Annotated in this window: 46 protein-coding genes and 2 tRNA genes (1 of these 48 running past the window's edge); 25 read left to right on the forward strand and 23 right to left on the reverse strand. The window is 65.9% G+C overall.

What is annotated here, in order from left to right; all coding sequences use genetic code 11:
• On the forward strand, positions 1 to 443 hold a 443-nt coding region (locus CCR84_RS02910), incomplete at its 5' end, for a capsid cement protein (RefSeq protein ID WP_207186192.1).
• A gap of 44 nt (positions 444 to 487) precedes the next feature.
• Complete coding sequence (locus CCR84_RS02915; protein WP_201209447.1) at positions 488 to 730, forward strand: helix-turn-helix domain-containing protein; 243 nt, start codon at positions 488 to 490, stop codon at positions 728 to 730.
• Positions 731 to 753: 23 nt separating this feature from the next.
• Here the strand turns inward: CCR84_RS02915 and CCR84_RS02920 are convergent.
• A tRNA-Cys gene (locus CCR84_RS02920) sits at positions 754 to 823 on the reverse strand.
• A gap of 1,028 nt (positions 824 to 1,851) precedes the next feature.
• Here CCR84_RS02920 and CCR84_RS02925 point away from each other — a divergent pair.
• The 3 genes from CCR84_RS02925 (at position 1,852) to CCR84_RS02930 (ending at position 8,085) form a co-directional block, all read left to right on the forward strand.
• The gene (locus CCR84_RS02925; protein WP_201209448.1) at positions 1,852 to 4,740 is read left to right on the forward strand and encodes an adenosylcobalamin-dependent ribonucleoside-diphosphate reductase; all 2,889 of its coding nucleotides are present in this window, start codon (positions 1,852 to 1,854) and stop codon (positions 4,738 to 4,740) included.
• A gap of 176 nt (positions 4,741 to 4,916) precedes the next feature.
• Positions 4,917 to 5,045 carry a hypothetical protein gene (locus CCR84_RS16675; protein ID WP_274610770.1) on the forward strand — a complete coding sequence of 43 codons (129 nt, stop codon included), beginning with the start codon at positions 4,917 to 4,919 and terminating at the stop codon, positions 5,043 to 5,045.
• Positions 5,046 to 5,133: 88 nt separating this feature from the next.
• Positions 5,134 to 8,085 (forward strand): class I SAM-dependent DNA methyltransferase, encoded by a 2,952-nt coding sequence (locus CCR84_RS02930; protein WP_201209449.1) that lies wholly within the window; start codon positions 5,134 to 5,136, stop codon positions 8,083 to 8,085.
• 447 nt (positions 8,086 to 8,532) lie between these two features.
• Here the strand turns inward: CCR84_RS02930 and CCR84_RS02935 are convergent, their stop codons facing one another.
• From CCR84_RS02935 to CCR84_RS02945, 3 genes are all read right to left on the reverse strand, one after another.
• Complete coding sequence (locus CCR84_RS02935; protein WP_207186195.1) at positions 8,533 to 9,756, reverse strand: type II toxin-antitoxin system HipA family toxin; 1,224 nt, start codon at positions 9,754 to 9,756, stop codon at positions 8,533 to 8,535.
• A 2-nt stretch (positions 9,757 to 9,758) separates the two neighbouring features.
• On the reverse strand, positions 9,759 to 10,067 hold the full coding sequence (locus CCR84_RS02940) for a helix-turn-helix domain-containing protein (RefSeq protein WP_201209451.1): 309 nt from the start codon (positions 10,065 to 10,067) through the stop codon (positions 9,759 to 9,761).
• A 122-nt stretch (positions 10,068 to 10,189) separates the two neighbouring features.
• The gene (locus CCR84_RS02945) at positions 10,190 to 10,519 is read right to left on the reverse strand and encodes a DUF2628 domain-containing protein (RefSeq protein ID WP_201209452.1); all 330 of its coding nucleotides are present in this window, start codon (positions 10,517 to 10,519) and stop codon (positions 10,190 to 10,192) included.
• Positions 10,520 to 10,730: 211 nt separating this feature from the next.
• On the opposite strand from CCR84_RS02945, the gene CCR84_RS02950 reads away from it, so the two are divergent.
• Positions 10,731 to 11,132 (forward strand): FKBP-type peptidyl-prolyl cis-trans isomerase, encoded by a 402-nt coding sequence (locus tag CCR84_RS02950; protein ID WP_201209453.1) that lies wholly within the window; start codon positions 10,731 to 10,733, stop codon positions 11,130 to 11,132.
• A gap of 68 nt (positions 11,133 to 11,200) precedes the next feature.
• Entirely contained in the window at positions 11,201 to 11,692 is a 492-nt protein-coding gene (locus CCR84_RS02955) for a flavodoxin family protein (RefSeq protein ID WP_201209454.1), read from the forward strand.
• Positions 11,693 to 12,182: 490 nt separating this feature from the next.
• Here the strand turns inward: CCR84_RS02955 and CCR84_RS02960 are convergent, their stop codons facing one another.
• Complete coding sequence (locus tag CCR84_RS02960; RefSeq protein ID WP_201209455.1) at positions 12,183 to 12,416, reverse strand: hypothetical protein; 234 nt, start codon at positions 12,414 to 12,416, stop codon at positions 12,183 to 12,185.
• Here CCR84_RS02960 and CCR84_RS02965 point away from each other — a divergent pair.
• A complete protein-coding gene (locus CCR84_RS02965; RefSeq protein WP_201209456.1) occupies positions 12,415 to 13,728 on the forward strand; it encodes an MBL fold metallo-hydrolase in 1,314 nt (437 codons plus the stop codon). The two genes, CCR84_RS02960 and CCR84_RS02965, sit on opposite strands and share 2 nt — an antisense overlap.
• Here the strand turns inward: CCR84_RS02965 and CCR84_RS02970 are convergent.
• On the reverse strand, positions 13,692 to 14,036 hold the full coding sequence (locus tag CCR84_RS02970) for a hypothetical protein (protein WP_201209457.1): 345 nt from the start codon (positions 14,034 to 14,036) through the stop codon (positions 13,692 to 13,694). The two genes, CCR84_RS02965 and CCR84_RS02970, sit on opposite strands and share 37 nt — an antisense overlap.
• 92 nt (positions 14,037 to 14,128) lie before the next feature.
• On the opposite strand from CCR84_RS02970, the gene CCR84_RS02975 reads away from it, so the two are divergent.
• From CCR84_RS02975 to CCR84_RS02985, 3 genes are all read left to right on the forward strand, one after another.
• Entirely contained in the window at positions 14,129 to 15,271 is a 1,143-nt protein-coding gene (locus CCR84_RS02975; protein ID WP_201209458.1) for a PEP-CTERM sorting domain-containing protein, read from the forward strand.
• A 571-nt stretch (positions 15,272 to 15,842) separates the two neighbouring features.
• On the forward strand, positions 15,843 to 16,157 hold the full coding sequence (locus tag CCR84_RS02980) for a c-type cytochrome (protein WP_201209459.1): 315 nt from the start codon (positions 15,843 to 15,845) through the stop codon (positions 16,155 to 16,157).
• A 21-nt stretch (positions 16,158 to 16,178) separates the two neighbouring features.
• Positions 16,179 to 17,531, forward strand: a complete 1,353-nt coding sequence (locus tag CCR84_RS02985; RefSeq protein WP_201209460.1) for an FAD-dependent oxidoreductase — start codon at positions 16,179 to 16,181, stop codon at positions 17,529 to 17,531.
• Between the two features lie 58 nt (positions 17,532 to 17,589).
• On the opposite strand, the gene CCR84_RS02990 is transcribed toward CCR84_RS02985, so the two are convergent.
• On the reverse strand, positions 17,590 to 18,252 hold the full coding sequence (locus tag CCR84_RS02990; RefSeq protein WP_201209461.1) for a glycine zipper family protein: 663 nt from the start codon (positions 18,250 to 18,252) through the stop codon (positions 17,590 to 17,592).
• A gap of 20 nt (positions 18,253 to 18,272) precedes the next feature.
• Complete coding sequence (locus CCR84_RS02995) at positions 18,273 to 18,632, reverse strand: hypothetical protein (protein WP_201209462.1); 360 nt, start codon at positions 18,630 to 18,632, stop codon at positions 18,273 to 18,275.
• Positions 18,633 to 18,801: 169 nt separating this feature from the next.
• Between CCR84_RS02995 and CCR84_RS03000 the strand changes: the two genes are divergently transcribed.
• The 4 genes from CCR84_RS03000 to CCR84_RS03015 all read left to right on the forward strand — a co-directional run bounded on the left by CCR84_RS03000 (position 18,802) and on the right by CCR84_RS03015 (position 23,548).
• The gene (locus CCR84_RS03000) at positions 18,802 to 19,377 is read left to right on the forward strand and encodes a DUF4337 domain-containing protein (RefSeq protein ID WP_201209463.1); all 576 of its coding nucleotides are present in this window, start codon (positions 18,802 to 18,804) and stop codon (positions 19,375 to 19,377) included.
• 100 nt (positions 19,378 to 19,477) lie between these two features.
• The gene (locus CCR84_RS03005) at positions 19,478 to 21,007 is read left to right on the forward strand and encodes a bifunctional metallophosphatase/5'-nucleotidase (RefSeq protein ID WP_201209464.1); all 1,530 of its coding nucleotides are present in this window, start codon (positions 19,478 to 19,480) and stop codon (positions 21,005 to 21,007) included.
• Between the two features lie 97 nt (positions 21,008 to 21,104).
• A complete protein-coding gene (locus CCR84_RS03010) occupies positions 21,105 to 22,193 on the forward strand; it encodes an alkene reductase (RefSeq protein ID WP_201209465.1) in 1,089 nt (362 codons plus the stop codon).
• A 488-nt stretch (positions 22,194 to 22,681) separates the two neighbouring features.
• The gene (locus CCR84_RS03015) at positions 22,682 to 23,548 is read left to right on the forward strand and encodes a DMT family transporter (protein ID WP_242508508.1); all 867 of its coding nucleotides are present in this window, start codon (positions 22,682 to 22,684) and stop codon (positions 23,546 to 23,548) included.
• Positions 23,549 to 23,575: 27 nt separating this feature from the next.
• Here the strand turns inward: CCR84_RS03015 and CCR84_RS03020 are convergent, their stop codons facing one another.
• Together CCR84_RS03020 and CCR84_RS03025 are read right to left on the reverse strand one after the other, a co-directional pair.
• Positions 23,576 to 25,489: an alpha amylase C-terminal domain-containing protein gene (locus CCR84_RS03020; RefSeq protein WP_201209466.1), complete on the reverse strand. Its 1,914-nt coding sequence runs from the start codon at positions 25,487 to 25,489 to the stop codon at positions 23,576 to 23,578.
• Between the two features lie 58 nt (positions 25,490 to 25,547).
• Positions 25,548 to 26,747 carry an extracellular catalytic domain type 2 short-chain-length polyhydroxyalkanoate depolymerase gene (locus CCR84_RS03025; RefSeq protein WP_242508505.1) on the reverse strand — a complete coding sequence of 400 codons (1,200 nt, stop codon included), beginning with the start codon at positions 26,745 to 26,747 and terminating at the stop codon, positions 25,548 to 25,550.
• A 245-nt stretch (positions 26,748 to 26,992) separates the two neighbouring features.
• Here CCR84_RS03025 and ahpC point away from each other — a divergent pair, with 245 nt between their 5' ends.
• The 3 genes from ahpC (at position 26,993) to CCR84_RS03040 (ending at position 30,504) form a co-directional block, all read left to right on the forward strand.
• Positions 26,993 to 27,559, forward strand: coding sequence for an alkyl hydroperoxide reductase subunit C (gene ahpC, locus CCR84_RS03030; RefSeq protein ID WP_201209467.1), 567 nt, complete (start codon positions 26,993 to 26,995; stop codon positions 27,557 to 27,559).
• Positions 27,560 to 27,702: 143 nt separating this feature from the next.
• Positions 27,703 to 29,265, forward strand: a complete 1,563-nt coding sequence (gene ahpF, locus CCR84_RS03035; protein ID WP_201209468.1) for an alkyl hydroperoxide reductase subunit F — start codon at positions 27,703 to 27,705, stop codon at positions 29,263 to 29,265.
• 798 nt (positions 29,266 to 30,063) lie between these two features.
• Positions 30,064 to 30,504, forward strand: coding sequence for a PACE efflux transporter (locus tag CCR84_RS03040; RefSeq protein WP_201209469.1), 441 nt, complete (start codon positions 30,064 to 30,066; stop codon positions 30,502 to 30,504).
• Between the two features lies 1 nt (position 30,505).
• On the opposite strand, the gene CCR84_RS03045 is transcribed toward CCR84_RS03040, so the two are convergent.
• The 4 genes from CCR84_RS03045 to CCR84_RS03060 form a co-directional block, all read right to left on the reverse strand.
• Positions 30,506 to 33,637, reverse strand: a complete 3,132-nt coding sequence (locus CCR84_RS03045; RefSeq protein ID WP_201209470.1) for an efflux RND transporter permease subunit — start codon at positions 33,635 to 33,637, stop codon at positions 30,506 to 30,508.
• Between the two features lie 21 nt (positions 33,638 to 33,658).
• Positions 33,659 to 35,272, reverse strand: a complete 1,614-nt coding sequence (locus CCR84_RS03050; RefSeq protein WP_242508506.1) for an efflux RND transporter periplasmic adaptor subunit — start codon at positions 35,270 to 35,272, stop codon at positions 33,659 to 33,661.
• An 11-nt stretch (positions 35,273 to 35,283) separates the two neighbouring features.
• Positions 35,284 to 36,555, reverse strand: a complete 1,272-nt coding sequence (locus CCR84_RS03055; RefSeq protein ID WP_201209472.1) for a TolC family protein — start codon at positions 36,553 to 36,555, stop codon at positions 35,284 to 35,286.
• Positions 36,556 to 37,016: 461 nt separating this feature from the next.
• Positions 37,017 to 37,364 carry a copper-binding protein gene (locus CCR84_RS03060; RefSeq protein WP_201209473.1) on the reverse strand — a complete coding sequence of 116 codons (348 nt, stop codon included), beginning with the start codon at positions 37,362 to 37,364 and terminating at the stop codon, positions 37,017 to 37,019.
• 206 nt (positions 37,365 to 37,570) lie between these two features.
• Between CCR84_RS03060 and CCR84_RS03065 the strand changes: the two genes are divergently transcribed.
• Together CCR84_RS03065 and CCR84_RS03070 are read left to right on the forward strand one after the other, a co-directional pair.
• On the forward strand, positions 37,571 to 38,248 hold the full coding sequence (locus CCR84_RS03065) for a heavy metal response regulator transcription factor (RefSeq protein ID WP_201209474.1): 678 nt from the start codon (positions 37,571 to 37,573) through the stop codon (positions 38,246 to 38,248).
• Complete coding sequence (locus CCR84_RS03070; protein WP_201209475.1) at positions 38,245 to 39,648, forward strand: heavy metal sensor histidine kinase; 1,404 nt, start codon at positions 38,245 to 38,247, stop codon at positions 39,646 to 39,648. The genes CCR84_RS03065 and CCR84_RS03070 overlap by 4 nt, the downstream gene beginning before the upstream one ends.
• Here the strand turns inward: CCR84_RS03070 and CCR84_RS03075 are convergent.
• Complete coding sequence (locus CCR84_RS03075) at positions 39,617 to 42,379, reverse strand: cation-translocating P-type ATPase (protein ID WP_201209476.1); 2,763 nt, start codon at positions 42,377 to 42,379, stop codon at positions 39,617 to 39,619. The genes CCR84_RS03070 and CCR84_RS03075 overlap by 32 nt on opposite strands.
• 249 nt (positions 42,380 to 42,628) lie before the next feature.
• Between CCR84_RS03075 and CCR84_RS03080 the strand changes: the two genes are divergently transcribed.
• Together CCR84_RS03080 and CCR84_RS03085 are read left to right on the forward strand one after the other, a co-directional pair.
• Positions 42,629 to 43,510, forward strand: a complete 882-nt coding sequence (locus tag CCR84_RS03080) for an alpha/beta fold hydrolase (protein ID WP_201209477.1) — start codon at positions 42,629 to 42,631, stop codon at positions 43,508 to 43,510.
• A 1-nt stretch (position 43,511) separates the two neighbouring features.
• On the forward strand, positions 43,512 to 44,780 hold the full coding sequence (locus CCR84_RS03085) for a DUF445 domain-containing protein (protein ID WP_338052553.1): 1,269 nt from the start codon (positions 43,512 to 43,514) through the stop codon (positions 44,778 to 44,780).
• 54 nt (positions 44,781 to 44,834) lie between these two features.
• Here the strand turns inward: CCR84_RS03085 and CCR84_RS03090 are convergent, their stop codons facing one another.
• Positions 44,835 to 45,461: a hypothetical protein gene (locus CCR84_RS03090; protein ID WP_201209478.1), complete on the reverse strand. Its 627-nt coding sequence runs from the start codon at positions 45,459 to 45,461 to the stop codon at positions 44,835 to 44,837.
• Positions 45,462 to 46,151: 690 nt separating this feature from the next.
• On the opposite strand from CCR84_RS03090, the gene CCR84_RS03095 reads away from it, so the two are divergent.
• Positions 46,152 to 46,649, forward strand: coding sequence for a thermonuclease family protein (locus CCR84_RS03095; protein ID WP_207186193.1), 498 nt, complete (start codon positions 46,152 to 46,154; stop codon positions 46,647 to 46,649).
• 53 nt (positions 46,650 to 46,702) lie between these two features.
• Here the strand turns inward: CCR84_RS03095 and CCR84_RS03100 are convergent, their stop codons facing one another.
• The 3 genes from CCR84_RS03100 to CCR84_RS03110 form a co-directional block, all read right to left on the reverse strand.
• The gene (locus CCR84_RS03100) at positions 46,703 to 47,119 is read right to left on the reverse strand and encodes a DUF488 domain-containing protein (protein WP_201209480.1); all 417 of its coding nucleotides are present in this window, start codon (positions 47,117 to 47,119) and stop codon (positions 46,703 to 46,705) included.
• A gap of 77 nt (positions 47,120 to 47,196) precedes the next feature.
• Positions 47,197 to 49,497 (reverse strand): nitric-oxide reductase large subunit, encoded by a 2,301-nt coding sequence (locus tag CCR84_RS03105; protein ID WP_201209481.1) that lies wholly within the window; start codon positions 49,495 to 49,497, stop codon positions 47,197 to 47,199.
• Between the two features lie 494 nt (positions 49,498 to 49,991).
• Positions 49,992 to 50,079 (reverse strand) — tRNA-Ser (locus tag CCR84_RS03110).
• 36 nt (positions 50,080 to 50,115) lie between these two features.
• On the opposite strand from CCR84_RS03110, the gene mltF reads away from it, so the two are divergent.
• Positions 50,116 to 51,519 carry a membrane-bound lytic murein transglycosylase MltF gene (gene mltF / locus CCR84_RS03115; protein ID WP_201209482.1) on the forward strand — a complete coding sequence of 468 codons (1,404 nt, stop codon included), beginning with the start codon at positions 50,116 to 50,118 and terminating at the stop codon, positions 51,517 to 51,519.
• 2 nt (positions 51,520 to 51,521) lie between these two features.
• On the opposite strand, the gene serS is transcribed toward mltF, so the two are convergent.
• The gene (gene serS, locus CCR84_RS03120; protein ID WP_201209483.1) at positions 51,522 to 52,817 is read right to left on the reverse strand and encodes a serine--tRNA ligase; all 1,296 of its coding nucleotides are present in this window, start codon (positions 52,815 to 52,817) and stop codon (positions 51,522 to 51,524) included.
• Positions 52,818 to 53,077: 260 nt separating this feature from the next.
• On the opposite strand from serS, the gene malQ reads away from it, so the two are divergent.
• A complete protein-coding gene (malQ, locus tag CCR84_RS03125) occupies positions 53,078 to 55,279 on the forward strand; it encodes a 4-alpha-glucanotransferase (RefSeq protein WP_201209484.1) in 2,202 nt (733 codons plus the stop codon).
• 154 nt (positions 55,280 to 55,433) lie between these two features.
• On the opposite strand, the gene CCR84_RS03130 is transcribed toward malQ, so the two are convergent.
• The 3 genes from CCR84_RS03130 to CCR84_RS03140 all read right to left on the reverse strand — a co-directional run.
• Positions 55,434 to 56,753: a replication-associated recombination protein A gene (locus CCR84_RS03130; protein ID WP_338052554.1), complete on the reverse strand. Its 1,320-nt coding sequence runs from the start codon at positions 56,751 to 56,753 to the stop codon at positions 55,434 to 55,436.
• Between the two features lie 7 nt (positions 56,754 to 56,760).
• Entirely contained in the window at positions 56,761 to 57,402 is a 642-nt protein-coding gene (lolA, locus tag CCR84_RS03135) for an outer membrane lipoprotein periplasmic chaperone LolA (RefSeq protein ID WP_201209485.1), read from the reverse strand.
• 169 nt (positions 57,403 to 57,571) lie between these two features.
• A protein-coding gene (locus CCR84_RS03140; RefSeq protein ID WP_242508509.1) for a DNA translocase FtsK crosses the window boundary here: on the reverse strand, positions 57,572 to 57,671 show its 3' portion. Its footprint extends 2,264 nt past the window's final position; only the last 100 of its 2,364 coding nucleotides appear in the window; its start codon lies off the right edge, out of view — the gene reads right to left on this strand; it ends in the stop codon at positions 57,572 to 57,574.

Genomic DNA, 57,671 nt, shown 5'->3' on the forward strand with positions numbered 1-57,671 from the left:
ATCGCCATCCTTTCGCAAAGTCGGCGATCAGTATGCAAGAAGTGGCCCGGAAGATTCAATCTGGGGGCAGGATTTGCGACTGGCATCACGCACGGTTCATGCTGAACGAGTTGTGTGTAACGCTATGGGTCAAGCTGGGTTCCGTGGATGGAAAAGTAACGACGGCTACTGCCGCCACTGACTTGATTATCGGTGCAACGATGGATGTCTCGCCGGCCATCGGCGAGCGTGTCGACGTCGTCGTCGTCGGGATCGCCTACGTTGAAGCCGGCGCCGCGATCGTGCGCGGCAATCTCGTTACTGCTGATAGTTCGGGCCGGGCTGTGACGGCCGCGCCAGCCGCAGGCGTGAACAATCGAGTTGCGGGCATTGCTGTTGAGTCGGCTACAGCTTCCGGGGACGTTATCCCGGTTCTTCTCAAACAAGGCCAGGTGAAGGGATAACTCCACATCCAATGGAACGACAAGGCGAGGGGAACGCGAACACCATGAACGGCGAAAGTGTAACGATCAGCAAGGACGAATATATCGACCTGCTACGCTGTAAATCAGCCTCGATGGATGCCGCAACGGTTCCGCCCCGGAAGCCTCATAGCTGGCTGAACCAAGCAGAAAAAGAAGAAATCCGTAGGCTCGCGGGCTTGGGCATTCGCCCCGGTGAAATCGGGCAACAACTGGGGCGCTCACGTTCAACCGTTCACCGCTGGGTCAAGAAGCTGACGAGCGCCTGAACTTGGCGACTTGAAGGGCGGACGGTCGGCGGCAGGACTCGAACCTGCATCCACCAGCTTGCGCCTGGCCTTTACCCATCGGCGAACACCGACCGTCAACCAGCATACTATCACCCAAGCGGACAGCGGGCGCGGCCTGCCAGCCTCACGGCGGCGCCAGGTCGGCGCTTGGTGCCGCAAGCCGGAGCGAGGCGGCAGGCGAACGGCGCGCGCTCGTTTCAGACAATTGGCCAATGTTTCAGACGGTCGGCGGCAGGACTCGAACCTGCATCATTCGGCGCAATGCGCCCAGCCATTACCTATCGGCGGACAACCGACCGTCAACCGGCATACTATCACCCAAGCGGACAGCGGGCGCGGCCTGCCAGCCTCACGACGGCGCCAGGTCGGCGCCTGGTGCAGGAACAAGGCCGCAGCGGCGCCGGGTCAGCGGCGGCGATCCTGAGCGGGTGCGACTCACACCGCACCCGAGCGGCAGCCGGCGCAGCTTGGCGCCCTCCCGGCGGCGCTTGGTCGGCGCCCTGGTGCAGTCCGCAGGCGCGCGGCGCCAGCGGCGCCATGAGAGCGGCGCCGGGCCAGCGGCTACGATCCTGAGCGGGCGCGACTCACACCGCACCCGAGCGGCAGCCGGCGCAGCTTGGCGCCCTCCCGGCGGCGCCTGGTCAGCGCCTGGTGCAGTCCGCAGGAGCGCGGCGCCAGGAGAGCGGCGCCGGGCCAGCAGTGTCGATCCTGAGCGCGGGCCAGTCGCCGGGCCAAGGGGACAGCGGGCGCGGTTTGCCAGCGCTACGGCGGCGCCGTGGCTGGTGTCAAGTTTGGTTTCCCTGAACTGTCAGAACTTGCTGGCCGCTTACAGCCTAAGCCCTGATTTCGCGGACTTTTCCGGCCTTGCCGAATGCCAGCCGAAAGACTATATATAGTCAATACGTTGATTAGGACCACTACCTGTAGTAGTCTTGCCACTAATCAGCACGGCATCGCGACAAGCGCCCCTGCATTCCATTCAGCTATACAATGATCCCCAAGGGATCACTGCGGCCCATCTTGGTCGGCGCCTGCATGACAAAGACAAGCCCGCGAATACCGGCGCGAACGCGCCTTCATCACACCCAGAGAGGAAATCCATGAGCCAGAACGCGCAGCAGCTCTCCTTGACCGACATCCCCGACGCCCCGGCCATCGCCCCCCTGCCCGAGCAGGAAATCTCGGCAGAAGTTCTGCTCGAGAAGTACGCCAAGGGCAACGAAACCTCGGTGCACGACGTTCGCCGTCGCGTCGCCAGGGCGCTCGCCGCGGTCGAGGACGACAAGCAGCGCGCGCACTGGGAAAACCGCTTCCTCTGGGCGCAGGAAAACGGCTTCATCCCCGCCGGCCGCATCAACTCGGCTGCCGGCACCGATCTGGCGGCGACGCTGATCAACTGCTTCGTGCAGCCGGTCGGTGATTCGATCGTCGAACTCGTCGACGGCAAGCCCGGCATCTACAGCGCACTCGCCGAAGCCGCCGAGACGATGCGCCGCGGTGGCGGCGTCGGCTACGACTTCTCGTCGATCCGCCCGCAGGGCGCGCAGGTCAAGGGCACGCAGTCGCGCGCTTCCGGCCCGGTGTCTTACATGCGCGTGTTCGACCGCTCGTGCGAGACGGTCGAATCCGCCGGCGCCCGCCGCGGCGCGCAGATGGGCGTGCTGCGCTGCGACCACCCGGACATCGAGTTGTTCATCCACGCCAAGGACAAGGGCGACCTCTCCAACTTCAACATCTCGATCGGTGTCACCGACCCGTTCATGGAAGCGGTCGAAGCCGACCGCGAGGTCGAACTGATCCACCGGGCCGAACCGAACATCGACATCAAGCGCGCCGGCGCCTACCAGCGCGACGACGGCATGTGGGTCTACCGCAAGGTGCGCGCGCGCGACCTGTGGGACCAGGTGATGCGCTCGACCTACGACCATGCCGAGCCGGGGATCCTCTTCCTCGACCGCATGAACAAGGACAACAACCTCTATTACTGTGAACTGATCGAGGCGACCAACCCCTGCGCCGAGCAGCCGCTGCCGCCCTACGGCTGCTGCTGCCTGGGTTCGATCAACCTGACCCTGTTCGTCAAGGATGCCTTCAGCGACCGCGCCGAGTTCGACTTCGCCGGCTTCGCCGAAGTGATCAAGGTCGCGACGCGCATGCTCGACAACGTGCTCGACGTCACCGCCTGGCCGCTCGAACGGCAGAGCGAGGAAGCGTCCAACAAGCGCCGCGTCGGCCTCGGTTTCACCGGCCTCGGTGACGCGCTGTGCATGCTGCGCCTGCGCTACGACCGTCCGGAAGCCTTCGCGATGGCCTCGCGCATCTCCGAGTTCATGCGCGATACCGCCTACCGGCAGTCGGTCGAACTGGCCAAGGAACGCGGCCCCTTCCCGCTGTTCAACGCCGAGCTCTACCTCTCCGGCGGCAACTTCGCCTCGCGCCTGCCGGCCGAGATCAAGGCCGAGATCCGCAAGCACGGCCTGCGCAACTCGCACCTCCTGTCGATCGCGCCGACCGGAACGATCTCGCTGGCCTTCGCCGGCAACGCCTCGAACGGCATCGAACCGCCCTTCTCGTGGACCTACAACCGCAAGAAGCGCATGCCCGACGGCACGCTCAAGGAATACGCGGTCGAGGACTACGCGTGGCGCCTCTACAGGCACCTCGGCGGCGACGTCGACAAGCTGCCCGACTCCTTCGTCACCGCGCTCGAGATCTCGGCCCAGGCTCACAAGGACATGGTCGCCGCGGTCGCCCCGTTCATCGACACGGCAATCTCGAAGACCGTCAACGTCCCGGCCGACTACCCGTACGAGGACTTCCAGGACCTCTACATGAGCGCCTGGAAATCGGGCCTCAAGGGGCTCGCCACCTACCGCCCGAACGCGATCCTCGGCTCGGTGCTCTCGGTGGAGCCGACCAAGCAGCCCGAGGAGAAGAAGCAGCCGCAGGACTTCGAGATCGGCGACGCCAACCGCCGCCTGACCATCAAGCACCTGCCGGCCCCGGTGCTGTCCAGCCTGCGCTGGCCGAACCGCCCCAACCTAGCCGAAGGCAACATGGCGTGGACCTACATGATCGACCAGCCGCACGGCAAGTTCGCGCTGTTCGTCGGCCACGTCGAACAGGAGGAAGGCCACGCCTGGCCGTTCGAGGTCTGGGTCAATGGACCGGCAGCACCGCGCGGCCTCGGCGCCGTCGCCAAGACCCTGTCGATGGACATGCGCGCCAACGACAGCGGCTGGCTGAAGCTGAAGCTCGAATCGCTGGCCAGGACCACCAACGAGGAAGGCTTCGACATGTCCTTCCCGCCGCACGGCGAACAGAAGCGCATGCCGTCGATCGTCGCCGCGCTGGCGCAGCTGATCCAGTACCGCGTCGAACAGCTCGGCACCTTCAAGAGCGAAGGTCCGACGCCGGTGCTCGACGCGCTGTTCAGCCTGAAGGAACCCAAGACCGGCACCGACGGCACGCTGTCCTGGACCGTCGACGTATTCAACCCGGCAACCAACGAAGACTTCGTGCTCGGCCTGAAGGAAATCACCCTGCCCGACGGGGTCACCCGCCCCTACTCGGTGTGGCTGTCCGGCAACTACCCGCGTGCGCTCGACGGCCTCACCAAGCTCTTGTCGCTCGACATGCGCGTCATGGACCCGGCGTGGATCGGCATGAAGCTGCGTAAGCTGCTCGACTACCCGGAACCGCTCGGCGACTTCATGGCCTTCGTCCCCGGAACGCGCAAGCAGCAGACCTGGCCGTCGACCGTTGCCTACCTCGCGCAGCTGATCATCCACCGCTACGCGATGCTCGGCATCCTCGACGAAAACGGCCTGCCGATCACGCAGATGGGCATCCTCGAACCGCCGAAGGAAAGCACCGCCGCCAAGCCGACCGCCGGCAAGCTGTGCAGCGAGTGCGGCAACCTGACGGTGATCAGGAAGGACGGCTGCGACTTCTGCACGGCCTGCGGCGCGGTGGGGGCGTGCGGCTAAGAAAGCCCTCCTATAAGCATTAGCCTGTACAGCAAGCCCCGGTGATCTGAAAAATCACCGGGGCTTGCTGCATTTGGCCAGACGGGTGGTGTCGTCGACAGCGTGAAATTCGCGCGAATCAGCTGCTTTGAGATTGGAGTTGCCAGAGCGGACGAAGCGCCAGCGAGATGCGAACGATGAGCAAGTCAGCAGCGCTGCGCGAAGCCCAGTTGGCGCTGCTGTATGGCCGGATCAAGGATGAGAACGGCAAATCCGACCTGCGGCCCCCTACTTTCTGGGCGCCTTACGTGCTGATGGGGAATTGACTGTGAGTGGCGCGATACAATCAGCATCCTCGACAAGCGCATACGTACTCGCGGCGATTTAGATGACAAAGCACTCCCCGATCGAACCATGACACCCCAGCAATTCATCGAAAAATGGCGCCAGGGCGGCGTCGCCGACGGACTCTCCGAGCGCGCCGGCGCGCAGGCGTTCTTCCTCGACCTGTGCGAGTTGCTCGACCAGCCGAAGCCTGCGGACCCCGACAACTACTGTTTCGAACGCGGCGCGCAGCGGACCGGCGCGGGGCGCGGCTGGGCGGATGTCTGGAAGCGTTTCTGTTTCGCCTGGGAGAACAAGGCGCCGGGGGCCGACCTCGCGCGAGCTTTGCAGCAGTTGATGACCTACGCGCTGGCGCTCGACAATCCGCCGCTCCTGGTGGTCTCCGACCGGCGGCTGATCGTCATCCACACACACTTCACCGGCGCACCGTCGGAGACGCACACAATCCGGCTCGAAGACATCGGCACGCCGGAAAATCTCGACAAGCTGCGCTGGCTGTTCGAGGAACCCGAGCGCTTCCGCCCGCTGCGCGACAACCGCCAGATCACCGAGGACGCGGCGCGGGCGTTCGCCGAACTCGCGCAGTCGCTGCGCACGCGCTTTCCGTCTGCCGAAGACAGTCAGCGCATAGCGCATTTCCTGACGCAATGCCTGTTCTGCCTCTTCGCCGAGGACGCCGAACTGCTGCCGCGCGGGCTGTTCGAGCGCCTGCTCGACAAGAGCCGCGGCGGCGACAAGCTCGATTCTCGGCTACGCGAACTGTTCGCAGCGATGCGGGACGGTGGCGACTTCGCGCTCGAAGACATCGCGCACTTCAACGGCGGGCTCTTCGCCCACATCGACCCGCTGCCGCTGTCCACCGACGAAGCCGACATCCTGCTGCGCGTTTCGCGGCTCAACTGGAACGCGATCGACCCGGCGATCTTCGGCACGCTGTTCGAGCGCGGACTCGACCCGCAGAAGCGCGGCCAGCTCGGGGCGCATTACACCGACCCGGATACGATCATGCGCCTAGTCGAACCGGTGATCGTGCGCCCGCTCGCCGCCGCATGGGAGGCCGCGCGCGCCGACATCGCCGCCAATCTGGAGAAGAGCCGACGCGCCGGCGACAAGGCGCAGCAGGCAGCGCAGGCACGTTTCCAGTCGTGGCTGGAGCGGCTAAAGAACTACCGCGTCCTCGACGCCGCATGCGGGTCGGGCAACTTCCTCTACCTCGCGCTGAAAGCGCTGAAGGACATCGAGCACAAGGCAAACCTCGACGCCGAAGCGCTCGGACTGCAACGCCCGCTCGGCATCGAAACGAGTCCGACCAACGTGCTCGGCATCGAGATCAACGAATACGCCGCCGAACTCGCGCGCGTCACCGTCTGGATCGGCGAACTGCAATGGATGCGCAGCCACGGCTACCCGATCCGCCGCAATCCGATCCTCGAAACGCTTGAGCGCATTGAAAACCGCGACGCGCTGATGAACGCCGACGGCAGCGAAGCCGACTGGCCGGACTGTGACGCGATCGTCGGCAATCCGCCGTTCATCGGCGACAAGATGATGCGCGGCGAACTCGGCGCCGATTACGTCGAGCGCCTGCGCCGGCGCTACGACGGCCGCGTCCCCGGTGGCGCCGACTTCGTCACCTACTGGTTCGAGAAGGCGCGCGCGCAGATCGCGGCCGGCAAATGCGCGGGTGCCGGGCTGGTCGCGACCAACAGCATCCGCGGCGGCGCCAATCGCAAGGTGCTCGACCGGATCGTCGACAGCGCGCGCATCTTCGAGGCCTGGAGCGACGAACCCTGGGTCAACGAAGGCGCTGCAGTGCGCGTCTCGCTCGTCTGCTTCGGGAGACCCGAGGCGGCGATGGGCCGGCTCGACGGCAAGCCGGTCGACGCGATCCACGCCGATTTGACTGCCGGTGAGGGGCTGAATCTCGCGACGGCGCGCGCGTTACCGGAGAACGCCAATACCGCGTATCTCGGCATCCAGAAGACCGGCCCCTTCGACATTCCCGGTGAACTCGCACGGCACTGGCTGAAACTGCCCAACCCGCACGGTCGCCCCAACAGCGAAGTCGTCAAGCCGTGGTTCAACGGTCTCGATGTCACCCGGCGCAACCGCGACTACTGGATCGTCGATTTCGGCACCGACACGAAGGAAGCCGACGCGGCCTTGTTCGAGACGCCGTTTGCCTACCTCTCCGAGCACGTCCTGCCCGAACGCGCAAAAAATCACGACCGCGAGAGCAGCGCGATGTGGTGGCTATTCCACCGCCCACGGCCGAACATGCGTCAGGCGATTTCAGGCCTTCCGCGTTTCATCGCCACGCCCGAAGTCTCGAAACACCGCGTCTTCGTCTGGCTGCCGTCTAAAATCGTCGCAGACAAGAACCTCGTCGTCGTCGCCCGTGCCGACGACGTGACTTTCGGCATCCTGCACTCGCGCTTCCACGAACTGTGGGCACTGCGTCTCGGAACCAGCCTCGAAGACCGCCCGCGCTACACGTCGAGCACGACTTTCGAGACCTTCCCCTTCCCCGAACAGCTGACGCCGCGTGGCACGGCGTGCTGGGGGCCGGGGGCACCGATTTGTGACAACCATGAGGCGCCACCGGCCCCCAGTTCGCCGTGCGCCGCGACCGAAACAAGCGCCGCAGCTTACAGCGCTCCGACCGCCAAACACGCGCAAGCCATCGCCAGCGCCGCCAGACGCCTCGACGAACTGCGCGAAAACTGGCTGAACCCACCCGAATGGGTCGACTGGGTAATCACTCCGGAAGAGGAAAAAGCCGGCTTCCCGCAACGCCCGGTCGCCAAACCAGGCCACGAAGCCGACCTGAAGAAGCGCACGCTGACCAACCTCTACAACGCCCGCCCGACCTGGCTCGCGCACGCGCACCGCGCCCTCGACGCAGCAGTCGCCGCCGCCTACGGCTGGACCGACTACAGCCCCGAAATGCCCGACGAAGAAATCCTGCGCCGCCTGCTCGCACTGAACCTCGCGCGGTCGGCAGCGCCGATGGCGGACTGAACCGACGATGGGCAGCGAGGACAGCCATGGCTTCGGCGTCAGCGGCATTGAGCGCGCTGACAGCATCGATGTGGCGCGATACTGCGTTATCGCGCCACATCGAATGTCTATCGCGACAGATAAAGTAGCGCGATCATGCCGAATCGCGACAAACGAGGCGCATCTGTCCGTGCAGCGCCGTATATCGGGGGAGAACCGGAAGACACAGGCCTGGTTTCTGTGCTTCGAATGTGGGGTTCAAGGACAAGGCCAACGTGGTCGGCGTGATCAACATCCTGGCGCTGGGACACCGCGTGGCTGCCTGTGAAGAGCCGGTGCAGTCAGGCCGCGCGGTGAAACAAGAACCCAGCCCCGACGCGAGGTGAGGTGCCGCCCGGAAGGGCGCGAAGCGAGCCGGCAGGACACAGCCGGATGCCGTGGGAATCCCCCTTTAGACGGGGGAGGATGTCAACAGCCCACCATCCGCCGCCGATTGAGCTCGATGGCGACCATCACCCGCTTTACCGTCGCCAACCGGATCGGGTGCGCTTTGGCGCGCGTCCGGAATGTTCCCGCCACCTCGCTGATCCGGTCGATCGCCTGCGCCGCGAAGGACGGGTCGACGCCGCCCTCGCGCGCGAGGCGCAGCAAGTGGCTGCGTGCCGGATTGCGGCCTTCTCCACAAACGTCGGTGAAATGCTCGCCGCCCGGACCTTCGCAGAAAGTGAGGTCATAGCAGGGGGCGAGTTGCCAGTGCCGCTCACGGTTCAGCCGGAACGAAAAATTCTTGCAGTGGTCGTCGCGGTTGTTGAACACGACGTTGAACACGGCACGCTCGAATGCCTTGCGCACTTCCCGTTCATCGTGGGTGAACAAGCGGACGGCGCGCAGGAAGGTCGTGTAGTCCATCGACGGCAGCCGGAAATCGAGATGCAGCGCGCCGGCCAGTGTATGCAGCGGGACGCGCAGCCCGGATTCGACATCGAAGCGCTCGACGCCGAAGCCGGCGAGCCGCCGGTCCAGGTCGAAGTAGCGCGTCGGCGGCATGTCGAGTTGGCAGGCGCGTGCCAGTTCGGCGTAAAGATTTTCCAGCGCACAGACCTCCTTGTGCTCGCCCGATGCCTGGAATTTGATCAGCCAGGGCGTTCCGGGTGAATCCGGGTGGGTACTGACGCTGCCGCTGCCAAGCTCATGATTGACAAGAACTTTGGGCCTTGCCCCTTGTGGTGAGCCGCCCAGGAGCGCGAGCTGGCGCAAGGACTCGCTCTCCTTTCCGGCAAGCAACACTTGGGATTCTTTGGCCAACGCCAGAAGCTCCAGGTCCGCGCCAGCCAGACTCGCCCAGTCCGCCGGCTCGAAACTCAGCGCCCCCAGAGCGCGATCGCCAATGAATGCCAACCGGTCGAGGGGCGACAGCGTCGACAACGCTCGCCCCCGCTGCCGGAACAAGCGATCCATCAGCAGCATTCCCCACCCGTCAGGAAGTGCATCGGCAATCAGCCCAGGAAGGCGGTGCTGGTAGTCTGGAAAGCCGGAATAGGCTGCGCTGCGCAACTTCAGATGGCGAGGAGATAGCTCGAGCTTTTGCCGAATCGCTTCGTTGGAATACTCGAACAGAAGCTCGCTGCCGTTGTCGGCCAGGGTACCGAGCTGCCAACGCTCACCCCAGCCGCAATAAATCACCTTCAGCATCTTCACGGCGAACGTCTCCTCGGTGCGCGTTGCCGTTTTGCCTGCTCGGCTTGCTGCATTTCGGCGATCGAGCGAAGCTTGATCTGGAACAAGCCTGCGAGTTCATCGGCGAGCCCCAGGGCCAGAACGACTCGGACGACACTCTCCAGCGAAGCCTGTCCCTTGCCCTCGATGTTCTTCACCGTACCGACCGACACCCCGGCGCGCAAAGCCAATTCCTGCTGCGACAATGCCTGGACGAGGCGCTGCTGACGCAGACGTTCGCCGATTGCCTGGCAGACTTCACGGGGAGTGGCAAAGGCAAAGTCCAAGATGTTGGCTCTAAAGTGGTCATTTAACGAATAAGAGATAAAATCTTATCCCTTGAATTTCGAGCTGACAAGCACAATCAGGACATCGCGGGCAGCTTAGCGTCGGGCAAAGCGCACTCCGTCTACCGCGATGAGGGCTCTTCCCCGCTCAGCCGGTAGCCCACAGCGCGTAGTTGCTTCTCGATCCACGCGTTGCCACGCAGGCCGATCAAGAGCGAGAGGGAGAAGATCCAGCTGGCGTAGTAGATCGAGTTCCTGAGGTTGTCGTCCCCGAACAGGAAGTGCCCGACCAGCGACAGCGCGAGGCCGGCGAGCACGACCAGGGAGGCCTCGCGCCAGAGCCGGCGATGGACCAGCCATATAATGGACAACCAGAAGCCCGGCCAGCAGTAGCCGGTCTTGACGGCGAGCACCCCGTTTTCGGGATGTCGGTAGATGTTGTCGGCAGGCATGCAACTCCTCTCAGATGAGGTCAGGTCCCGAATTGTTGCATCAAGGCTCGAAAAGCTGGGAATTCAATTCTGACGGGGAGGTCCCCGAGTTTGCTTCGGGCCTTCCGGCCCGCACACGGCGGCAGGCGCGAATGTACCTGTTCCACGGCAGCGGGTGGCGGAACCGGTCCTGTTGGTTAGAATGCGCAATCCAAAACCACGGAGTATGAGCATGCGCATTGTTCCCCTGACTCTCCTTGCCTCCCTGCTGCTGGCGACGGTGTCCGTCCATGCGGCTGCGCCGATCGAAACGCTGCCTTCCGGCGTCAAGATCGAGCACATCAAGCTCGGCGACGGTGCGACGCCCACCGCGACGAGTCAGGTCACCGTCCATTACCGCGGCACACTCATGAACGGCAACGAATTCGACAGCTCGTTCAAGCGCGGACAGCCGGCAAGCTTCGGCCTCAATCAGGTGATCCCGTGCTGGACACAGGGGGTGCAGAAGATGAAGGTCGGCGGCACCGCGAAGCTGAGCTGCCCGCCCGAAACCGCCTACGGTTCGCGCAATCTCGGCATCATTCCGCCGAACAGCACGCTGAATTTCGAAATACAGCTGCTCGGCAGCAAGTGAAGCGGCGTCGCCCGGGGCCGATCTGAAGCACTGGACGGCTCCCGGAGAGCGACTACCGGAGCGTGGACATGAAAAAACTGCTCATCGTCTACCACTCGCTGACCGGCGGCACTCGCCAGATGGCGGAAGCAGCGCTTGCCGGCGCTGCGACCGAGGCGACGGTGGCAAGCACGCTGCTGCATGCGAGCGAGGCGGGCGCGGACGACGTGCTGTCGGCCGACGGCTACCTCTTCGCCACTCCCGAAAACCTCGGCAGCATGAGCGGCATGCTCAAGGATTTCTTCGACCGCACTTACTACCCTGCCCTCGAACGGATCAACGGTCGCCCCTATGCAGTCATGGTCTGCGCCGGCAGCGACGGCACGGGCGCCGTCCGCCAGATCGAGCGCATCGCCACCGGATGGCGTCTGAAGCCCGTCGCGGCGCCCTTGATCGTCATCACCCGGGCGCAGACACCCGTGGACATCCTGCGCGAGAAATCGCTCGCCGCCGATGAACTGCGCCGCTGCGCCGAACTCGGCGAAGCTTTCGCGGCCGGGCTCGCACTGTCGATCTTCTGATCCATCGGCATCGCTGCAGCGAGGCGGCGAGGGGGCACCTCCGCCAGCCAGCGTAGACCTCGGTTGCGGTCCTCGGGCGCCGAGTCCGGCGTTCTCGACCACCACGTCCAGATGAAGCCCGTCGGCCGCTGGCCGGTTCCGGTTCCGGTTCCGGTTCGACAGATCGTCGATCGGTCAGTCGATGGTCGATCCGGTGAGCGTCAGCGGACCGACCGTGCCCGCAGAAGACCTGACGCATGCCCGCATCCTGTGAAGCAAGGGCGACGCTGCCGTGAATGGTGTCGAGTTTTCTTACAAACTGCGCTCAAGGTACCAGACACCCGATTGCGCGCAATGGACAAGCCCATGAATCTTAAGGCAGGCCACTGCAAACAATGCCTATGGGATATTCGGAACACTATTTGCTTGACTCGTCTCGCAGGTGGCGCGCGAGCCAAGCGAACATCCATCCCTCCCGGTCGCGTCCGGGAGTGAGAGGCAGCCTTGTTCATCAAGTACTGTGCAGTCTCGATCCCAAGGAGAAGATGATGAGTGCGGAGATCAGCAGGCGGGATGCATTGAAACTTTCAGGAGCGGCGCTGGGAAGCCTGGCCTTGCCTGCCTGGGTCGCCTCGGAGGCAAACGCAGCCACGCCGTCCTCCAGGAACGCCCTGTTCAACAAGCTGTCGGCGTTCGATCCCCGGATGGAACCGGTCGCCCCCGACGCGATGCGGATTTCGTTCATGGGAACCTCGGTGATCGAGCGCCGCGCGCAGCAGCGAATGAGCCTCTTCGTCGAACTGGGCAACGGCGACAGCTTCGTTTTCGACATCGGTTCGGGATCGGTGTCCAACTACGTGGCCATGGGCGTTCCCTGGTCGAAGATGCGCAGGATCTTCCTCACCCACCTGCACGGCGATCACACCAGCGACCTCACCCACGTTTACTGCTTCGGACCGCAGGGCGACGGCAAATCGCCGCTGTACCTCTTCGGACCATCGCGTTCGCGCATCCCCAATCCGGGCTTCTTCAACGGCAGCGGCAGCGACCAGTTCCACAACCCGCAGTATTTCGACGACGGCATTCTCGATTTCGCGTATCACTTCCGCGAGATGAACCGCTGGCACACGGAAAGCCAGAGCTTCGTCGGCACTCGCTGGAAGGACGGCCCGGGCGGGCCTGCGGCGCCGGCCGACGGCTACGACATCTACGCGACTGAACTCGACTGGAAGACCGGCGAGTCGGGAAACCGCTGGACCACCAGCAGGTATCTGCGTGACAACCCGGGATTCAACGCCGGAAAGTGGATCGCCTACCAGAACAACGGCGTCAAGATTTCATTCTTCCCGGCGATTCACGATCGCAACGGTTCCATCAGTTACAAGCTCGAATGGAAGGGCCTGTCGATGATCTTCACCGGCGACACCAAGCCGAACCATTTCCTCATCGACGCCGCGAGCGCAGGGAAACCCGTCGACGTGCTCATCAGCGAGATCGTCGTCGATCCCGATGTCTGGGTGTCGAAACAGTCGGGAATCACCGACCCAACCAACCCGACCTACCAGGCCGGACTGCTCAACGCGGAAGCCGTCCAATTGAACTCGCATACGCCGCAGAGGGCCTTCGGCTACATCCTCAACCGGCTCGCCAATAAAGGCAAGGCGCCGCGGCTCGCGGTCGGCACTCACTTCCAGTCCGAGGACGACACGAATGCCTGGGCCCTCGAAGACATCCGCGCCTGGTATTCAGGCGAGGTGGCCATCTCGACCGACCTGATGGTGATCGATGCCAGCAGGGGATCGATGCAGGTGCGGCGCGCCAGCGTCTCGGACTACAGTTGGTCGGCGAAGTGGACCGATCCGAGGCAGGTCAATGGAACCTACAACCCGAAATATGCCGACCCGCAGACCTGCAACCCGTATCGCCCCATGGGTCCGCTCAACCAACTCGATAAGGACTTGCTCGCCCAGGTGATCCCGGCCTGCGATTACGACAAGGCGGGCTTCATGTGCACCCAGCCTTATCCGACCACAAGCTGCAAAGTGCCGCAGATCTGATCCTCTTGCTCTGCTCGCGCAGCGAGTTGACGCATCGGATGGCAGTTGTACTGGAGGAGCCTCGGTTGTCCCCGGACCGGGAACAGGGAGCACTTCAGCACCTCGGCATTGATGAAGAGGCCGTCGTCGCGTTCCATGACTCTCTCCGACGGACACAGCTGCATTGCCTGGCCTCTCGACGAGTCAGAAAGCATCACGCTGGCAACGCCATCCGCTTCGGCCCGGGGCGCCGGACTTTGCTGCCCGGACAGGTGTCGGATTTCTTTCCATTCCAGCGCGGCATCAGAGAAGAAGAAATATATTTCCAAATTTAATCAGCAACTTGTCAGACAGGCTCCTTTCTTGCATCAGTCTCGGCGGAGATGCGAATCCCGCATCAGATGCGCGAAAGGAGACCGCAATGAAAACCCCTAAACTCAGCATGTCTGCGGCTCTCGTTGGGCTAGCCCTGCTCGGAATGCAGCCGGCGATCGCCCAGCAACCGGGCGTGCAGTTGCCGTCCTACAACGACACCTACCCGGTTCCCAATGCGGCATGTGCAACATTCGGAAACCTGGTGTCCTGCTCGACCGGCGTACTGGACTACCTCGCCAACACCTATCCCGAACGGGGATTTCTTCCCCCTCCCGACCCGTATTCGTTCCCGGCCAATGAAGGCAGTCTGCATGCATCGATAGTGGTCACCGCCAATGGTGGCGAGACGCTGTATAACGGCGATCAGATCGCCCCCTCGGAAGACGGCTTCACCACCAACAACGGCGGCACCAAGAACTACTTTTTCACCGGCGATGCGAACGACCCGGTCAACAACGGCACCCTGCTCACCGGCGCCGACACCCCCTACAGTTGGGATGTGGGGCTGGCAGCCCTCAATCAGAAGCTGACCTTCGGCGGTGCCTATCACCAACTGCTGATTGCCTTCGATTTCAACAACCCGCAGGGCTCCGTCAGCAGCATACCGATCTGGTCTACCGTCACCATCCGCGACGTCGATGGCAGCAAGCCTGATGTGGTTGTCGAAACACAGGCACTCGATCCGAACAACGTGTTCAAGGATCCGGCCCTCTTCGAGTCAACCAAGAATTTCGCCACCGACACCCTGTCACAACTGCACGCGGGTGACTTTGCGATGACCACCGGCGCCATCTGCGTCGTCAGTCCAGTCGTATCGTATCCGTCTCCGGATGGCACGAGTTGCCCGACAACGATGGGCGGCGGATATCTGATCATCACCAACCGCGCTTCCAGTGCTGTCGAATTCATCAACTATTTCCCGACGCTTGACCTGAAAGGTCTGGAAGCCAGCGGTTATGACACGTTTTCGGCTCAGGTGTGGACGGGCTGCTTCGGAGGCACCGACCCGAAGAATGGACCTGCGGTGGATGGTGGCGTGGTCGGACCCTGCGACCGTGGCGGCTATGGCGACATCTTCCTCCTTGCCGGCAACGCGATTCCGGACAACCAGACGCCGGAGCCAGGAACGCTCGCCTTGCTCGGCGCATCGCTGCTGGGGCTGATCGGATGGCGGCGCAGCGCCGCCTGAATCGACCGCGCTTCCGAAGAACCCGGCGTAAAAGGCGTCGGGTTTCTTTTTGCCGAGCGATTGAATCACGGCTGCTCCGAGAACACCGTGCCTTGCGCAACTCGTCGCGAGAGGTCGACGGATCCATGAGCAAGCTGAAGGAAGCGCTGTCACCTTGCCCAAGCCGTCGACGACCGTGTCGAGGTGCTGGCAATGCAGTGCCGGATTCGAGGCGACGAAATGGGAGCGCTTTCGCCAGACGAAACCGAGGTGAAGGATCAGACAGGCACTTTGCGGCGCCTGAGCGCAAGCCCCGCGAGACCGATGCCGAGCAGCGCGAGCACGCACATCCGGTGACGATGGACCCGAAGTACTTACATCTCTTCGCAGGCCCGATGCCGAATCTTGGCCAATCTCGGGACCACCATTCCCGCGACGGTATGCTTTGTGCAAAGTGCATTACGCGTACCGTGACCGTAATTTCGCTGAGCAAAGTCGTGCAACTTTCGAACTCGTCGCGAGTCTCTATCAGTTCGGGCAGAATGCCCAGGCGAAGGTGCTGGAAATGCACTGCCGAATTCGAGGAGACAACATGAAACGATCACTTTGCGCGGTCGCCCTTCTGGGCGTCCTGGCGAGCCCGTGGGCGCAAGCCCAGACGGCTTGCGCTGCCGCCGACGGCGGCAGGCTGCTCGCCTCCGGATGCTTCCAGTGCCACGGCACCGACGGCAAAAGCGGCGCCTTCGATGCGCTCGCCGGAGACGGCCAGCTCGACATGCTGAACAAGCTGAACGAGATGCGCAGCAAGGGCGTGGAGGGCAACATCATGTACCCGCACGCCCGCGGCTACACGAGCGCGCAACTCGCGTGCATCACGCTCTATTTCTCGAAGCTTCCCAAACCCTGAACGGCCCGTGAGGAGATCGCAATGATCGACAGAAGAAGATTCATCGGCGCCATGGGGGCGGGATCGCTCATGGCCATGTTCCCCCTCTCGGCGCTGGCGGCGGCGCCGCGGGTCGTCGTCGTCGGGGGCGGCATGGCCGGCGCGACCGTGGCGAAGTACCTGCGTCTGTGGAGCGGAAAAACCATCGACGTGACGCTGGTGACGCCGGCGACGAGCTACACCTCCAACATCATGAGCAACCTCGTGATTACCGGACAGGTCGCTTACAGCGCGCTGAATTTCACCTACGCCAACCTGACGAAGTCCTACGGGGTCAAGGTGGTCACCGGGACCGTCAGCGCCGTGAACGGCTTCGGCAGCAACGCCGGCGGCACGGTCACGGTGGTCAACGGTCCGACCAGCACGCAGCTCAGCTGCGAGCGCGTGGTCCTCGCGCCGGGAGTGCAGTTCGACCCGGTGCCGCTGACCGAGAACGCCGCGCTCGCCGCGCCGGTAGTGCATGCCTGGCAGGCAGGCCAGCAGACACTCGACCTGCAGAAGCTGCTTGCAGGAATGCCGAACGGCGGCACCTTCGTGATGAGCATACCGGCCAAGCCTTACCGCTGTCCGCCCGGACCTTACGAGCGCGCCTGCGTCGTCGCCGACTACCTGAAGCGCAACAAGCCCGGCGCGAAGATCATCGTCCTCGACGCCAATCCGGGCATCGTCGCCGAGCCGACCAACTTCGGCAACGCGTTCCAGTCGTATTTCGCGGCCGGCGTCCTCGAGTACTGGCCGTCGACGGCAGTCGTTTCGGCATCGAACACGAGCGTTCCTGGACGCAGCCAGAGCGTGACCGTCAATGTCGCCGGCTCCGGAGCGATGATGCCCGCCGGTGTATCCGGCGTGCGCACGCTTGCCGGCGACGTCGTCAACCTCATTCCTCCCCACCGCGCGCCGCAGATTGCGAGCCTCGCCGGGGTGGTTCCCGCGGGCAGCCGCTTCGCGCCGGTGGATGTCCTCAACTACGAATCGACCCTGGTCAGGAAGATCCACATCGTCGGCGACGCTGCCGATACCACCCTGCCCAAGGCCGGTCACGTCGGCAACCAGGAAGCCAAGATCTGCGCTGCGGCGATCATCAACGCCTTCAAGAACCAAGCGCCTGACCCGGCGCCGACGGCCAACTCGGCTTGCTACTCGCCGATCGACAGCACGCGTGCGTCGTGGCTGACGGTGGTCTATCAATACGACCCGGCGACGAAAAAGATGGTCGCCTGGGACGGCGTACTCAACCAGCCGGGTGCACCGACCGAGGCCGCCAGCCCGTCGACCGGGAATTTCTCGAAAATGAGCACTTGGTACAAGGTGTTGATGTCGGACAGCTTCGCCTGAATATTGGGGGGACGGCATGCTCGATTCAAACGAATGAAGCATGCCGCTCCCCTGATGGCTACACCCCCGGTGGTGGCGGTGGCGGATTGCCGGGCGGCGGGGGCGGCGGTGGCTCGAGTTTCTGCCCCGGAGTCGCCGAGCCGACCGCGCCTGCCGGGAGGCGCTGGATCGGGAACGGCGTCGCGGAGGTGGCAGCGGGAGCGGAAGTGGGAGTCGCGGCGGGAGGAGGTGGAACGGCGGCAGCCGGCGCCAAGGCAGTCGGCGTCGTCGATTGCGTGAATGAACCCGTCACCGGCACGCGATGTCCCTTCGCGTACATGCACTGGATATAGGCGTGATCGTAGCGGCGCTGGCTGTCGTAGGAAGAGGACTGGCCGGTGCCGCTGCCGGCGACGGTGCCGAAGAGCAGGCCGGTACCGGCGCCGATACCGGCGCCTTCCTGACCGCCGATCGCCGCGCCGGCCGCAGCGCCGACGACGGTACCGAGCGCGGCGCTGCGGACGCCGGCCGCGGTCGCCGCCTGCTCGGCGCCGACGCCGCCGATGCTGGCGAGCGCATACTGGCGACAGTCGGCGTCGTCGATGCGGAACTGGTCGAAACTCTTGCTCGTCCCCGGCAGCGACAGGACGCTGGGGCCCGTGGGGACGACCGCGCAGCCGCCGATCAGCAGCAGCGCCGAGAGGGCCAGCAGCGGCGCTGACCTCGTCGATAAGGATTTCATTTCATTGCCTCCTTGTTTGCTCAGGGCTCACCGGCCGGAAGCGGCGGCACCTTCTGCCAGCCACTCGGGCATTCCTTGACATAGGGATAATAAGCCTTCGCTGCGGTGCAGTAGTACCAGTAGGCGGTCGGCGGTGGCGGAGGCTCGGCGATCGCCGGCGGCTGCTCGATGTAGATCGTCGGCGCCTGGCGCACGATGATCGGCGGGTAGACCTGATACGGCGGGTAATACGGAGGCCCCCAGTACGGACCGAAGGTGAACCCGAAGTAGGCGTGACTGCCGCCATGATGATGTCCATGGTGATGAGGGTCGGCCAGGGCGCTGCCGACACCGGCAAGACACAGGACGAGCCCGGCGACGAAAGTCCTTGTCCAGTTCATGAACGACCTCCTTCCAGTCACGACGCGCTCGCGCCGTTCTGACTGAAGTATAGCGTTGGCGGGATGCGACGCGCGTCCCGCCGGTGACGGTCTGCGGGCCGACGCGCAACACGCGCCGGCGCAAGCGCTAGAATTCGCCCCCCTGAACAAGCAGCAAGGAGAATCACCGATGTCCGGCCACGGCTTTCACGTACATGGCCCCCACGACCACGAAGTCGAGCACGCGGTCAAGCACGGCGGCGACAACTTCACTTCACGCATGGCGGTCCTCACCGCGATCCTGTCGACGATAGGCGCCCTCTTCGGCTACCTCGGCGGGCACGCGCAAAACGCGGCGCTGCTCTACAAGAACGAGGCGGCGATCCAGAAGACCGCCGCCTCGAACCAGTGGAACTACTACCAGGCGAAAAGCAGCAAGCAGAACATCGCCGAACTGTCGGTGACGCTGACCAGCGGCGAGGCACAGGAAAAGTTCCGCGAGGCGGTCGAGCGCTACAAGAAGGAAAAGGAAGACATCAAGGCCGCAGCCGAGAAACTCGAAGCCGCAGCCCGCGAGGCGGACCGCGCCAGCGAACTGGAGATGCACGTCCATGAACGCTGGGCGCTGGCGATGACGCTGCTGCAGATCGCGATCTCGCTGTCGGCGATCGCCCTGCTCACGCGCAAGCGCTGGATGGTCGGCGCCGTCTTCGCGCCCACCGCGATCGGCCTGGCAGTCGGGCTGATGGCCTGGTTGCACCTCTGAGGCAGCGCACGCCCTTCGGCGTTACACTCGCAGCATTTCACGGATTGCCGGCGGCACGCGCCGCCGGCACCCTTCGCGCCTCTTCGCGCAGGAGAACACCATGCGTCACCCATTCGTCCGCGCCCTTGTGCTCTGCTGCACGCTGCTCGGCGGGATCGCGCTGGCCGGCGAGCAGCGCGTCACGCTGCTGCACGTGAACGACGTCTATCAGACCGGTCCGGTTGACCGGGGGCAGAACGGCGGGCTCGCGCGCCTGGCCAGCTTGCGCGACCGCGTGCGCGCCGAATCGCCCGACACCCTGCTCGTCTTCGGCGGCGACACCCTCTCGCCGTCGGTGGCATCGAGCACCTTCCGCGGCCGGCAGATGATCGCCGGCTGGAACGCGGCAAAGCTCGACCTGGCCGTCCCCGGCAACCACGAGTTCGACTTCGGCCCGGAGGTCTTCCGCCAGCGCGTCGCCGACTCGAACTTCCCGTGGCTTGCCGACAACGTGCTCGATCGCGCGACCGGCAAGCCTTTCGGCGGCTTGAAACGCGCCGAACTGCGCCGCTTCGGCAAGCTCAGGATCGGTTTCCTCGGCGTCCTCACCCCCGACACGGCGCACAGTGCCAAGCCCGGGGCGGAAGTGCATTTCGACGACCCGCTCATGGCCGCGCGGCGCGCCGCTGCGCGCCTGCGCGCACGCGGCGCCGACATCGTCGTCGCGCTGACGCACCTGCCGATGGACGAGGACTTCGCGCTGGCCGCGTCGGGAAGCGTCGACCTGATCCTCGGCGGGCACGATCACGGCGTCGTGCAGTCGCTGGTCGGACGCACGCCGGTGTTCAAGGCCGGTTCGGACGCCCGGCACGCCCTGCGCGTCGATCTCGTCGCCGACACCGACACGCACAAGTTGAAGCGCGTCGACTGGGGATTGCTGCCGGTGAATGCCGAACTGCCCGAGGATCCCGCCGTCGCCAAGGCGGTCGGCGAGTTCGAGAAGCAGCTCGGCACGCTGCTCGACCAGCCGGTCGGCGAGACAGCGGTCGTCCTCGACGCGCACCAGCTCAGCAACCGTTCGCGCGAGACGAACCTCGGCAACTGGATCGCCGAGGTTTACCGGGCCAGCACCGGCGCCGAGCTCGCGCTGCTCAACGGCGGCTCGATCCGCTCGAACACCGGCTACGGCCCGGGGGCGCTGAGCAAGCGCGACATCCTGTCGATCCTCCCGTTCGAGAACCCGATCGTGAAGCTCGAGATCAGCGGCGAGGTCCTGCGCGCCGCGCTCGAACACGGCGTCTCGGCCATGCACCTCGCCGCCGAGAGCGGCCGTTTCCCGCAGGTCGCCGGGATGCGCTTCCGTTACGACGCCCGGCGCCCGGTCGGATCGCGCGTGCTGGACATCGAGGTCGCCGGCCGGCCGCTCGACGAAAATCGCCGCTACTCGCTGGCAGTCAATGGCTACCTCGCTGGCGGTGGCGACGGCTACGCGATGCTGCGCGGGCAGCGCTTCCTGCTCGCACCGGAGAACGCGCGCTCGGAGACCGACGAGGTGATCGGCGCGCTCGCCGCCGCCTCGGCGAAGGCGCCGATCGCACCGAAGGTCGACGGCAGGATAGAGAGGATCGACTCCCCGGTGGCGCCACGTTGAGCCGGAAACGCGCTGCTTCGGCGAAGACGGGAAGGAACTCTCCGCCGCAAAAGGCTCTAAGGACCATCCGTCCACTCAGCAAGAAGGAGAACAAGGAATGAGTTCACTTTTCGACCCGATCAAAGTCGGCGACATCGCCCTGGCCAACCGCATCGTGATGGCGCCGCTCACGCGCAACCGCGCCACCGGCGGCGTCGCCACCGAGCTGATGGTCGAGTACTACCGCCAGCGCGCCAGCGCCGGCCTGATCATCGCCGAAGCGAGCCAGATCAGCCCGATGGCGGTCGGCTACATCGACACGCCGGGGATCCATAGCCCCGAGCAGGTCGCCGCCTGGCGCAGGATCACCGACGCGGTGCATGCCGAGGGCGGCAAGATCGTCCTCCAGCTCTGGCACGTCGGCCGCATCTCGCACTCGTCGCTCTTGCCCGACGGCGCGGCGCCGGTCTCGTCGACCGGCACGCGCGCCAACGCCAAGGTCTTCGCGCGCGAGGGCTTCGTCGACACCTCGACACCACGCGCGCTGCGCGACGACGAACTGCCGGGACTGATCAACGACTTCCGCCGCGCCGCGCGCAACGCGATCGAGGCCGGCTTCGACGGCGTCGAGCTGCACGCCGCGAACACCTACCTGCTCGACCAGTTCCTCAGGGACAGCGTGAACGACCGCGGTGGCCCCTACGGCGGCAGCATCGCCAAGCGCGCGCGCCTGCTGCTCGAAATCACGCAGGCGGTGGTCGCGGAAATCGGCGCCGGCCGCGTCGGCGTCCGTCTCAGCCCGCAATCGACCTTCGGCGGCTCGGCGGCGGTCGACAGCGACCCGCAGGCCTTGTTCGGCCACGTCGTCGGCGAGCTCTCCGCGCTCGGGATCGCCTTCGTGCATGTGGTCGAAGGCGAGACCGGCGGCGCGCGCCATCCGGAAGGCGTGCCACAGCTCGACTACGCGGCGCTACGCCGCGCCTTCAGCGGCGCCTGGATCGTGAACAACGGCTACGACCGCGCGCTGGCCAGCGAAACCGTCGAATCGGGCAAGGCCGACCTCGTCGCCTTCGGCCGTCCGTTCATCGCCAACCCCGACCTCGTCCGTCGCCTGCGCGAGGACGCCCCGCTCAACCCGGTTCGCTTCGACAAGCTGTTCGGCGGCGGTGCCGAGGGATTCACCGACTACCCGACGCTGGTCGACTGACGCTGTCCAAGCCGTTCGCGGCCAAGCTGCGCAGGTCGGGTTAACGTGAAACTGCGAAGGGACGAGCCAAAGACGCTGTCCGGAGCAGCAACCCGTCATCGCGAGCCCGAAGGGCGTGGCGATCCAGTGCGTAGGTCTCGCATCGTGCAGGGCGCAGAGACAGAAGAACGAACTGGATTGCCATTGAAGCGAATGCTACACCCCGGGGGTCAGGTCTCGAATTGTTGCATTACCATTCGGGCCTGCCCGCCATCCCACGGGTGACGCTTCGCCAACCCGTTCGCGGCTGCCGCCGCTCCCACCCGTGCAGTCCGGCTGGCGTGGGAAGGTAGGCAGGCCCGGATCAAGAACCATGATGGTGACGTTATGCTTGATTCTTTGAGTCAGGTATACCGTCCCCGTCACCTCACTCACCCCAAAGAACGCTCACCGGAGCTACCGAACTGTCTCCCCGAATTCAACGCTGGCTGCCCGCGGCAGCGCTGCTGCTGCTCACCCTCGCCTGGGGCTACACCTGGACCGTCGCCAAGCAGGGCCTCGTCTACGCCCCGCCTTTCGCCTTCGCCGCGGAGCGCGTGGTCGGCGGCGCACTGGCGCTCTTTCTCGTGCTGAAGCTGATGGGGAGGTCGCTCAAGCTGGTCGCTGCCGGACCGACGCTGGCGATCGGTCTCGCGCAGGTCAGCGGCTTCATGATCTTCCAGACCTGGGCGCTGGTCGAAGGCGGCGCCGGCAAGACCGCGGTGCTGATCTACACGATGCCGATCTGGACCCTGCTGCTCGGCTGGCCGATCCTCGGCGAGCGCGTGCGCGGCAAACAGTGGATCGCCGCCGCGAGCACGCTCTCCGGCCTCGTCCTCATCATCGAGCCCTGGGCAATGCACGCCAGCCTGTTCAGCGAATTCCTGGGCCTCATGGGCGCGCTGTTCTGGGCCATCGGCACCATCCTGATCAAGCGCCTGCGCTCGCAGACGCCGGTCGATCTGCTCAACCTGACTGCCTGGCAGATGCTCTTCGGCGCACTGCCGCTGGTCGTGCTGGCGCTGCTCGCGCCCGAGCGACCGACCGAATGGAACCTCTCCTTCATCGGCATCCTCGCCTTCATGGCGACCGTCTCCACGGCGCTGTGCTGGCTGCTCTGGATCTACATCCTCGACCGTGTCCCGGCCTGGGAAGCGAGCCTGTCGGTGCTCGGCGTTCCCGTGGTCGCGATCCTCTCGTCGCGGCTGATCCTCGGCGAGGAATTCAGGAGCGCCGAAGTCGCCGGCATCGTGCTCGTCGGCGGCGGCCTCGTGCTGCTCTCGCTGTTGAGCTGGGCGGCGAGCCGCCGACATCCGGCAGCGCCGCGCGCGGGCTGAAGCGGCAAGACTGCTGCCGCGGCAGCATCACCGCGCGAAGACCAGCAGCGAATTGGCCGGCAGCACCAGCGCCGCCGAAAAGGCGAAGTCGTGGCGCGGCGACGGCTCGGCATGGACCGCACCGCAGTTGCCGCTCGCCTGCGGATTCGGCCAGTTCTCGTAGAAGTCGCTGTTGAATACCTCGCGCCACTGGCCGCCGCCCGGAAAACCGATGCGATAGTCGCTGCGGGTGAAGGTGGCAAGGTGCACGACCACGATCACGTCGTGCCCCTCCCCTTCGACCCAGCGATGGAAGGCGAGGACACGGTTGCGGTCGTCGGTATGGACGACGCGCAAGCCCTGCCCGCGCAGGCCGGGATGACGCCAGCGCACGCCAATCAGCTCGCGCAGGCAGCGCAGGTGATCGAGCATCTGCTTGTCGCCCTTGGCGAGACCCTCCCAGTGCAGCAGCAGCTCGGGATGGTTGTGCACATCGTCCGCCCACTGCTTGTCTTCGAGGAACTCCTGCCCCATGAACAGCATCGGGATGCCGGGCGCGGTAAGGCTGAGCGCGCTGGCCACGCGGGCGCGGCTGCGCCCGTACCACGAGCGCGGATCGTCCGGATGCCCCAGGCGGGCGATGCGCTGCTCGCGCTCGCGGTAGACGAGGTCGTGGTTTTCCGGCCCCTGGACGAACTGCCACACCCCGGCGAAGCCTTCGGGCCACAGGCTGCGCCCGAGTTCACCCATCGCCAGCGGCCGCTCGTCGGGCTGGCTGGCCTCGGCGATCACCTTGCGGATGGCGATGCGCAGGCCGTCGGTCAAGGTCGTGTCGAAGCCGGCACCGACCGGCGGCGGCTTGACGACGAAGGGATTGACGCCCCAGTACTCGGCGAGATTGAGCGCGCCCGGTCGCTCGTGCTGCAGCGTCGCGGTCAGGTCCTGGCAGAAGCGCCAGCCGTCCGGCCAGCCGTCGTGATCTATGACGCTGACCTGGTCGTAGCGGAAGCCGTCGACGCGGTACTCGTCGAGGAAGAAGCGTGCGTTCTGGATCAGGAAATCCCTGACCTCGGGTTTCCCGAAATCGAAGACCAGCCCGCCGGCGTGACCGCGGTTGCTGAAGTAGAGCGACCTGCGGTTGTCCTCGCCCTGGCCTGCCTGCCGGTCGAGGAAATACAGGCTCTGGTCGCCGAACTCGCCGCCCGCGTGGTTATAGACGACGTCGAGGATCACGGCGATGCCATGGATGTGAGAGAGATCGACCAGCGCCTTCAGCTGGTTCATCTCGCCGCGCAGGTCCTCGCGCCGGTAAGGCGCCTGCTGCTTCACAGCGAGCAGGCCATTGACCAGGTCGAGATAGGGGTCGAGGTCCTCGTCGGCGACGGCGAAGTCCATTTCCGGCGAGAAGTAATCGACGCCGTTGTAGCCCTGGCTGAAGGACGTGTGGAATTCCTGGATCGGCAGGAGCTGGATGGCGCTGACGCCGAGTTCGGCGAGATGGGGCAGCTTGCGCGCGACGTCGAGGAAGGTGCCGGCCTTGCGCGGCAGGTTCGGCGTGAAGAAGCTGCCGACGTGCAACTGGTAGATCAGGAAATCCTCGAAACGCGGCGTCCGGTAGCCCGTCTCGTGCCAGGGAAAATCCGGCTCGCGGACGACGCAACGCCCGGGGAAAGGCGTCTGCAGTTCGCGCGCATAGGGGTCGCGCTTGGCGCCCGTGCTGCCTGCGCCGACGACGTGGAAGAGGTACTCGTCGCGGTCGCGCACGCCCGCGACGAAGCCGCGCCAGTGCCCGTGCTCGTCGCGCGTGAGCAGGTTGTCTGCAGCGGGCTCGAAGCCGTTGAAGCTGCCGAGCACATGCACCGCTTGTGCATTGGGCGCCCAGAGGCGGAAAGTCGCGCCGTCGGCGACGAGGTTGGCGCCCATCGGGGTATGGGCGTGGATGTGATCGAGGGAAGCGGCCATGGCGAAGTCTCCTCTGCGGATGGAAGGAATGCGAATCGGGGAACGGAGCCGGGACGGCTCAGTGGCGGGCGCCTGAACTCAGCCGATCGACCATCGCGCGCAGCGCACGGATCTGCACGCCCTGCCGGTCGGCGTAGTGGCGGTTCGTGTAGCCCCACCAGTCCCAGCAGCCGTTCGGATTGCGCAGCGGGACCGAGACCGCCTGCGGGAAGAGGATCACCAGGTGGTTGGCGTCCGCCAGGCGGTCGTAACCGGCATTTGCCAGGAAGGTCGCGCCGTAGTAGAGGCCGCCGCCGGCGGGAGGCTTCAGCGGCAGGTAGCTGTGCCCCTGCTTGCAGCCATGCAGGGCGACGTGCAGCCGGCAGGGCTCGCCCCTGGCACAGCTGTCCGGAACATAGACCCAGCCGCTGCTGTCGAGCCCCGACGACCAGGCGAAGCCAGGCGCCGGGTCCTGCGGGAGGTAGGGCCGCTGGTCGAACTTCTGGAAACGCCCTTTCGCCTTGCCGCTCCTGGCCGGCTTGAGCGGTCCGTAGATCCACTCGAGGATGGCCCTGGCGCTGTCGAAGCCGCATTTTCCGAGATAGGGATCGCCAGTCACCGCGCACGCGTTGCCGAAGCCCTTGGTCGGGAAGGTATGCCCGGCGTGTTCGAGGGTGACCGTCGAAACGTTCGCTGCCGGAACGCCCGCGCCGCGATAATAGTCGGCGAGCTGGACGCTTACCGCCCGCGGCACCAGCGGATCCTCGAGCCCGGCCAGGATCAGCGTCTTCTGCCTCGCCAGATTGGCCGGATCGTCGATGAGTCCGGCCGCGAACAGCCTGGCGGTCGTGCGCAAGAGCGCCGGTACGTCGGTACTGTCGTCGCCCACCCGGCAGTTCAGGTACGGCTCCCCGGTGCACGAACAGCGCGTCGTGGCGGTGACGAGGTCGCCTTGCGCACAGTCGTAGGGCCCGCCGGCGACGACGCCGGCGCCCTTGACGATCGCCGAGTGGGCGACCTGGAACTGCACCGCCATGAAGCCGCCCGAGGAAATCCCCGAGACCGAGGTCTGGCCGATGTCGATGTTCAGCGCCGGCAAGGGCTGCGGCGAGTCAGTGGCAAATGCCGTGGCAGATGCCAGGGGAGGCGCCGCCAAGGCTGCGCCGGCAGCGACGGCGAGCGCGACGAAAAGCGTCCGCAGCGCCATGCGCCAAGCTACGCCCGGAGTTCGTCGACACAGCTTGAAACCACCCTGCGACAATGGCTGTTCAGTGTTCATGTTATGCTCCCTGAGGTCGCCGATGAGGTCATGCATCTTACGCATATGTCATCAACTCGTCGACCCGGCCGATGCACGCGCCGCCGGACACTCGACGGCTCAGCTTCGCTGTCGATAGACTCAGCCTATTGCTACAATGAATTCAATCCATTGGAACAATGGGCCGAGAATCCGTAAGATGCATCCCGTAGCCGCTGCGCACACAGTTTTCGAATTCCCATCAACCCACGCAAGGAGACTCATCCATGTCGTCGCTGATCAACACCGAAGTCAAGCCGTTCAACGCCAACGCCTTCCACAACGGCAAGTTCGTGCAGGTTTCCGACGCTGACCTGAAGGGCAAGTGGTCGGTCGTCTTCTTCTACCCCGCCGACTTCACCTTCGTCTGCCCGACCGAACTCGGTGATCTGGCCGACAACTACGCCGAATTCCAGAAGCTGGGCGTCGAGATCTACGCCGTGTCGACCGACACGCACTTCACGCACAAGGCCTGGCACGACAGCTCGGAAACCATCGGCAAGATCCAGTACGTCATGGTTGGCGACCCCACCGGCGCCATCACCCGCAACTTCGGCGTGATGATCGAGGAAGCCGGCCTGGCCGACCGCGGCACCTTCGTGATTGACCCGCAAGGCAAGATCCAGATCATCGAGATCAACGCCGGCGGCATCGGCCGTGACGCCTCCGAACTGCTGCGCAAGGTCAAGGCCGCTCAGTACGTCGCCAGCCACCCGGGTGAAGTCTGCCCGGCCAAGTGGAAGGAAGGCGACGCCACCCTGGCTCCGTCCCTCGACCTGGTCGGCAAGATCTAAGCGATCCAGCTATCCATCGATCCGCGACCGTCCTGATCGACGGTCGCACCCTGATCGAAACGCAAAGGCGCCGTAACCACAAGTTGTGGCGCCTTTTCATTTCGTTCAGTGACCAAGTTCTGAACAATCCAAGGGAGAAAATAATGCTCGACGCGAACATCAAGAACCAGCTACAGGCCTACCTGACCCGTCTCGTCGCCCCGATCGAACTCGTCGCCAGCCTCGACGACAGCGCCAAGGCGCAGGAGATGCGCGAACTGCTCGCCGACATCGCCAGCCTCTCCGACAAGGTCAGCGTGCGCGAAGACGGCAGCGCCGCGCGCCGCCCGTCGTTCGGCATCGCGCGCGCCGGCGAAGCACCGCGCATCCACTTCGCGGGCATCCCGATGGGGCACGAGTTCACCTCGCTGGTCCTCGCGCTGCTGCAGAGCGGCGGCCACCCGCCCAAGCTCGAAGCGGACGTGATCGAGCAGATCAAGGGCCTGAGTGCTGGCGCTGGCGGCAAGTTCAGCTTCGAGGTCTTCATCTCCCTTTCCTGCCACAACTGCCCCGACGTGGTGCAGGCGCTGAACACGATGGCCGTGCTCAACCCGGCCTTCGAGGCGACAATGATCGACGGCGGCATGTTCCAGAAGGAAGTCGAGCAGCGCCAGATCATGGGCGTCCCGGCCGTCTATCTCAACGGCGAACTGTTCGGCCAAGGGCGCATGAGCGCCGAGGAAATCCTCGCCAAGCTCGACACTGGCGCCAGCGCGCGTGAGGCCGCGAAGATCAGCGAGAAGGAAGAATTCGACGTCCTCGTCGTCGGAGGGGGACCGGCCGGCGCGGCAGCGGCGATCTACGCTGCGCGCAAGGGCATCCGCACCGGCGTCGTCGCCGAGCGCTTCGGCGGCCAGGTGCTCGACACGCTGGGCATCGAGAACTTCATCTCGGTCAAGGCAACCGAAGGGCCGAAGCTCGCGGTCGCACTCGAACAGCACGTGCGCGAGTACCCGGTCGACGTCATGAACCTGCAGAAGGTCGAGCAGCTCGTCCCTGCCACCGACGGCGGCACGGTCGAACTTCGCCTTGCCAGCGGCGCGGTGCTGAAGAGCAAGACCGTCATCCTCGCCACCGGCGCCCGCTGGCGCGAGATGAACGTCCCCGGCGAAGCCGAGTACCGCACCAAGGGCGTCGCCTACTGCCCGCACTGTGACGGCCCGCTGTTCAAGGGTAAGCGCGTCGCGGTCATCGGCGGCGGCAACTCGGGTGTCGAGGCAGCGATCGACCTGGCCGGCATCGTCAGCCACGTGACGCTGATCGAGTTCCTCGACGTCCTGCGCGCCGACGACGTGCTGCAGAAGAAGCTCTACAGCCTGCCGAACGTCACCGTGATCAAGAGCGCACAGGTCACCGAAGTCTCGGGCGACGGGCAGAAGGTCAATGGCCTGATCTACAAGGATCGCGTCAGCGGCGAGGCGCACCGCGTCGAGCTCGAAGGCATCTTCGTGCAGATCGGTCTCCTGCCGAACACCGACTTCCTCAAGGGAACGGTCGAACTGTCGAAGCACGGCGAGATCGTCATCGACGCCAAGGGCCACACCTCGCTGCCCGGCGTCTTCGCCGCCGGCGACTGCACGACGGTGCCGTACAAGCAGATCATCATCGCCATGGGCGAAGGTGCCAAGGCCAGCCTGTCGGCCTTCGATCACCTGATCCGGGGATAAGCCCTGTCGGACGGGTCGGGTTAGTCGGGTCACGCTGCACCAACCCGACCTACCCGACTGCGAGCATGAAGCAAAGGCGCTGCCCGGATCAGCAGCCCGTCATCCTATTCCTGATCCGCCGCCCCGGAATAGACGTCTTCCAGGTGTACACGGAGAGGGGCTGAGACCGTCATCGCGAGCCCGCAGGGCGTGGCGATCCAGTGTGTAGGTCTCGCATCATGAAAAGCGCTAAGACGGAAAACGAACTGGATTGCCACGGCGCTGCGCGCCTCGCAATGACGGCAGTGCGAGGCGTGCGCGGAGAGGTGCCGAGACCGTCATCGTCATCGCGAGCCCGCAGGGCGTGGCGATCCAGTGTGTAGGTCTCGCATCATGAAAAGCGCTAAGACGGAAAACGAACTGGATTGCCACGGCGCTGCGCGCCTCGCAATGACGGCAGTGCGAGGCGNATCGTCATCGTCATCGCGAGCCCGCAGGGCGTGGCGATCCAGTGCGTAGGTCTCGCATCATGAAAAGCGCCAAGACGGAAGAACGAACTGGATTGCCACGGCGCTGCGCGCCTCGCAATGACGGCAGTGCGAGGCGTGCGCGGAGAGGTGCCGAGATCGTCATCGTCATCGCGAGCCCGCAGGGCGTGGCGATCCAGTGCGTAGGTCTCGCATCATGAAAAGCGCCAAGACGGAAGAACGAACTGGATTGCCACGGCGCTGCGCGCCTCGCAATGACGGCAGCGGATGGGCGCGTTTCATGCGCCGGGGCGGCGCCGACCAGCGTGGGGCGCACGCTATACTCCGCGCGATGAGCCATACCGTCACCCTGCGTTCCCTTCCCGACCGGCTGCGCCAGGTCGCCCTGTTCGAGGTCGGCGGGCTCGTCCTGTTCACCCCGCCCTTCGTCTGGGCCAGCGGCGTTCCGGCCAGGGACTCACTGGCGCTGCTCGCCGTCCTCGCGCTGATGGCGGCAGTCTGGAACGGCGTCTTCAACACGGCTTTCGACTGGGTCGAGGGACGTCTCACCGGCCGCAGCGCCGACCGCCGTCCCTGGCCGCTGCGCCTTGTGCACGCGCTCGGCTTCGAAGGCGGACTGCTCGTGATGACGCTGCCGGTGATCGTCTGGTGGACCGGGATGGGCTGGGTCGAGTCGCTCGTCGCCGACATTGGCCTCGCGCTCGCCTACACCCTCTACGCGCTCCTTTTCAACCTCGCTTACGACCGGGCGTTTCCGATCAGGAAACCGTGATTCATGCGCTCCCACGAGTGAGCTGCCACGCCTTGACGCGCACGTAGATCGCCGGAATCACCGCCAGGGTGAGCACGGTCGACGAGATCATCCCGCCGACCATCGGTGCGGCGATGCGGCTCATCACCTCGGCACCGGTCCCGCTTCCCCACAGGATCGGCAGCAGGCCGGCCATGATCGCGACCACGGTCATCATCTTCGGACGCACGCGCTCGACGGCACCTTCCATCACCGCCGCGTGCAGATCGGCCAGTGCGGGCGCGACGCCCATGGCCCGGCGCTCGGCCTGCACGGCCTCCCAGGCGTGGTCGAGATAGATCAGCATGACGACGCCGGTTTCCGCCGCGACACCGGCCAGGGCGATGAAACCGACCGCCACCGCCACCGACAGGTTGTAGTCGAGCAGCCACAGCAGCCAGACGCCGCCGACCAGCGCGAACGGCACCGAGAGCATTACGATCAGGGTTTCGGTCAGCCGCCCGAAGTTGAGATAGAGCAGCACGAAGATGAGCAGCAGCGTCAGCGGGATGACCAGCTTCATCTTCTCGCTGGCGCGCTGCATCGACTCGAACTGGCCGCTCCAGGTCGCGTAGTAGCCGGGCGGAAACCTGACCTGGTCGGCGACGGCCTGCCTCGCTTGGGCGACGTAGCCGCCGATGTCGCGACCGCGGATGTCGACGAAGATGTACGCGGCAAGCAGCGCGTTTTCGGTGCGGATCGCCGGTGCGCCCATGGCAACTTCGACGCGCGCCAGTTGCCCGAGCGGAATCATGGCCCCCGTCGCGGTCGCCACCAGCACCTCGCGCGCGATCTGCTGGGGGTCGGAGCGCAATTCACGCGGATAGCGCACGGAAACGCCGAAGCGCTCGCGCCCCTCGACGGTGGAGGTGACCATCTCGCCGCCGAGCGCGCTGCCGATCACGTCCTGAAGTTCGCCGAGCGACAGGCCGTAGCGCGCCAGTTGCTGCCGGTCCGGTTCGATGTCGAGGTAGAAGCCGCCGGTGATGCGCTCGGCGAAAGCCGAGGTGGTTCCGGGGACGGCCTTGACAACGGTCTCGATCTCCCGCGCCAGGCGCTCCATTTCGCCCAAGTCCTTGCCGAAGACCTTGATGCCGATCGGCGTACGGATTCCGGTCGACAGCATGTCGATGCGCGCCTTGATCGGCATCGTCCAGGCGTTGGCGATGCCGGGGAACTGCAGCGCCGCATCCATCTCGGCGACCAGCTTGTCGACGGTCATTCCGGCTCGCCATTGCTCCTCGGGTTTGAGATTGATGACGGTCTCGAACATCTCGGTCGGCGCCGGGTCGGTCGCGGTGTTGGCGCGTCCGGCCTTGCCATAGACCGAAGCGACTTCCGGGAAGCTCTTGATGATCTTGTCCTGCGTCTGCAGCACCTCGGCCGCCTTGGTGATCGACATGCCGGGCAGCGAGGTCGGCATGAACAGCAGGGTTCCCTCGTTCAGCGTCGGCATGAACTCCGAACCGAGCCGCGCCGCCGGATAAAGCGAAAGCAGGAGCACGACGAGGGCCGCGCCGACGGTGAGCTTCGGTCGGCGCAGGACGCCGGCGATCACCGGCCGATAGCGACGGATGAGGAAACGGTTCACCGGATTCTTCGCCTCGGGCAGGATCTTGCCGCGGATGAACGACAGCATCAGCACCGGAACCAGCGTCACCGAGAGCAGCGCCGCGCCGGCCATGGCGAAGGTCTTGGTGTAGGCAAGCGGCGCAAAGAGCTTGCCTTCCTGCGCTTCGAGGGTGAATACCGGCAGGAACGAGACGGTGATGATCAGGAGCGAGAAGAACAGCGCCGGCCCGACCTCCTTGCAGGCGGCAAGCATCGCCTCGACCCGTTCGGCCTGGCCGTGGCCTTTGGGCAGGCGTTCGAGGTGCTTGTGCGCGTTCTCGATCATCACGATCGCCGCGTCGACCATGACGCCGATGGCGATCGCGATCCCGCCCAGGCTCATCAGGTTCGAGTTCATTCCGAGGAGGCGCATGGCGATGAAGGCGATCAGCACGCCGACCGGCAGCATCAGGATCGCGACCAGCGCCGAGCGCAGGTGCAGCAGGAAGACGAAGCAGACCAGCGCGACGATCAGGCTCTCCTCGAACAGCGTGCGCTTGAGGGTGTCGATCGCACGGTGGATCAGCTCTGAACGGTCGTAGACGGCCTCGATACTGACGCCTTCGGGCAGGCCCGCCGCTACCTCGGCGATCTTCTCCTTGAGATTGTCGATGACTGCGAGCGCGTTCTGGCCGTAACGCGCCATCGCGATTCCGGAAACGACCTCGCCCTCGCCGTTCAACTCGGCGAGCCCGCGCCGCTCGTCGGGTGCCAGCTCGACGCGGGCGACGTCGCGGATCAGCACCGGCGTTCCGCCATCGGCCTTGACAACCAGGTTTTCGATATCCGCCGCGCCGCGCAGATAACCCTTGCCGCGCACCATGTATTCGGTCTCGGCCATTTCCACCACCCGGCCGCCGACATCGCGGTTCGAGTCGCGCACCACCTGCGACACGCGCGACAGCGGAATGCCCCAGGCGCGCAGCTTGAGCGGATCGACCGTGATCTGGTAGGTCTGCACGAAGCCGCCGATCGACGCCACCTCGGCCACGCCCTGCGCCTTGGCGAGCTGGTAGCGCAGATACCAGTCCTGCAGGGTGCGCAGTTCGGCAAGGGTCCGCTCCTTGGCCAGCACCGCGTATTGATAGACCCAGCCGACGCCGGTCGCGTCGGGCCCTAGCTGCGGCGTGACGCCCTTCGGCATCCGCCCCGCCGCCGAGTTGAGGTGTTCGATGACGCGCGAACGCGCCCAGTAGATGTCGGTCGCCTCCTCGAAGATCACGTAGACGAAGGACGCGCCGAAGAACGAGAAGCCACGCACCACCTTCGACTTCGGCACCGACAGCATCGCCGAAGTCAGCGGATAGGTGACCTGGTCCTCGACCACCTGCGGCGCCTGCCCCGGATACTCCGTATACACGATCACCTGCACATCAGACAGGTCGGGAAGCGCGTCGAGCGGCGTCCTGACGACAGCGAAGGCACCGCCGATGACGATGAACAGCGTGGCGAGCAGGACCAGGAAGCGGTTTCTTCCCGACCAGTCGATCAGTGCGGCGAGCATGCGATCCTCTCCGTGTGCGCGTCAATGGCCGGCGTGCGCATTGGTTCCGGCAGCTCCCGCCCGGGCACCTTCCGCGCTGGCTGCGCCGGCCGCCGCCTTGACCGGGCCGACGCGTGTGACGACCCACTCGCCCTGGCCGCGCTCGACGAACTCGAAGGCGACCACGCTGCCTGGTTTCAGCGCCTTGAAGATCGCATCGTTGGCCGCCTTGAACTCCATGGTCATGGCCGGCCACTTGAGGCTGGCGATCGGTTCGTGACTGATGCTCGCGGTGCCTGCCTTGGCGTCGACCTCCTCGACCTTGCCGACGGTCTGGTGGCCGACCGCGGCGGGCTTGGTGTCGGTTTTTTCGTCGGGCCGGGCGAAGCCGGCGACCGCCGCCTTGAGCTTGCTTTCGGCATCGATCAGGAAATTCGCGGCGACGACCACCGACTCGCCTTCGCGCACGCCGGCGAGCACCTGGACGTACTCGTCGCCGCGTGCGCCGAGGCGCACCTCGCGCGGCTCGTAGCGCCCGGCCCCGAGTTCGACGAAGACGAGCTGTCGTTTGCCGCTGTCGATCACCGCCGATATCGGCACGGTGAGGACGGGCCCGCTGTCCGCCGTCGCCAGCTGGACCTGCGCGAACATCCCCGGCTTCAGGAGCGTGCCGGGGTTGGCCAGTTCGATGCGCACCGCCGCCGTGCGTGTCTGAGCATTCAGCATCGGGTAGATGTAGCCGATCGTCCCGGCCAAGGTCTTCCCGGGATAAGCGTCGGTCGTGACCGTGGCCTTGGCACCGTTCCTGAGCACGCCGATGTCCTGTTCGGCCACCTCGGCGATCACCCACACCGAAGAGAGGTCGGCGATCTGGTAGAGCGCTTCACCGGGACCGAAGCGCATTCCCTGCACCGCCTTCTTCTCGGTGACGACGCCGCTCACAGGCGAAACGACGGTCAGCGTACGCTGCGCAGCGCCGGATCTCGCCAGCGCCTTGATCTGTGCTTCCGGGATGTCCCAGTTGCGCAGGCGGCTCAAGCTCGACTCGGCCAGTTGCCACATTCCGCGCCGGGTCGTCTCGGCAGCTTCGCCGGCGGATCCCTGCAAGCGGTCGGCGCCTTCGGCAGCGATCGCGTATTCGCGCTGCGCCGACACCAGTTCGGGGCTGTACACCTCGAACAGTGGCTGGCCTCTGCGGACCAGCTGGCCGGTGGCGTTCGCGTGCAGACGTTCCACATAGCCCTCGAACTTCGGTGCAATGGCGTAGACACGGCGCTCGTCCGCCTCGATGCGGCCGACGGCGCGCACCTCCTTGCCGAGCGGGCGCAGGCTGACCACCTCGCTGCGCACGCCGAGTTTCTGGACCTTCTCGGTGCTGATCCGGATCCGCCCGGTCGCCGCCGCATCGCCCTCCTCTTCGTCGGCGTAGACCGGGATGTAATCCATCCCCATCGGATCCTTCTTCGGCGTCGGCGAAGTATCGGGCAGGCCCATCGGGTTGCGGTAGAACAGGATCTTGCGCTGGCCGGGGGGAGCGGCCGATCCCGGGGCGGCGGGATTTGCGGCTTCGCCCGCGGGCGAAGCCGTGGGCGCACTGCCCAGCCGGTACCCGCCTGCCGCCGCCAACGCGGCGACGAGGACGAGAACGACGGTCAATGGCCATGCTTTCATAATTCTTCCCCGATGATGCGTTCGATGTCGGCCACGCGTATATGGACCTCCGCGCGCGACCTGATCTCGTCGAGCTTCGCCTGGCGGATCTGGCGCTGCGCGTCGAGCAGCGTCGCGAAGTCGAGCTTGCCGTTCTCGTAGCCGGCGAGCGCCGCGCGGAAAGTCAGCTCGGCTTGCGGCAGCAGGCTGTCGCGTACCAGGACCCCGGTTCGCTGCGCGGCGTCGAGCGCGGCGATGGTTTCGGCAAGCTCGCCGACGATCCGGTTGGCGGTCGCTTCCCGGCGCGAGCGCGCAGCGGCCAGCATCGCCTCGGCTTCGCGCTCCTGCGCGCGCCGCGAAGACTGCTGCAGCGGGATGTTCATCTCCAGCATCAGATCCCATTGCTTCAGCTCGTTCTGGAACTGGTTGGGGGCGACGCCGAGGGTGAAGTCGGGATAACGGTTCTTGTAAGCCAGCTCGCGGCTTTTCTCGGCGGCGTCGATGCGCGACGAATCGACCGCGAGCAAGGGGTTGCGCGCCCTGGCGCGTTCCTCGAGGCTGGCGTAGTCGAGTTGCGCGGGGGCAGGCAGCGCTCGCAGCCGTTCGGGCGACGCGAGCGGCGCTGTCGCCGGGCGACCAAGCAGCGCGTTTATGCGCGCGCTCAGCTGGCGCTGCTCGGTGTCGAGCGCGATCAGCTCGTTTCTCATCGTCGTCTGTTCGACCTGGGCGCGGATCACGTCCTGCTGGGCGGCGAGCCCCGACGCATAACGCAGTTGCGCGACACCCTCCAGGCGGACCAGCAGGTCGAGGATTTCGCGCGTCAGCCGTTCCCTGTGCGCGAGGTAGTAGCGCTGGGCATGGAGGGTCCTGATCTGCGCGGCGAGGTCGTTCCAGCTGGCCGCGGCCGTCGCGGTGGCGCCGTCGGCCTCACGCTGCGCAAGCTCGCGCTTGAGATCGCGCTTGCCCCACCAAGGGATGTCCTGCATCAACAGGTAACGCGTACTGCCGGCCCGGCCGGGCAGCAGGGTGGCGCTCTGCTCACCACCACGGGTGACGTCCATCAGTTCGGTGCGCAGCCTGGGGTCGGACAGGGCGCCTGCGGCTTCGACGCGTTGCGCTGCAGCCGCCGCCTCGTGACGCGTGCCGGCGTAGTCAGGGTTGTTCTCGCGCGCCAGCGCGAGCAGGCTGTCGACGTCGCTTCCCGGCGCCATCTGCGCCTGGGCGCTCCCCCAGCAAAGACCGACCAGCGCAAAGAACAGTAGGCCGCGGGAACTCTTGGCAGGCTTCATTGGACTTTCCGTGATGGCTAACGTGAAACGTGGAACAATTTCGTGAAACATCGGCTGAACTAATCTGCCGAAGCCGTCGGATCAACAGCCCGTCAGTTGGAAAGGCCGCGAAAACAGAAGAACGAACTGGATTGCCACGGCGCTACGCGCCTCGCAATGACGGCAGTGAAGCGAATCCGTCATCGCGAGCCTGCAGGGCGTGGCGATCCAGACAATGCGTCATCGCGAGCCCGCAGGGCGTGGCGATCCAGTTCGTGGGGCTTATATCCGGGCGCCCATGGATAGCCGGCAAGGGCGAGAAAACAGAAGAACGAACTGGATTACCACGGCGCTGCGCGCCTCGCAATGACGGCAGCGGATGGGCGCGTTTCATGCTTCGGGCCTTCCTGCCCTCCCACATCCGTTGCCACGGGAACGCTTGTCACGGGAGGAGCGGCAGCCGCAAATGCGGGTGGATAACGTCAGCGTAATTCGAGGCGGACGATGGTCATGGCGCCGTCGATGGTTTCGCTGGCGAAGCTGATCCGGCTGCTTTCAGTCACCTTGTCGAGCCAGGCGGCTTCCTTGACCTTGAAGCTCATCGTCATCGCCGGCATGCCGTTGGGCAGGGGACCGTGGGAGACGGTCAGCTTGCCGCCTGCCTTGTCGAGCTTCTTGACCACGCCGTCGATCAGCGTGGACGGCGTACTGGCTTGTCCAGTTGACGCGTGCATGGCGCCCTGTCCGGCCTTACCTTCATGTGCGACGGCGCCCAGCGCGGGGGACAACAACAGCACGGCAACGAGGCCGGGTACGATCGAATTTTTCATGGACTTTCTCCTGTTCGGGAATGGACAAGGCGGCAGTGACGTCCTTGACGCTGGTCGGCGTGGTGCACTGGCGACAGGCGCAGTCTGACGCGGCAGGCCGAACAGGAAGCTGTCCGCGAGATTACATTTCGGTAATCTTCGTCAGCGCGCAGGCTCTCCGGCAGAAAATTAGGGCGATGGCGAAGAGATTCGAGAAGGAGTGGCAGATGAAAATACTGGTCGTCGAAGACGAGCCCAAGACCGGGGACTACCTGCGCCAGGGGCTGGCAGAGGCAGGTTTCGTCGTCGACCTCGCCCGCAACGGATTGGATGGGCTGCACCTGGCACTCGGCGAAGCCTACGACCTCGCGATTGTCGACGTGATGCTGCCGGGAATCGACGGCTGGCAGCTGTTGCAGGGAATCCGGCGCGCCGGCAAGGACATGCCGCTGCTCTTCCTCTCCGCGCGCGACGCCGTCGAGGACCGGGTCAAGGGCCTCGAACTCGGCGCCGACGACTACCTCGTCAAGCCCTTCGCCTTCTCGGAACTGCTGGCCCGCGTGCGCACGCTACTGCGGCGTGGCAGCAAGGCGAAGGAGCCCGAGCTCTTGCGCGCTGCCGACCTCGAACTCGACCTGATTCGTCGCCGCGTCAGCCGCAGTGGCAGGAAGATCGACCTCACCGCCAAGGAATTTTCCTTGCTCGAACTGCTGTTGCGGCGACAGGGCGAGGTGCTTTCGCGCTCGCTGATCGCCTCGCAGGTCTGGGACATGAACTTCGACAGCGACACCAACGTCATCGAGGTCGCCATCCGTCGCCTGCGCGCCAAGGTCGACGACGGCTTCGAGCCCAAGCTCATCCGCACCGTGCGCGGCATGGGCTACGTGCTGGAAGTCGCCACATGAAGCTCGTCGCCGGCCAGTCGCTCACTGCCCGTCTGACCCTGCTCTTCGCCTCGGTGTCGACCGGCGTCCTGCTGCTGCTCGGTCTCCTGGTCGGTGCGCTGGTCGAGCGTCACTTCGAGGACCTGGACACGGAATTGCTGTCAGGACAGCTCGAGATCGTCCGCCAGGCGGTGGTGGCGGCACGTTCCGCAGGCGCTTCGGCGGGCCATTCCGGCGCGCTGGCGGAGCACCTGGACAGGGTGATGGTCGGACATCACGGTCTGGCCTTGGTGGTCCGCGGCGCCGACGGGAGGTTGCTCCATGCGAGTGCGGGCGCAGACTTTCCGGCGGAAATCCAGGCGAGACTGAATGCTCAAGCGCTGCGTCCGCTCAAGTGGTCGGGTCGCGACGGGCGCCTCTATCGCGGCATCACCGGCAGCGCGCCGACCGGTGTCGACGGCGAGCCGGCGCTCGCCATCGCACTATCCACCGAGCTCACGCACCACGAACAGTTCATGGACTCGTTCCGCGCGGCGCTGTGGTCGGTGGTCGCGCTGGCGGCGCTGCTCTCCGGAGGCCTGGGCTGGCTGGCGGCACGGCGCGGCTTGGCCCCGCTCCGCGACATCGCCCGTGACGCCGAAGACATCACCGCCGACCGCCTCGACCGGCGCCTGCGCAGCGAGGCCATCCCGTCCGAACTGGCCGAGGTGGCGCAGACGCTCAACGAGATGCTCGCGCGGCTCGAGGCATCTTTCCGCAGGCTGTCCGACTTCTCGTCGGACATCGCGCACGAGCTGCGCACGCCGGTGAGCAATCTGCTGACGCAGACCCAGGTCACCCTGTCGAAGGCGCGCAGCGCCGAGGAATACCGCGAGGTGCTCGCGTCCAACGCCGAAGAGTTCGAGCGTCTCGGGCGAACCATCGCCGACATGCTTTTTCTCGCCAAGGCGGACAACCAGTTGCTGATCCCGCATCGCGAAGCGGTCGATCTGGCACAGCAAGTCGCCAGCCTGCTCGAGTTCTACGAAGCTCTGGCCGAAGAGAAGGATTTGCGCATGACTTTTTCCGGCGCGGCGCGGGTGAGCGGTGACCGCTTGATGCTGCGCCGGGCCATCGGCAACCTGCTCTCGAACGCGGTCCGCCACACGCCGCCGCACGGACACATAAGGGTCGTGCTCGACGGCGGCGACGGCAGGACTGCGCTCGTTCGCGTCGAGAACACCGGAGAAACCATCGCCGCCGAACACCTGCCGCGCCTCTTCGACCGTTTCTACCGGGCGGATGCCTCGCGCCGCCACAGCGGCGAAGGCGCCGGGCTGGGCCTGGCGATCACCCGCTCGATCGTCATCGCCCATGGCGGCGAGGTCGCGGTACGTTCGGCAGACGGTGTCACTGCGTTCGAGCTGCGCTTTCCCGGCTGATGGCAGCGGCGATCCGCCGGCGCACGACCCATTTGCGCACCTCCTCCAGCACCAGCATCGCCAGCGCGAAGGGCAGGATGCACAGCCACACCGATGGCGGCGGTGGGGCGGTGGCGAAGAGCGCGTTGCCCCACGGCGTGTAGTCGATCAGCAGCAGCAAGATGAGTTCGAGGACGACCCCGCCGAGGATCAGCGGGTTGCCGGAGATCCCGGTTTCGCGCAACGAGCGCAGCGAACTGCGGCAGAGGAAGACGTTCACGATCTGCAGCACGATGATCGTCGTGAGCGCGGCGCTGGTCGCCTGCCGGTAGAGGAGGCTGTCCGCCGCCGGCATCTCGCCCCAGCTCCAGCCGCCCTCAAGCAGGACGAAGAAGAAGGCGGACATGGTCGCCGCGGCCTCGATCAGCCCGAGGAACAGGTAGGCGCGCCAGACAAGCTGCGCGTTGAACAGGCGCTCGTTCTGCGCGCGTGGCGGACGCCGCATCGCCTGCGGATCGGGCTTCTCGACGCCGAGCCCGAGCGCAGTCAGCGAATCGGTGCCCATGTCCACGGTCAGCGCCTGGATCGGGGTCAGCGCGATCGGCACGCGGAAGAGCGCGAAGGCGAGGTAGGGGACCAGTTCGGCGACATTGTGCACGAGGACGTAGGTGAGGAACTTGCGGATGTTGCCGAACACCGCGCGGCCCTCCTCGACGGCGGCGACGATCGACGCGAAGTTGTCGTCGAGCAGGACCATGTCGGCAGCCTCCTTGGCGACGTCGGTCCCCGAACGCCCCATGGCGATGCCGATGTGCGCGGCCTTCAGCGCCGGCGCATCGTTCACGCCGTCGCCGGTGACCGCGACGATCTGCTGCTTCCTGCGCAGCGCGACGACGATGCGCATCTTCTGGTCGGCGGCAAGCCGCGCGAAGACGAGCTCTTCCGAGTCGAGCGCGAGCTGCAGTTGCGTCGCCGACAGGTGGCGCAACTGCTCGCCGGTGAGCACGCGCGGCTCGGGCGAGCGTACCAGCCCGATCTGGCGCGCGATCGCCAGTGCCGTCTGCGGATGGTCGCCGGTGACCATGATCACGCGGATTCCCGCCTCCCGGCATTTCGCGATCGCCGCCGGAACCTCCGGGCGCGGCGGATCCTCGAGTCCCGCGAGACCGCAGAAGACCAGTTCCTCCTCGGCAGCCTCGGCCGTCAGCGGGATCTGCGCGCCGGCTTGAGCTTCGGCACCGCCCGCCTCCACCGCTCGCACCGGCAGCGTCCGCCAGGCGAAGGCGATGACGCGCAAGCCCCTCGCCGCCATCTGCTCCTGCGCGCGCTGGATTTCGGCACGCGCCGCGGCGTCGAGCGGACGCACGACGCCGGCGTCGACTAATTGCCCGCACAGCGGCAGCACGCTTTCGGGGGCGCCCTTGCAGTAGAGCGTGCGCCCCGTCGCCGTCTCGACCAGCACCGACTGGCGCATGCGGTCGGTATCGAAGGGAAGCTCGTCGACACGCTCGGCGCCCTTCTCAGCCACCTCCAGCCTCGCCGCAAGCTCGACCAGCGCGATCTCCATCGGGTCGCCGAGCAGGACGGGCTTGCCGTCGGCCTTCGCTTCCTCCAGCGAATGGCAGAACGCGGCGGCGAGCAGCAGTTGCCGATTGTCTTCGACCAGGGTGCGCTCCTCGCCCAGCGCGGCGGCCGGGTGCAGCCTCAGCCCGAGCAGCAGTTCCTCGACGCGCATCCGGTTCTCGGTCAGCGTTCCGGTCTTGTCGGTGCAGATCACCGTTGCCGAGCCGAGCGTCTCGACGCAGGGCAGGTGGCGGATCAGGACCTGGCGCCTGGCCATGCGTTGCGACGCCAGCACCAGCGCCAGCGTCAGCGTCGGCAGCAGCCCCTCGGGGACCATCGCGACGATGATGCCGATCGAGAAGATCAGCGCCTGCCAGAAGGGGATCCCCAGCGTCTGCGCCAGCGCGAGAAAGACGATCCCGATCAGCACGGCGAAGAAGGCGATGCGGCGGCTCAGGTGCGCGAGTTCGAGCCGCAGCGGCGAGACGGTGTCGCCGGCCGTCTGCGTCAGCTGCGCGATGCGCCCGAACTCGGTCTGCGCGCCGGTGGCGAAGACGAGCGCGCTGCCGCGTCCGGCAACGAGAGAGGTGCCGGCGAGCAGGAGGCAACGGCTGTTGATCCAGTGCTCCTCGCGCGAAGGCAGCGCGTCGGCGACCTTCGGTCTCGACTCGCCGGTGATGGTCGCCGTGTTGACGCGGATGCCGTGGGCTTCGAGCAGCCGGCAGTCGGCCGGGATGCTCTGCCCGGCCTCGACGTGGATGACGTCGCCGGGAACCAGTTGCTCGACCGGGAGCCGCACGACGTTGCCGTCGCGCAGCGCATTGACCTCTTCGGGCAGCAGTTTCCTCAGCGAGGCCAGCGTCCGCTCGATGCGGTGCTCCTGCCAGAAGGAGAAGCTGCCGCTGACCAGGATGACGGCGACGATGGCGACGCCGACCTTGGCCATCCCCTGTCCCGGATCGAACCATTCGGCGAAGAAGGCGAGCGCGGCCGCCACCCAAAGGATCACCGAGAAGAAGCCGAAGTACTCCTGCGCCAGACGCCAAGCGAGCGGCTCCCTGGCAACCGGCGACACCACATTGGCGCCGTGCTCGGCCAAGCGGCGTCCGGCTTCGGCGCTGGAAAGCCCGCTCGCGCTGCTGTGCACGCTGGCCAGCGCCTCGGCGACCGACATCTGGCGGATCTGCATTGCCGCTTGCCTCCCGTGATCGGCGGATCGGGGTGATCGATTCGGGCCTGCCGGCCCTCCCGTGGCAGGGCGCCGCCGCCCCACTTTCATTCTAATGCCATGAGCAAGTCGTTTCCCTGCCGGGTCCTGCCGCAGCGAGGGGCACGATCGCCCCGGCATTCTTGCCGCTCCCGCCGAAGTGCTATCATCGGCGCGCCTGGCCCGCTACGGCAGGCTGCGCTCCCTCCCCCACCCTTCTGAACCGACAAGATGCAAGTTTCCGTCAAGCAGTCTCACTTCGAAGTCGAGGACCACGGCCCGCGCCACGCGCCGGCCGTCCTGCTGATCCCGGGTCTCGGACTGCAACTCACGTACTGGCCCGATGAATTCGTCCAGCCGCTGCTCGACGCCGGCTACCGCGTGATCCGCTTCGACAACCGCGACGCGGGGCTGTCGAAAGCCTTCGACGAATTGCGCATGCCCAACTTCGTCTGGTTCATGATCCGCCAGCAGTTGGGCCTGCCGGCGCGCCCGCCCTACACCCTGCAGGACATGGCCGACGACGCGCGCGGCATCCTCGACGCGCTCGGGATCGACGCGGCGCACGTGGTCGGCATCAGCATGGGCGGAATGATCGCGCAACGACTCGCCGCCAGCGCGCCGCAGCGGGTGAAGAGCCTGACCAGCATGATGAGCAGCAGCGGCGCGCCCAGGCTGCCGACTGCCTCGCGCGAGGTGTTGAAGGTGATGCGCCGGCGCCCGCCGAAGGAACACGGCAAGCTGCTCGACCACCTGACCGAACTGCAACTGCTGCTCGCGAGTCCCGCCGCGCCGATCGCGCCGGCCGAGATCCGCCGCCAACTGGAACAGGCGATCGAGCGCAGCTACCGGCCGGTCGGCTTCATGCGCCAGGTGCTCGCCATCGCCAGCGACCTCGACCGCGCCGAACTGCTCGCCAGGATCACCGCGCCGACGCTGGTCATCCACGGCCGGCAGGACCCGATGATCCCCTTCGCCTGCGCCGAGGACACGCAGCGGCGGATTCCAGGCGCGCGGCTGGTCGGCGTCGAGGGCATGGGACACAACCTGGCGCCCGGCATCTGCCCACAGCTCGCCGACCATGTCCTGAAGCATCTGCAGGCCTGCCACTAAGGTGGAAGAGCTGGCCGCAGACCGGCAGCAGCGCGCCCGGCTGCGCCGGATGCAGCTCTGGGCCGGCGGCCTGCTGCTCGCGTCGCTGCTCCTCTTCATCGTCGCGCAGCTGCTGCACGCCCGCCACCCGGCCTGGGGCTATGTCGCCGCCTTCGCCGAAGCTGCGGTGATCGGCGCCATGGCCGACTGGTTTGCCGTCGTCGCGCTCTTCCGCCATCCGCTCGGCATCCCCGTCTGGCACACCGCGATCATCCCGCGGCGCAAGGACGACATCGCCCGCAGCCTCGGCCAGTTCATCGAGAACCACTTCATCACCGAGGAAGGAATCACCCGGCGGATCCGGGACGCCGACCCGGCGACCCGGATCGCCAGCTGGCTGCTGCACCCGGTCAACAAGGCCAGGATCGGCGACGCGGGCGCCCGCGCCTTGCGCCAGCTCCTGCTCGCCATCGACGACGCGGAGATGTCGGAGGCCATCCGCGACATCGCCACCCGCCAGCTGGCGAGAATCGACCTGTCCGGGTCGGCGGTGACGCTCGCCGACATGCTGGTCGAGGCGGACAAGCATCAGCAACTGCTCAATGCCGTGCTCGACGGGATCGGCGGCTACCTCGGCAACGAGGAGAACCGTCCGCGCATCACCCAGTTCCTGATTTCGGCCTTCGACATCGACAACGCGCTCCTGAAGATGGCGCTCGGCCGCTATGCACCGCGCGCCATCGTCTCGCTGCACGGGACGGTCGCCGCGATCCGCAATGACCCGGAGCACGCCTTCAGGCTTAGCTTCGGCGAGTGGGTCGACGCGTGCATCGAGCGGCTCAGGGAAGACCCCGAGTGGCGAGCGCGGATCGCCCGCCATCAGTCGGAAACGCTGGCCAGCCCCGCGGTGCAGTCGATCCTCGCCGGCTTCTGGGATGCGATCAGGGATCATCTGCTCGACGATCTCGGCCGCGACGACCCGCGCATCGCCGCGCGCACCCAGGCGCTGGTCGACAGGATCGGCAGGCTGCTGGTCACCGACGAATCCTTCCGCGACTGGCTCAACGCGGCCATCGAAGCCGGCAGCCGGGGTCTGGTGCACAGGTATCGCGGCGAAGCCGGCAAGTTCATCGAGCAGCAGCTCGCCCAATGGACCCGGGAAGAGATGAGCGAGCGCATCGAACTCGCCCTCGGCCGTGACCTGCAGTTCATCCGCATCAACGGCACCGTGGTCGGCGGGCTGATCGGCCTCCTGATCTACACGGCGCTGCAGCTGGCGGGAAGGAGTTAGGCTTCCGGCGTGCCGGGGCGGGTGCTACGCAAGGGAGTGGGCGCTTGTAGCCGCCTAGGGAAAGCGATTCCGCTCCGGGAATTTGCCATCCGATTCCCATAGGCCCTCCAGGGTGCGCAGCTTCACCCTCCAGCCCTGAGCTGATGGGTGGAAGCGCCGATAAGAAGTCACGAAGCCCCGCCCCGCGGGCTGACAACTGACGAGGAGCAGGTCGTCAACACGGCCGTTTGCAATCCTTTTCCATGCTGATTTGCCGGTCAGCGTCAAGCGTATTGGTTCGATACGCTTGTCAGCGGATCGAGCGACTGCCGCCTGCAAATGGTCGCGTACGACCTGCACCGGAATGGTCAACGGCCCATTGTATGAACCGGCTTCGACGGTCAAATCGGTCGATACCAGATAAGTGGGATGTGGAGCGCCGCGAACGGGCACGGGGTCGAGTCGCGCCAAGGGTGTCTCAAGAGGAAAACGATCCAGCACCTCTCCCGCGCAGCCGACAAGCTCCAGTGTTGCCGATGCCTCGGAACGAGGATTCCCGCTTCCCCATTCACTTTCGACGACTTCAGGGCTCAGCCGCTCATCCAGAACGACGCGCAGGCGCTTGCACCCTAGTTCCACCTCCTGTGCGGCGAGGACTACGGAAGTGGCGCAAACAAGACCGAGACATATCCAGCGCTTCACGGAAGTCTCACAATCTCTATGCCTGGAATGAGCCCCTCGCTCGCTTCCACCGCTTTCATCAGGGCATCGATCTGGGATTTGACGCTTTCGTCGAGATCGACGCCCGCGGCGTTCAGTTGAGCGAGGTAAGCCTTGGTATCGTTTTCGCTGGGAGGCGTCAGCTTGTTGATCTGCGGAATGCTCCTGGCCCTCCGGGACCAGCAGGTGCGTTCGGATGAATTGCGTCACCTTTTGTCATATCAGTGCCTCAACAAGTATTGCGGCGAAGTCTGCAAGTTGCTCGAACAACAGCTGGCCCAATAGACCAAGGGGAAGCATGGTGTCAGTTCACGGTGTCGTCTGACCGGTATCTAGCTCGCGACGAGGTGTTCGTCACTCGATGCAACGACGGGACTACTGCCGCCATGCCCTGCACTCCCCGGCTAGTGCGGCGGCATGCCGTACATGCTGCGTTACGTTACGGAAGCCGCCTGTATCGTCGCCCGACAGAGCGCACTCATTGTACTCCATTGGCATCATTGGCGAGTTCGTTCAAACCTTGTCTCACAGCGACTTAAGTGGGCTCGGGTTAGCTCACGCAGCGTTGCACTCGGCGAACTTTTCGCCGTGACAAACCCGGCGAGCGAAAAGCGATGGCAAAATGCGCGACCTTGGCCCATGCGCGCATCTGCATCTGAAGAACTGAAACACTTGCCACGCCACATCGCCGTTCTCGTCGCCGCCGTCATCGGCATCCTCTCCGCCAGCAGTCTCCGGGCCGAATCCTGCCGTGTCGATCATTGTCACGACGGCGATACCTGCACGCTCGACTGCGCCGGCCAGATCGTGAAGGTCCGGCTTTACTGCGTGGACGCGCCCGAGATCGGGCAGAAACCGTGGGGCAGGATCAGCCGCGATTTCCTGCGCGAGCGCCTGCCTGCGGGCAGTTCGGTCGAGCTGCTGAGGGTCCCCGGACAGCGCGACCGGCGCCAGCGCACGATCGGCGTCCTGTTGCAGCCCGATGGCGTGAACCTCAATCTCGACCAGGTGCAGTCAGGCTGGGCTGCGGTCTATCCGCAGTACTGCGCCGACCCGGTCTATTACATGGCGCAGGAAGACGCGGAAGCGCAGCGGCGCGGAATCTGGCGGACCGGCGGCGCGCAACAGCGGCCGTGGGAGTGGCGAGCTGCGAAACGGCGCAGGGGGTGAGGCTCAGAGCGTGGGGTCAGGTCTCACATTGTTCATTCCACTTGAGCAAGCAGCTATCCCCGTGACGACGCGTTCGTCAATTCATGCAAGGATGTGGGACCTGACGCCAAGCCCGCGCTCCTCGTCCGGGCGGCCTCCACATATTCGCGCAACGCAACCGCGTTGTTGTGCTCGACGTCGTGCGCGCTGAAGAGCAGCGTGACGTTGCCGTTCCGCGCCGCGGTGAGGAGCAGCTGCACGGCCCCCTGCTTCGCGTCGAGTTCCGCATGGTAGCGACGGCGAAACTCGTCCCACTTCAGCGGATCGTGGGCAAACCAGGTGCGCAACTCGGCGCTCGGCGCCACATCCTTGAGCCATTCATCGAGCAGCAAGGCCTCTTTGCGCATGCCTCTCGGCCAGAGGCGATCGACGAGGAAGCGCCTGCCATCGCCGGTATCCGCGGGATCATGGACACGCTTGACCAGAATCATTTTGCGCTCCCGATTCAAGTTTTACTGTGGCAATCGCCAACGCAGTGTTGCCGATGGCGAGCATGGCCGTGCCTTCATTACCGCCCCGCCGCGCGCATGCCGAGATAGCCCTTGATCGACGCGATGACCAGGGGCACGACGCCAAAAACGATGAACACGATGTCGCCGGGCAGTCTTAGCCACTCGATCAGGCGTGAACGGTCGCTCCCCGTATAGTCCAGGCTGCGTGCATGCCAGTAACTGTGCTCGAGCACGTCCCAGAGTTGGAGGACGCCACCGGGGAACAGGCTCAACAACACCATCATCGCCAGGCCGATGTTCGTTCCCCAGAAAGCGAGCGCGACGTATTTCTCGATGCCCGACCAGCACGCGTTGTCGCTGGACTGGCACAGCACGAACACCATCAGCGCGATCGCCAGCATGCCGAAGACGCCCATCAGCGCGGCATGCCCATGGTTGGGCGTCAGCAGGGTGCCGACCTCGTAGTAGCTGACGATCGGCAGGTTGATCAGGAAGCCGAACATGCCGGCCCCGGTGAAGTTCCAGAAGCCCACCGCCATCAGGAAATGGAAGGTCCATTTGTGCGGCATCGCGATCGCCTTGCCTACTCCCTCGGACCGTCCGCGCGTGGTGCGGACGAAATCCCAGGCGTCCAGCGTCAGCAAGGTCAGCGGAACCACCTCGAGCGCGGAGAATATCGCCGACAGCGCCATGGTGAAGCCGGACTGGCCGGTGAAATACCAATGGTGGCCGGTACCGATCACGCCGCCGATGAAGTAGAGTATGGCGTCGAGATAGATGACGCGCAGCGCGACATTGCGTCCGGTAAAACCGAGTTGAACGAAGATCAGCGCGACCACCGTCGTGGCGAAGAACTCGAAGAAGCCTTCCACCCACAGATGGATGATCCAGAAGCGCCAGGTATCGACCACCGTGAAGTGGGTCCTGGCATCGAACAACAGCGCGGGCACATAGAAGACGGGAATCGCCAGGGCGGCCACCAGGAACATCCGAACGATCGGCCTCGACGCCGGATCCGCCAGCCCGTCCGGCCGCACCAATTTCCCCAGCATCACGAACCATACCAGCAAGCCCGCCACGAGCAGGTACTGCCAGAGGCGGCCGAGCTCGAGATACTCCCAGCCCTGGTTGCCGATCCAGAACCACCAGCGGCCGAGCTGTTGGGAGATCCCCATCCACACGCCCGAGAGGCTGCCACCGATCACCAACACGAACGCAACGAACAGCGCGTGCACCCCGCCAGCGAACCAGGGCGGTTCGTCGACGCGCAGCAAGCGGCCGAGGAAAAGTGCCGCGGCGACGTAGGCGGTGGCGATCCAGAAGATCGCCAACTGCAGATGCCAGGTGCGCATCAGGTTGCTGGGGAAGAGGCGCGCCAGATCGAAACCGTAGAAGCTGCCCGGGTCCGCGCGGTAATGGGCGACTGCCCCGCCCACCAGGGCCTGCGCCAGCAACAGCAGCGCCACGATCACGAAGTATTTCACCAGCGCCTGCTGGCCCCGGCTGGATCGCCCCGGGAGCAGCCGCGCGTGAACATGCTGTGCGCGGGTCGCCCAGCCCAGGTAATCGAATTTCCCGAACGCCAGGAGAACCGCCGCGATGCCGGCCAGCAGCACCACCAGGCTCAGCGCGCTCCACAGCAGCATCCCGGAAGTAGGCACGTTGCCGACGATGGGATCGTAAGGAAAGTTGTTCGTGTAGGAATACGCCTCGCCGGGACGCATGGCCACCGAAGCCCACGCCGCCCAGCTGATGAAGGCGGCAAGCTGACGCAACTCGGCCGTATTCGCGATGAGGTCAGCCTGCAAGCCGCCGTTGCGCGAAGGATCTCGAAAGTAGTCGGTCCAGTAACCCAGCTGCTGCCCGAAGGCCACCGCTTCCGCGTCGGTCAGCTGCAGCGTTCCGCTGACTTCGTCGTAACGGTTGGTCTTGAGCAGCAACACCGCTTCGGCGCGGACCGATGCCAGTTGCGCAGCGCTCAGCGCCGCCAGAGGCTGACCGTATCGCCCTTGTGCAAGGGTCCCGGCGGTGCTCTCCCCGATCCGATGGAGTGCGTCGGCCGCATAGTCCGGACCGAGATAGGCACCGTGCCCCCAGATGCTGCCGTTGTTCATCAGACCGTACTTGAGAAAGACAGCCTGGCCGTCGCGGACATCGTCGCCAGTGAACAGCGCGACACCCTGAGGGTCCGCCACCCGCGCCGGAATCGGCGGCGCATTGCGGTAGGCGAGCATCGTGATCGAGATCAGCCCGGCGAACCCCAGCGCCATCACGATCAATACCGTGAGCAACCACCACGGCGAAAGCGGCTGGTCGTCTGCAGCGGTCAAAGCTTGCGTAACGCCGCCTGCATTCATGGGATCGCCTCCCGCCCGACAGTTTCGCGAGCTCTACGTCATAACTACATAACTATAGAAGCAACACGAAGTTTCCGCGCGTTTCATGGCCTGGGCGGCGAAGCTCGCCATGATTCTTATTGGCGCGTGACGCGACAGGCGCAGCAGTCGAAGTCACTCACAGATCCCGGCCGCAAGCTCGGCCAGGCTGTCGTGCAGCGATCTTGGCTTCGTTCCACTCGCTTGCCGGCGAGCGTCAGCGCGATGGGGGGGGATGATGTGAAGGTCGTATCCTGCCACATCGGCCGGACGGGCGTAAGCAGGAGTCCGGGGGCCACGCAGGACGGCGCGACCCGGTCACGGCGACGAGTCATGTTCGCCGTCGATTGTCGATTGCCGCGCGCGCGTGCATACTGCGGCGGGGAGATGGCGCAGCGCGTCCTCTCGGCAAGCTCCCGGCCGACGCCAGGACGAAAAAAATGCCCTTGGTTTTCAAGGGCATTCTTCAGAATGATTGGCGGAGAGGGTGGGATTCGAACCCACGGTACCTTGCAGTACGCCTGATTTCGAGTCAGGTACAATCGACCACTCTGCCACCTCTCCGCTCGAAGCCGCTATTATAGCACCGGATCGGAAAATTTGAAGAAAATTATCCTCTTTCTTGCGCTCACCCTGCTGGCAGCCTGCGGCGAGGGCGAACGCGCTCCCACTGCGTCGGATCTGCCGGCCGAGTTGCAGGTGTTGACGCGCGAAGGGCCGACCACCTACGGCAGCGAAGCCGGCGTCGGCGCGGTCGGCTTCGAGCACGACCTCGCAGAACTGTTCGCCGAGGACCTGGGGATACCGGTGCGCTTCATCGTCGCCGCCGACGAGGACGACGTGCTGCGCAGGCTGCGGCAGAACGAGGCACAGTTTGCTGCGGCCTGGCTCACCGGTGGCGATGGCAGCCTGCGCTCCAGCCGGAGCTACACGCGGACGTCGAGCCTCCTGGTCATGCACGAGGCTGCCCTGCCGATCGGCGAGATCGGCCGGCTCCAGGGCAGGACCGTCGACGTCAGGGCGGGGTCACAGCAGGCGGCGCTGCTGCGCGGCGTGCGCGAGCAGGTGCCGCAACTCAACCTGCGCGAGGACGCCACGGCTTCGTCGATGGACCTGCTCGAAGCAGTCGCAAACCGTCGCCGCGACGCCGCGCTGGTCGATCGCGCCGTCTACCGCATCGCGGTCAATTTCTACCCGGAACTGGTCGGCGACCTGGAAATCGGTGGCGAACAGCCGATCGCCTGGCTGTTCGCGCCGCGGACCAGCGACAAACTGATCGAGCGTGCCAACGCATTCCTCGAACGGGTTGCCGGCGACGGCACCCTGGCCCGGCTGATGGACCGCTACTTCGGTCATATCGAGCGACTCGACCAGGTCGACCTCGCGATCTTCCGCGAACGCACGCGCAGCCTGCTGCCGAAGTACCGGAAATTCTTCCACGAGGCGCAGGCACTGAGCGGGATCGACTGGCGGCTGCTCGCCGCCCTCGCCTACCAGGAATCGCAATGGGACCCGCTGGCGACCAGTCCGCGCGGCGTGCGCGGGATGATGATGCTGACCAACGAGACTGCCGACCACCTGCAGGTCGACAACCGGCTCGACGCGCGCGCCAGCATTCTCGCGGGGGCACGCTATGTGGCAGAACTGCGCGACGAACTGCCGCAGTCGGTCAAGGAGCCCGACCGCGTCTGGCTGGCCCTAGCGGCCTACAACATCGGCATGGGACACGTCAGGAACGCGCGCCGCCTCGCCGGCCAGTTGCGCAGCAATCCGGATTCCTGGTACGACATGAAGTCGGTCCTGCCGCAACTGTCGCGGCCGAGCGTCGCGGAGAAGCTGAGGACCAAGCCCGCGCGCGGCGGCGAGGCGGTGCTCCTGGTCGAGAACGTGCGCATCTTCGCCGACATCCTGATGCGCCACGAGCCGGCGGTGAACGCCGGCGACATCGCGCCGCTCGGGCGCGGCAAGCCACCCGGCCTGCGCGCGCCGCCGGCGGGAGGCTGAATTCAGCCGATGCGCTCGCAGCCGCCGAGGTAGGGGCGCAGCACGGTCGGCACCGTGACGCTGCCGTCGGCGTTCTGGTAGTTCTCGAGGATCGCGACCAGCGTGCGGCCGACGGCAAGGCCCGATCCGTTCAGCGTGTGCACGAGTTCAGGCTTGTTCTTCTCGCCCCGGAAGCGCGCCTGCATGCGCCTTGCCTGGAAGGCATCGAAGGTCGAGCAGGAGGAGATCTCGCGGTAGGTGTTCTGTGCCGGCAGCCAGACTTCGAGGTCGTAGGTCTTCGCCGACGAGAAGCCCATGTCGCCCGAGCACAGGAGCACGCGGCGGTAAGGTAGTTCGAGCCGTTCGAGGATCGTCTCGGCGTGGCGCGTCAGTTCCTCGTGCGCCGCTTCCGAATGCTCGGGCAGGACGACCTGCACCAGTTCGACCTTGTCGAACTGGTGCTGGCGGATCATCCCGCGCGTGTCGCGCCCGTAGGAGCCTGCTTCCGAGCGGAAGCAGGGCGTATGGCAGACGAACTTGAGCGGCAGCGCCTCGCGCGCGAGGATCTCGCCGCGCACGATGTTGGTCACCGGCACCTCGGCGGTCGGGATCAGGTACAGCGATTCGACCGCCTCGCCGTCGTCTTCGGCCTGGCGCGGAACGCGAAACAGGTCGGCCTCGAACTTGGGCAACTGGCCGGTGCCGAACAGGCTCGCCGCGTTGACGAGGTAGGGCGCGTACAGTTCCGTGTAGCCGTGTTCGAGCGTATGCACGTCGAGCATGTACTGCGCGAGCGCGCGGTGCAGGCGCGCCAGCGGCCCCTTGAGCAGGGAAAAGCGCGAGCCGGTGATCTTCGCCGCGGTCGCGAAGTCGAGCAGGCCTATGCCTTCGCCGACATCGACGTGGTCCCTGACCGGGAAATCGAAGGCGCGCGGCGTTCCCCAGCGATGCACCTCGACGTTGTCCTTCTCGTCGCGACCGCTGGGGACGCTCGGATGCGGCAGGTTGGGGATCGCGGCGACGATCGCCTCGATCTGCGGCAGGAGCGCGTTGAGGCGCTCTTCGCTCGCTTCCAGTTCGCTCTTCAGCGCGGCGACCTCGGCGAGCACGTCGCTGGCGTCCTCGCCCTTCGCCTTGCGCTGGCCGATCGTCTTCGAGAGTGCATTGCGCTGCGCCTGCAATTCCTGGGTGCGCGCCTGCAAGGACTTGCGTTCGCCTTCGAGCGCGATGAAGTCGCTGAAATCCCATTCCTTGCCACGCGTCGCGAGACGTGTGGCGACTTCGTCGAGCCTGTTTCTGAGCAATTGAATGTCGAGCATGGTCGGTCCTTGTCGTTCTGTCTCGTTCTGTCTCGTTATGCCTCGTTATGCCTCGTTCCGCCGGCCGCGCGCAAGGCGCGCTGCAGGGAAAACCGTCAATTATAAGCGAGCCGGGCGCGTGGCCGTGGCATGAAGTCCGGGCATCGCCCGCTGCGCCCGGTTCGCCGGCTGAGGCGCGCAAACAGCTGCGCAAACAGCCGCACAGACGCCTTGCTCTCGGGATATCATCGGGAATTCCGCAGCCCGACCTCCACCCGTCCATGACCCACACCCTGCACTCCCTGGCCGCGTATTGCGGCATCGCCGACGGCTTCCACGACATCTGGGGCCACTGGCATCCCGCCAGCGACGACACCCGACGCACCCTGCTCGCCGCGATGGACTTGCCGGTCGATCGGCTCGCGCCCGACGCCATCCGCGCGCAACTCGAAGACGCGGAGTGGCTGCATCCGCTGCCGCCGGTCAAGGTCGTGCGCTGTGGCGAGTCGCTGCGGCTCGAACTGAACCTGCGGCGCGCCGACTGCGAGCGCGGCTTCGGCTGGCGCGTGCAGGCCGAGGACGGCGGCGAGGGTGGCGCCATCCTCGCCAGCGGACACTTCACTGCCGCGCACCTGCACCCGCTCGGCGAGCGCAACATCGGCGGAGAGGCCTTTTCACGCCGGCTGCTCGAACTGCCGTCGCTGGACCTGCCCGGCTACCACCGCCTGCTGCTCGACATGGACGGCGCCGCCTGGACGACGATGCCGCTGATCGTCGCACCGGCGCAGAGCTACCTGCCCCCGGCGATCCGCAATGGCGGACGCGTGTGGGGACCGGCCGTCCAGCTCTACGGCCTGCGCTCGCACGCCAACTGGGGAATCGGCGACTTCGGCGACCTGCGCCGCCTGGTCGGCATCACCGGGCAGGCCGGCGGCGACATCGTCGGTCTCAATCCGCTGCACGCACTCTTTTCCGACAACCCTGCGCACATCAGCCCCTACAGCCCGTCGAGCCGGGCCGCGCTGAACACGCTCTACCTCGACGTCGAGGCCATGCCCGAGTATGCCGGGTGCGCGGCGGCCCGCGAGAAGGTCGCCTCGCCCGAATTCCAGGCGCGCCTGCGCGAGTTGCGTTCGCGCGAGCTGGTCGACTATCCGGCCGTCGCCGCGGCCAAGCGCGAGGTGATCGAACTGCTCTGGCAGCACTTCTGCAGCCTCCCCGCCGATTCGCCGCACGTTCGGGAATTCCGCCGCTACCGTGCCGAAGCCAACGGTCCGCTGCAGAAGCACGCGCTGTTCGAGGCGCTGCAGGCGCATTTCTGCGCGCAGGACGAGCGGGTCTGGGGCTGGCCGGCGTGGCCGGAAGCCTACCGCGATCCGCAGAGTCCCGCCGTCGCGGCCTCCGCTGCCGAGCACGCTGCCGCGGTGGACTACTTCGCCTGGCTGCAATGGTCGGCCGAGGCGCAGCTGACCGAGGTCGCCGCCGAGGCGCGGCGCTGCGGGCTCGCGGTCGGCCTCTATACCGACCTCGCCGTCGGCGCCAACCCCGGCGGCGCCGAAGCCTGGTGCTGGCAGGGCGTCTTCGCCAGCTGCGCCAGTACCGGCGCGCCGCCCGACGACCTCGCCCGGCAGGGCCAGGACTGGGGCCTTCATCCCTTCATCCCGCGCCGCCTGCGCGAGACCGCCTACGCGCCGTTCATCGAGGTGCTGCGCGAGAACATGAAGCACGCCGGCGCGATCCGCATCGACCACGCGATGTCGATGCAGCGGCTGTTCTGGGTTCCGGGCGGCGGCAACGCCTGCCACGGCGTCTATGTCGACTACCCGTTCGCCGACCTGCTCGCGATCGTCGCGCTGGAGAGCTGGCGCAACGAGTGCCTGGTGATCGGCGAGGACCTGGGGACGGTCCCGGAAGGCTTCCGCGAGCGCCTCGCCGCCGCCTGCCTGCTCTCCTACCGCCCGTTCATCTTCGCGCGCCGGCACGACGGCAGCTTCGCGCGTCCGGGCGAGTATCCACGCCAGGCGCTGGTCACCGCCAGCACCCACGATCTGCCGACGCTGACGGGCTTCTGGGCCGGTGCCGACCTCGACGCGCAGGCGCAATGCGGACTGTTCCCGTCGGAAGAAGCGCGCGAGCGCTTCGTCGCCGGCCGCGCGCACGACCGCTGGCGCGTGCTCGAGGTCCTGGCAAGCGAGGGACTGCAGCCCGAGTCGGAGGGCATCGACCGAAGCGCGCCGGAGTCGGCCGACACCGCGCTGATCGCCGCGATCCACCGTTTCCTCGCGCGCACGCCGTCGGAAGTGCTGGTGGTCCAGGCCGAAGACCTGTTCGGCAGCCGCGAACAGGCCAACCTGCCGGGAACGCAAGAAGACCTGCATCCCAACTGGTCGCGCCGGATCGCGGTCGAGCTCGAGGACTGGAGTGCCGACCAACGCTTCCAGCAGAACGTCGCCGCTATCTGCCAGGAGCGCGGCACGCGCTGAAGATCGGGGCGAGCGTCGCTGCCGTCTCAATCAAGGCGGCAGCGACGTACCCGGCGCGTCGGGCCTTATGGCCGTCCCACAGGAAGCTGCGCCCTCGATCTCTCGTGGCAGCGGCGGCAGCCGCGAATGGGCACAAAACGCCGGGCGCTTGCGCCTACTTCCTCGCTCTCGCCTCGCGGTCGAGCTGTTCGAGGAAGGAGAGCTTGTCGCCGATCTTCGCCTCCAGCCCTCTTGGCGTCGGCTGGTACCAGCGTGGCTCGGCCATCCCCTCGGGCAGGTAGGTCTCGCCGGCTGCATAGGCATTCGGCTCGTCGTGCGCGTAGCGATAGGCGTGACCGTAGCCGAGTTCCTTCATCAACTTGGTCGGCGCGTTCCTCAGATGCACGGGCACCTCGCGGCTCCTGTCCTTCTGCACGAAGGCGCGCGCCTGGTTGTAAGCCATGTAGCCGGCGTTGCTCTTGGCGGCAACGGCGAGATAGATGACGGCCTGGCCGAGCGCCAGTTCGCCTTCGGGCGAGCCCAGCCGTTCAAAGGTCTCCGCCGCGTCGTTGGCGATCTGCATCGCGCGCGGATCGGCGAGGCCGATGTCTTCCCAGGCCATGCGCACGATGCGCCGGGCCAGGTACTTCGGGTCGGCGCCGCCGTCGAGCATGCGACTGAGCCAGTAGAGCGCGGCGTCGGGGTGCGAACCGCGCACCGACTTGTGCAGCGCCGAGATCTGGTCGTAGAAGCTGTCGCCGCCCTTGTCGAAGCGGCGCGCGTTCAAGGTCAGCGCGTTGCCGACGAAGGCGGCCTCGATCTGGCGCACGCCGGCGGCCCTGGCGGCGGTGTCACACTGTTCGAGCAGGTTGAGGAAACGGCGCGCGTCGCCGTCGGCGTAGCCGATCAGGGTGTCGATGGCAGCGTCGTCGAAGTCGAGATGCGCGAACACGCGCTCGTGCGCGCGCCCGAACAGCTGCCTCAACTCCTCCTCGGCGAGCGGCTTGAGCACATAGACCTGCGCGCGCGACAAGAGCGCCGAATTCACCTCGAACGACGGGTTCTCGGTGGTCGCGCCGATGAAGGTGACGAGCCCGGACTCGACGAAGGGCAGGAGCCCGTCCTGCTGCGCCTTGTTGAAGCGGTGGATCTCGTCGACGAAGAGGATGGTGCGCCGGCCGTGCGCGAGGTTCTGCTCGGCCTGCTCCATCGCCGCGCGGATGTCCTTGACCCCGGAGAAGACCGCCGACAGCGCGATGAACTCACAACCGAAGGCAGCGGCGGTGAGTCGGGCCAGCGTCGTCTTGCCGACACCGGGTGGCCCCCATAGGATCATCGAATGCAGCTTGCCGGCCTGGAAGGCGAGCCTGAGCGGCTTGCCCTCGCCGAGCAGGTGCGTCTGCCCGACGACCTCGTCGAGCGTCTGCGGGCGCAGGGCCTCGGCCAGCGGTGCCGCGGGTTCCTTGCCGAACAGGTCGCCTGCTTGTGCGCTCACGGCCTGCTCACTCGCCGATCACGTCGACGCCGGCCGGCGGCGTGAAGCGGAACAGGGTCGGCGCCAGCGTCGGGTTCTTCTCGAGCCGCGAGAAGGAAAGCCGGGTCGTCTGGCCGAAGTTGTCGAAGAGTTCCATCGCGCGCAGCTCGTTGCCGGCAAAACCGATGCGCACGCGCTCGAAGCCCGTGTCGGCGTTGCGCGGGGTCGCCTCGACCCACTCCAGCCCTTCCGCCTCGCCGCCTTCCCGCAACGCGAAGCGCTTCTCCAACGCCCCGTCACCGGCGAGCAGCGCTGCCGGCGTGCTGCCGAGCGCGTCGCCCATGCGCCGCACCGTCACCTGGCGCAGGTCCGGGTCGTGCATCCAGACGCGTTCGCCGTCGCCGACCAGCAACTGGCTGTAGGGCTTGTCGACCTGCCAGCGGAACTTGCCCGGCCGCGCGAACAGCATCACGCCCGACGACTGCTGCCGGCTGCGCGCGTCGCGCGAGACGACCGTCTGCGTAAACTCGGCACGCACCGTCTTCGTCGCATCGAGGAAGCGGTGCAGCTTCTCGATCGCCGCTGCCCGGGCAGCGCCGGCACCCGCAAGCAGTGCGGCGCCGAGCACGGCGACCAACGCGACCCGGCGCAGGAACCTCTGTTGATTCATCCTTGAAACCTCTTTTCAGCCACGAAAAACACGAAAGCCACGAAACAAAACATGGGGTTGCGGTCGTTCAGTATCTAACCTATCGGGTTGTTTCCACTCCGCGTCGAACCCCATGAACGATTTCGTGTCTTTTCGTGAATTTCGTGGCCAACTGCCGTTTCCACGTCCATCACTCCTCCCTGCGTGGCGCGATCACTTCGCGACCGCCGCGCGCATCCATCGCCGAGACCAGCCCGGCCTTCTCCATCGCCTCGATCAGCCGCGCTGAG

The organism is Rhodocyclus purpureus (assembly GCF_016653115.1).
GTDB classification, from domain to species: Bacteria; Pseudomonadota; Gammaproteobacteria; order Burkholderiales; family Rhodocyclaceae; genus Rhodocyclus; species Rhodocyclus purpureus.

Excerpts from the sequence above, each read along its gene's own strand:
- CCR84_RS03005 (WP_201209464.1), top strand. The coding sequence starts at position 19,478 with ATGCGTCACCCATTCGTCCGCGCCCTTGTGCTCTGCTGCACGCTGCTC.
- CCR84_RS03020 (WP_201209466.1), bottom strand. The coding sequence starts at position 25,489 with ATGGCCGCTTCCCTCGATCACATCCACGCCCATACCCCGATGGGCGCC.
- ahpF (WP_201209468.1), top strand. The coding sequence starts at position 27,703 with ATGCTCGACGCGAACATCAAGAACCAGCTACAGGCCTACCTGACCCGT.
- lolA (WP_201209485.1), bottom strand. The coding sequence starts at position 57,402 with ATGAATCAACAGAGGTTCCTGCGCCGGGTCGCGTTGGTCGCCGTGCTC.
- CCR84_RS03100 (WP_201209480.1), bottom strand. The coding sequence starts at position 47,119 with ATGATTCTGGTCAAGCGTGTCCATGATCCCGCGGATACCGGCGATGGC.
- CCR84_RS03075 (WP_201209476.1), bottom strand. The coding sequence starts at position 42,379 with ATGCAGATCCGCCAGATGTCGGTCGCCGAGGCGCTGGCCAGCGTGCAC.
- CCR84_RS03055 (WP_201209472.1), bottom strand. The coding sequence starts at position 36,555 with ATGAAGCCTGCCAAGAGTTCCCGCGGCCTACTGTTCTTTGCGCTGGTC.
- CCR84_RS03080 (WP_201209477.1), top strand. The coding sequence starts at position 42,629 with ATGCAAGTTTCCGTCAAGCAGTCTCACTTCGAAGTCGAGGACCACGGC.
- CCR84_RS03000 (WP_201209463.1), top strand. The coding sequence starts at position 18,802 with ATGTCCGGCCACGGCTTTCACGTACATGGCCCCCACGACCACGAAGTC.
- CCR84_RS02960 (WP_201209455.1), bottom strand. The coding sequence starts at position 12,416 with ATGAACGAAATCCGCATCGCGTCGGGGGCGACCGGTTCCATCCGGGGA.
- CCR84_RS03105 (WP_201209481.1), bottom strand. The coding sequence starts at position 49,497 with ATGAATGCAGGCGGCGTTACGCAAGCTTTGACCGCTGCAGACGACCAG.
- CCR84_RS03045 (WP_201209470.1), bottom strand. The coding sequence starts at position 33,637 with ATGCTCGCCGCACTGATCGACTGGTCGGGAAGAAACCGCTTCCTGGTC.
- serS (WP_201209483.1), bottom strand. The coding sequence starts at position 52,817 with ATGCTCGACATTCAATTGCTCAGAAACAGGCTCGACGAAGTCGCCACA.
- CCR84_RS02975 (WP_201209458.1), top strand. The coding sequence starts at position 14,129 with ATGAAAACCCCTAAACTCAGCATGTCTGCGGCTCTCGTTGGGCTAGCC.
- CCR84_RS03060 (WP_201209473.1), bottom strand. The coding sequence starts at position 37,364 with ATGAAAAATTCGATCGTACCCGGCCTCGTTGCCGTGCTGTTGTTGTCC.
- ahpC (WP_201209467.1), top strand. The coding sequence starts at position 26,993 with ATGTCGTCGCTGATCAACACCGAAGTCAAGCCGTTCAACGCCAACGCC.
- CCR84_RS02955 (WP_201209454.1), top strand. The coding sequence starts at position 11,201 with ATGAAAAAACTGCTCATCGTCTACCACTCGCTGACCGGCGGCACTCGC.
- CCR84_RS02990 (WP_201209461.1), bottom strand. The coding sequence starts at position 18,252 with ATGAAATCCTTATCGACGAGGTCAGCGCCGCTGCTGGCCCTCTCGGCG.
- CCR84_RS03065 (WP_201209474.1), top strand. The coding sequence starts at position 37,571 with ATGAAAATACTGGTCGTCGAAGACGAGCCCAAGACCGGGGACTACCTG.
- CCR84_RS02965 (WP_201209456.1), top strand. The coding sequence starts at position 12,415 with ATGGGAACCTCGGTGATCGAGCGCCGCGCGCAGCAGCGAATGAGCCTC.
- CCR84_RS03010 (WP_201209465.1), top strand. The coding sequence starts at position 21,105 with ATGAGTTCACTTTTCGACCCGATCAAAGTCGGCGACATCGCCCTGGCC.
- CCR84_RS03040 (WP_201209469.1), top strand. The coding sequence starts at position 30,064 with ATGAGCCATACCGTCACCCTGCGTTCCCTTCCCGACCGGCTGCGCCAG.
- CCR84_RS02930 (WP_201209449.1), top strand. The coding sequence starts at position 5,134 with ATGACACCCCAGCAATTCATCGAAAAATGGCGCCAGGGCGGCGTCGCC.
- CCR84_RS02995 (WP_201209462.1), bottom strand. The coding sequence starts at position 18,632 with ATGAACTGGACAAGGACTTTCGTCGCCGGGCTCGTCCTGTGTCTTGCC.
- CCR84_RS03025 (WP_242508505.1), bottom strand. The coding sequence starts at position 26,747 with ATGAACACTGAACAGCCATTGTCGCAGGGTGGTTTCAAGCTGTGTCGA.
- malQ (WP_201209484.1), top strand. The coding sequence starts at position 53,078 with ATGACCCACACCCTGCACTCCCTGGCCGCGTATTGCGGCATCGCCGAC.
- CCR84_RS02980 (WP_201209459.1), top strand. The coding sequence starts at position 15,843 with ATGAAACGATCACTTTGCGCGGTCGCCCTTCTGGGCGTCCTGGCGAGC.
- CCR84_RS02915 (WP_201209447.1), top strand. The coding sequence starts at position 488 with ATGAACGGCGAAAGTGTAACGATCAGCAAGGACGAATATATCGACCTG.
- CCR84_RS16675 (WP_274610770.1), top strand. The coding sequence starts at position 4,917 with ATGAGCAAGTCAGCAGCGCTGCGCGAAGCCCAGTTGGCGCTGCTGTAT.
- CCR84_RS02945 (WP_201209452.1), bottom strand. The coding sequence starts at position 10,519 with ATGCCTGCCGACAACATCTACCGACATCCCGAAAACGGGGTGCTCGCC.
- CCR84_RS03070 (WP_201209475.1), top strand. The coding sequence starts at position 38,245 with ATGAAGCTCGTCGCCGGCCAGTCGCTCACTGCCCGTCTGACCCTGCTC.
- CCR84_RS02925 (WP_201209448.1), top strand. The coding sequence starts at position 1,852 with ATGAGCCAGAACGCGCAGCAGCTCTCCTTGACCGACATCCCCGACGCC.
- CCR84_RS02985 (WP_201209460.1), top strand. The coding sequence starts at position 16,179 with ATGATCGACAGAAGAAGATTCATCGGCGCCATGGGGGCGGGATCGCTC.
- CCR84_RS02950 (WP_201209453.1), top strand. The coding sequence starts at position 10,731 with ATGCGCATTGTTCCCCTGACTCTCCTTGCCTCCCTGCTGCTGGCGACG.
- CCR84_RS02935 (WP_207186195.1), bottom strand. The coding sequence starts at position 9,756 with ATGCTGAAGGTGATTTATTGCGGCTGGGGTGAGCGTTGGCAGCTCGGT.